The organism is Corynebacterium sp. AOP40-9SA-29, assembly GCF_052377405.1.
GTDB lineage: Bacteria > Actinomycetota > Actinomycetes > Mycobacteriales > Mycobacteriaceae > Corynebacterium.
Genome location: NZ_JBQSWR010000007.1, coordinates 1 through 57,671 on the forward strand (window position 1 = coordinate 1; position 57,671 = coordinate 57,671).

At 67.6% G+C, this 57,671-nt stretch carries 48 protein-coding genes (1 of these 48 running past the window's edge); 29 read left to right on the forward strand and 19 right to left on the reverse strand.

Annotated features, from left to right (window positions below; all coding sequences use genetic code 11):
* The first annotated feature begins 309 nt into the window (after positions 1-309).
* A complete protein-coding gene (locus ACT3SZ_RS12410; protein ID WP_444619050.1) occupies positions 310-732 on the forward strand; it encodes a DUF1801 domain-containing protein in 423 nt (140 codons plus the stop codon).
* Positions 733-833: 101 nt separating this feature from the next.
* Positions 834-1,691: a MarR family winged helix-turn-helix transcriptional regulator gene (locus ACT3SZ_RS12415; RefSeq protein ID WP_444619051.1), complete on the forward strand. Its 858-nt coding sequence runs from the start codon at positions 834-836 to the stop codon at positions 1,689-1,691.
* A 225-nt stretch (positions 1,692-1,916) separates the two neighbouring features.
* Here the strand turns inward: ACT3SZ_RS12415 and ACT3SZ_RS12420 are convergent, their stop codons facing one another.
* The 3 genes from ACT3SZ_RS12420 to metE form a co-directional block, all read right to left on the reverse strand.
* Complete coding sequence (locus tag ACT3SZ_RS12420; protein WP_444619052.1) at positions 1,917-2,651, reverse strand: SPFH domain-containing protein; 735 nt, start codon at positions 2,649-2,651, stop codon at positions 1,917-1,919.
* A 419-nt stretch (positions 2,652-3,070) separates the two neighbouring features.
* The gene (locus ACT3SZ_RS12425) at positions 3,071-3,604 is read right to left on the reverse strand and encodes an RDD family protein (RefSeq protein ID WP_444619054.1); all 534 of its coding nucleotides are present in this window, start codon (positions 3,602-3,604) and stop codon (positions 3,071-3,073) included.
* Positions 3,605-3,745: 141 nt separating this feature from the next.
* Positions 3,746-6,097: a 5-methyltetrahydropteroyltriglutamate--homocysteine S-methyltransferase gene (gene metE, locus ACT3SZ_RS12430; RefSeq protein ID WP_444619056.1), complete on the reverse strand. Its 2,352-nt coding sequence runs from the start codon at positions 6,095-6,097 to the stop codon at positions 3,746-3,748.
* A 519-nt stretch (positions 6,098-6,616) separates the two neighbouring features.
* On the opposite strand from metE, the gene ACT3SZ_RS12435 reads away from it, so the two are divergent.
* The 8 genes from ACT3SZ_RS12435 to ACT3SZ_RS12470 all read left to right on the forward strand — a co-directional run bounded on the left by ACT3SZ_RS12435 (position 6,617) and on the right by ACT3SZ_RS12470 (position 13,623).
* Positions 6,617-7,036, forward strand: coding sequence for a hypothetical protein (locus ACT3SZ_RS12435; protein ID WP_444619057.1), 420 nt, complete (start codon positions 6,617-6,619; stop codon positions 7,034-7,036).
* 79 nt (positions 7,037-7,115) lie between these two features.
* Entirely contained in the window at positions 7,116-8,879 is a 1,764-nt protein-coding gene (locus ACT3SZ_RS12440; RefSeq protein ID WP_444619059.1) for an NAD(P)H-hydrate epimerase, read from the forward strand.
* A gap of 193 nt (positions 8,880-9,072) precedes the next feature.
* Complete coding sequence (locus tag ACT3SZ_RS12445; protein WP_444619061.1) at positions 9,073-9,858, forward strand: ECF transporter S component; 786 nt, start codon at positions 9,073-9,075, stop codon at positions 9,856-9,858.
* Positions 9,855-10,559: an energy-coupling factor transporter transmembrane component T family protein gene (locus ACT3SZ_RS12450; protein WP_444619062.1), complete on the forward strand. Its 705-nt coding sequence runs from the start codon at positions 9,855-9,857 to the stop codon at positions 10,557-10,559. The genes ACT3SZ_RS12445 and ACT3SZ_RS12450 overlap by 4 nt, the downstream gene beginning before the upstream one ends.
* Positions 10,560-10,710: 151 nt before the next feature.
* On the forward strand, positions 10,711-11,316 hold the full coding sequence (locus tag ACT3SZ_RS12455) for a GNAT family N-acetyltransferase (protein ID WP_444619064.1): 606 nt from the start codon (positions 10,711-10,713) through the stop codon (positions 11,314-11,316).
* 75 nt (positions 11,317-11,391) lie between these two features.
* Complete coding sequence (locus ACT3SZ_RS12460; RefSeq protein ID WP_444619066.1) at positions 11,392-12,273, forward strand: aldo/keto reductase; 882 nt, start codon at positions 11,392-11,394, stop codon at positions 12,271-12,273.
* 15 nt (positions 12,274-12,288) lie between these two features.
* Entirely contained in the window at positions 12,289-13,170 is an 882-nt protein-coding gene (locus ACT3SZ_RS12465) for an FAD:protein FMN transferase (RefSeq protein WP_444619068.1), read from the forward strand.
* 24 nt (positions 13,171-13,194) lie between these two features.
* Positions 13,195-13,623 carry a hypothetical protein gene (locus tag ACT3SZ_RS12470; RefSeq protein WP_444619069.1) on the forward strand — a complete coding sequence of 143 codons (429 nt, stop codon included), beginning with the start codon at positions 13,195-13,197 and terminating at the stop codon, positions 13,621-13,623.
* Positions 13,624-13,639: 16 nt separating this feature from the next.
* Here the strand turns inward: ACT3SZ_RS12470 and ACT3SZ_RS12475 are convergent, their stop codons facing one another.
* From ACT3SZ_RS12475 to ACT3SZ_RS12490, 4 genes are all read right to left on the reverse strand, one after another.
* Positions 13,640-14,371: an SDR family oxidoreductase gene (locus tag ACT3SZ_RS12475; RefSeq protein ID WP_444619071.1), complete on the reverse strand. Its 732-nt coding sequence runs from the start codon at positions 14,369-14,371 to the stop codon at positions 13,640-13,642.
* 120 nt (positions 14,372-14,491) lie between these two features.
* Entirely contained in the window at positions 14,492-15,316 is an 825-nt protein-coding gene (locus tag ACT3SZ_RS12480; RefSeq protein WP_444619072.1) for an HAD family hydrolase, read from the reverse strand.
* A gap of 25 nt (positions 15,317-15,341) precedes the next feature.
* Positions 15,342-17,702: a YhgE/Pip family protein gene (locus tag ACT3SZ_RS12485; RefSeq protein ID WP_444619074.1), complete on the reverse strand. Its 2,361-nt coding sequence runs from the start codon at positions 17,700-17,702 to the stop codon at positions 15,342-15,344.
* Positions 17,699-20,269 (reverse strand): YhgE/Pip family protein, encoded by a 2,571-nt coding sequence (locus ACT3SZ_RS12490; protein WP_444619076.1) that lies wholly within the window; start codon positions 20,267-20,269, stop codon positions 17,699-17,701. Before ACT3SZ_RS12490 ends, ACT3SZ_RS12485 begins: the two co-directional genes overlap by 4 nt.
* Before the next feature lie 118 nt (positions 20,270-20,387).
* On the opposite strand from ACT3SZ_RS12490, the gene ACT3SZ_RS12495 reads away from it, so the two are divergent.
* From ACT3SZ_RS12495 to purT, 4 genes are all read left to right on the forward strand, one after another.
* Entirely contained in the window at positions 20,388-21,524 is a 1,137-nt protein-coding gene (locus ACT3SZ_RS12495; protein ID WP_444619078.1) for an ATP-binding cassette domain-containing protein, read from the forward strand.
* A gap of 103 nt (positions 21,525-21,627) precedes the next feature.
* Positions 21,628-22,440, forward strand: coding sequence for a MerR family transcriptional regulator (locus ACT3SZ_RS12500; RefSeq protein WP_444619080.1), 813 nt, complete (start codon positions 21,628-21,630; stop codon positions 22,438-22,440).
* Between the two features lie 74 nt (positions 22,441-22,514).
* On the forward strand, positions 22,515-23,471 hold the full coding sequence (locus ACT3SZ_RS12505) for a TauD/TfdA dioxygenase family protein (protein ID WP_444619082.1): 957 nt from the start codon (positions 22,515-22,517) through the stop codon (positions 23,469-23,471).
* Between the two features lie 78 nt (positions 23,472-23,549).
* Positions 23,550-24,824: a formate-dependent phosphoribosylglycinamide formyltransferase gene (purT, locus tag ACT3SZ_RS12510; RefSeq protein WP_444619084.1), complete on the forward strand. Its 1,275-nt coding sequence runs from the start codon at positions 23,550-23,552 to the stop codon at positions 24,822-24,824.
* A 5-nt stretch (positions 24,825-24,829) separates the two neighbouring features.
* On the opposite strand, the gene ACT3SZ_RS12515 is transcribed toward purT, so the two are convergent.
* The 4 genes from ACT3SZ_RS12515 to ACT3SZ_RS12530 form a co-directional block, all read right to left on the reverse strand.
* Entirely contained in the window at positions 24,830-25,654 is an 825-nt protein-coding gene (locus ACT3SZ_RS12515) for a hypothetical protein (protein ID WP_444619086.1), read from the reverse strand.
* Positions 25,655-25,718: 64 nt separating this feature from the next.
* Complete coding sequence (gene trhO / locus ACT3SZ_RS12520; RefSeq protein ID WP_444619088.1) at positions 25,719-26,642, reverse strand: oxygen-dependent tRNA uridine(34) hydroxylase TrhO; 924 nt, start codon at positions 26,640-26,642, stop codon at positions 25,719-25,721.
* Positions 26,643-26,681: 39 nt separating this feature from the next.
* Positions 26,682-27,251, reverse strand: a complete 570-nt coding sequence (locus tag ACT3SZ_RS12525) for a GNAT family N-acetyltransferase (protein ID WP_444619090.1) — start codon at positions 27,249-27,251, stop codon at positions 26,682-26,684.
* A 327-nt stretch (positions 27,252-27,578) separates the two neighbouring features.
* A complete protein-coding gene (locus tag ACT3SZ_RS12530; protein ID WP_444619092.1) occupies positions 27,579-29,009 on the reverse strand; it encodes an FAD-dependent oxidoreductase in 1,431 nt (476 codons plus the stop codon).
* A 441-nt stretch (positions 29,010-29,450) separates the two neighbouring features.
* On the opposite strand from ACT3SZ_RS12530, the gene ACT3SZ_RS12535 reads away from it, so the two are divergent.
* The 12 genes from ACT3SZ_RS12535 to ACT3SZ_RS12590 all read left to right on the forward strand — a co-directional run bounded on the left by ACT3SZ_RS12535 (position 29,451) and on the right by ACT3SZ_RS12590 (position 44,961).
* Positions 29,451-32,309: a nitrite/sulfite reductase gene (locus ACT3SZ_RS12535; RefSeq protein ID WP_444619094.1), complete on the forward strand. Its 2,859-nt coding sequence runs from the start codon at positions 29,451-29,453 to the stop codon at positions 32,307-32,309.
* Positions 32,310-32,347: 38 nt separating this feature from the next.
* Entirely contained in the window at positions 32,348-32,542 is a 195-nt protein-coding gene (locus ACT3SZ_RS12540) for a hypothetical protein (RefSeq protein ID WP_444619096.1), read from the forward strand.
* Between the two features lie 77 nt (positions 32,543-32,619).
* The gene (locus tag ACT3SZ_RS12545; RefSeq protein ID WP_444619098.1) at positions 32,620-34,239 is read left to right on the forward strand and encodes an ABC transporter transmembrane domain-containing protein; all 1,620 of its coding nucleotides are present in this window, start codon (positions 32,620-32,622) and stop codon (positions 34,237-34,239) included.
* Entirely contained in the window at positions 34,236-36,068 is a 1,833-nt protein-coding gene (locus ACT3SZ_RS12550) for an ABC transporter ATP-binding protein (RefSeq protein WP_444619100.1), read from the forward strand. Before ACT3SZ_RS12545 ends, ACT3SZ_RS12550 begins: the two co-directional genes overlap by 4 nt.
* 10 nt (positions 36,069-36,078) lie before the next feature.
* On the forward strand, positions 36,079-36,888 hold the full coding sequence (locus tag ACT3SZ_RS12555) for a hypothetical protein (RefSeq protein ID WP_444619102.1): 810 nt from the start codon (positions 36,079-36,081) through the stop codon (positions 36,886-36,888).
* Positions 36,889-37,273: 385 nt separating this feature from the next.
* Positions 37,274-38,110, forward strand: a complete 837-nt coding sequence (locus ACT3SZ_RS12560) for a phosphoadenylyl-sulfate reductase (protein ID WP_444619104.1) — start codon at positions 37,274-37,276, stop codon at positions 38,108-38,110.
* Positions 38,092-39,024 carry a sulfate adenylyltransferase subunit CysD gene (gene cysD, locus ACT3SZ_RS12565; RefSeq protein WP_444619106.1) on the forward strand — a complete coding sequence of 311 codons (933 nt, stop codon included), beginning with the start codon at positions 38,092-38,094 and terminating at the stop codon, positions 39,022-39,024. Before ACT3SZ_RS12560 ends, cysD begins: the two co-directional genes overlap by 19 nt.
* The gene (locus ACT3SZ_RS12570) at positions 39,024-40,379 is read left to right on the forward strand and encodes a sulfate adenylyltransferase subunit 1 (protein ID WP_444619107.1); all 1,356 of its coding nucleotides are present in this window, start codon (positions 39,024-39,026) and stop codon (positions 40,377-40,379) included. Before cysD ends, ACT3SZ_RS12570 begins: the two co-directional genes overlap by 1 nt.
* 2 nt (positions 40,380-40,381) lie before the next feature.
* Entirely contained in the window at positions 40,382-41,128 is a 747-nt protein-coding gene (locus ACT3SZ_RS12575; protein ID WP_444619109.1) for a sirohydrochlorin chelatase, read from the forward strand.
* The gene (locus ACT3SZ_RS12580; RefSeq protein WP_444619111.1) at positions 41,125-42,102 is read left to right on the forward strand and encodes a sulfite exporter TauE/SafE family protein; all 978 of its coding nucleotides are present in this window, start codon (positions 41,125-41,127) and stop codon (positions 42,100-42,102) included. Before ACT3SZ_RS12575 ends, ACT3SZ_RS12580 begins: the two co-directional genes overlap by 4 nt.
* Before the next feature lie 209 nt (positions 42,103-42,311).
* Positions 42,312-43,727, forward strand: coding sequence for a phosphate acetyltransferase (gene pta, locus ACT3SZ_RS12585; RefSeq protein WP_444619113.1), 1,416 nt, complete (start codon positions 42,312-42,314; stop codon positions 43,725-43,727).
* A 16-nt stretch (positions 43,728-43,743) separates the two neighbouring features.
* Positions 43,744-44,961 (forward strand): acetate kinase, encoded by a 1,218-nt coding sequence (locus tag ACT3SZ_RS12590; RefSeq protein WP_444619115.1) that lies wholly within the window; start codon positions 43,744-43,746, stop codon positions 44,959-44,961.
* A 10-nt stretch (positions 44,962-44,971) separates the two neighbouring features.
* Here the strand turns inward: ACT3SZ_RS12590 and ACT3SZ_RS12595 are convergent, their stop codons facing one another.
* Genes ACT3SZ_RS12595 through ACT3SZ_RS12605 form a run of 3 tightly spaced genes read right to left on the reverse strand, consistent with a single transcriptional unit; the run spans position 44,972 to position 50,084 of the window.
* On the reverse strand, positions 44,972-47,470 hold the full coding sequence (locus ACT3SZ_RS12595; protein ID WP_444619117.1) for a tetratricopeptide repeat protein: 2,499 nt from the start codon (positions 47,468-47,470) through the stop codon (positions 44,972-44,974).
* Positions 47,467-48,642 carry a glutamate ABC transporter substrate-binding protein gene (locus ACT3SZ_RS12600; protein ID WP_444619119.1) on the reverse strand — a complete coding sequence of 392 codons (1,176 nt, stop codon included), beginning with the start codon at positions 48,640-48,642 and terminating at the stop codon, positions 47,467-47,469. Before ACT3SZ_RS12600 ends, ACT3SZ_RS12595 begins: the two co-directional genes overlap by 4 nt.
* The gene (locus ACT3SZ_RS12605; protein WP_444619121.1) at positions 48,639-50,084 is read right to left on the reverse strand and encodes a hypothetical protein; all 1,446 of its coding nucleotides are present in this window, start codon (positions 50,082-50,084) and stop codon (positions 48,639-48,641) included. Before ACT3SZ_RS12605 ends, ACT3SZ_RS12600 begins: the two co-directional genes overlap by 4 nt.
* 74 nt (positions 50,085-50,158) lie before the next feature.
* Between ACT3SZ_RS12605 and ACT3SZ_RS12610 the strand changes: the two genes are divergently transcribed.
* The 3 genes from ACT3SZ_RS12610 to ACT3SZ_RS12620 are packed head-to-tail and all read left to right on the forward strand — an operon-like array spanning position 50,159 to position 53,200.
* The gene (locus tag ACT3SZ_RS12610) at positions 50,159-51,154 is read left to right on the forward strand and encodes an ABC transporter ATP-binding protein (protein WP_444619123.1); all 996 of its coding nucleotides are present in this window, start codon (positions 50,159-50,161) and stop codon (positions 51,152-51,154) included.
* On the forward strand, positions 51,154-51,966 hold the full coding sequence (locus ACT3SZ_RS12615) for an ABC transporter permease (protein ID WP_444619124.1): 813 nt from the start codon (positions 51,154-51,156) through the stop codon (positions 51,964-51,966). The genes ACT3SZ_RS12610 and ACT3SZ_RS12615 overlap by 1 nt, the downstream gene beginning before the upstream one ends.
* Positions 51,959-53,200: a multidrug effflux MFS transporter gene (locus ACT3SZ_RS12620; RefSeq protein ID WP_444619356.1), complete on the forward strand. Its 1,242-nt coding sequence runs from the start codon at positions 51,959-51,961 to the stop codon at positions 53,198-53,200. The genes ACT3SZ_RS12615 and ACT3SZ_RS12620 overlap by 8 nt, the downstream gene beginning before the upstream one ends.
* A 16-nt stretch (positions 53,201-53,216) precedes the next feature.
* Here the strand turns inward: ACT3SZ_RS12620 and ACT3SZ_RS12625 are convergent, their stop codons facing one another.
* The 5 genes from ACT3SZ_RS12625 to ACT3SZ_RS12645 all read right to left on the reverse strand — a co-directional run.
* On the reverse strand, positions 53,217-53,567 hold the full coding sequence (locus ACT3SZ_RS12625) for a hypothetical protein (protein WP_444619126.1): 351 nt from the start codon (positions 53,565-53,567) through the stop codon (positions 53,217-53,219).
* A 497-nt stretch (positions 53,568-54,064) separates the two neighbouring features.
* Entirely contained in the window at positions 54,065-54,658 is a 594-nt protein-coding gene (locus ACT3SZ_RS12630) for a MarR family winged helix-turn-helix transcriptional regulator (RefSeq protein WP_444619128.1), read from the reverse strand.
* 129 nt (positions 54,659-54,787) lie between these two features.
* Entirely contained in the window at positions 54,788-56,368 is a 1,581-nt protein-coding gene (gene cls, locus ACT3SZ_RS12635) for a cardiolipin synthase (protein ID WP_444619358.1), read from the reverse strand.
* An 8-nt stretch (positions 56,369-56,376) separates the two neighbouring features.
* On the reverse strand, positions 56,377-57,156 hold the full coding sequence (locus ACT3SZ_RS12640; protein WP_444619130.1) for an exodeoxyribonuclease III: 780 nt from the start codon (positions 57,154-57,156) through the stop codon (positions 56,377-56,379).
* 52 nt (positions 57,157-57,208) lie between these two features.
* On the reverse strand, positions 57,209-57,671 hold the final stretch of the coding sequence (locus tag ACT3SZ_RS12645) for an N-acetylglutamate synthase, CG3035 family (RefSeq protein ID WP_444619132.1). It continues 686 nt past the right edge of the window; 463 of the gene's 1,149 nt are visible here — the last part of the coding sequence; the start codon falls outside the window, past its right edge; it ends in the stop codon at positions 57,209-57,211.

The following is a 57,671-nucleotide window of genomic DNA, read 5'->3' on the forward strand; positions in this document are numbered from 1 at the left end:
TTTGGTGCTCGACAGCCTCCGGAGGGTCCAAGCTCTGGGGGCTGTTTTTATGATCAGAGCGGCACCCGCCGGCGAGGTGGGGGTCTCCCTGACACCCACCACCCTACACGGGCCTGCGCTGGATCACACCCGGTCAAGGCTCTTCTGCCGTGGCTTTCGGCTCACCCTCGGAGAGGGAAAGCGCATGTTCGATGATCGTGGGACACGCGCCAGGTTCGAGCTCGGGCACAGTGTCGTGGCACCCAATGGAGTCGGCATTCTCACATACACCCGTCACACTCCTGTCTGAGGCCCAGTAGAACTAGGGACATGGCAGAGAAAAGTACTCCGGCGATGTCGCCGTCCGAGACCCCGTACGTCGACGTCCTCGACCGTGTAGGCGGTCCTCGCCGTGCTGAGGCAGACGAGCTGGTGGCGATGATGCGGGACATTACTGGTGAGAAGCCGGTGGTCTGGGCTGGGCGCATCATCGGTTTCGGACACCGGCACTACCGCTACGCGTCCGGCCACGAGGGGGATATGCCGGTAGCTGCGTTCGCTACCGGTGCGCGCCAGCACACCATCTACCTCGACGGTGGATTCGAGGAACGGTACCCGGAACTCATGCGCGACCTTGGGCCGTACCGCGCCGGAACGGCCTGCCTGTACATCACCCGTCTGGCGAACGTCGACAGGGATGTGTTGTACGCGCTGGTCAGCGCGGCGTCCGGGGAGGGAGCGGGACTGAACTAGGGGAGATGTGAAGGTACCGCTTGACATTGTCAGGTACCTGCGTAGTATCTACTTCAGCAGGTACCTGAACAACAGGTACCGCATCAACTCAAGGAGTGGACATGGAAGACATGACCGAGAACAACCAGAACACCGAGAACACCGAGAACGCAGCGAACACTGCAGTGTCCCCGGATCTCGCCGAGCGCCTCACTCACCTCGCCATGATGTTGCGACGTATGGACATGATGGGTCGCGGGGGTCGAGCATTCGGCGGCATGCGCGCCGGTCAGGGCAGGGTGCTGCGCATCCTGACCCTGCGTAGCCCGATGCCGCAGCGCGAACTGGCCTACATGCTGGGTGTGCGTCCCCAGTCGCTGAGCGAGCTGCTCGGCAAGCTCGAGTCCGCCGGGCTCGTGGAACGCAAGCGCGATGAGACCGATCGTCGCACCTTCAACGTCGAGATCACCGAGGAGGGCAGGACTGCGGAGTCGGGCTTCCAGGAGATGGAGGATCCCTTCGACGTGCTGTCCGAGGATGAGCGCGACCAGTTCGGCGACCTGCTGGATCGGGTGTCGGACGCCGTGCGTGCGAAGTTCCCCGACGATTTCCGGGGCGACTTCCGCGGCGAAGGTGGCGGCGACGGTCGGGGCCGTGGTTTCGGCGGTCCGCACCCCTTCGGCGGCGAGCCCGGATTCGGTGGCCACGGTGGTCGTGGCGGACACGGTGGACGGGGCCGGCGCGGTGGTCGCGGCGGTCGCGGTGGCCAGCGTCCTGACGAGGACCGTGCCGAGTGGTGCGACCGTGAGGCCGGCGACATCCCGGCTGGCGCTGAGGGCTTCGAGGAGCACGGGATGGACCCGCGCGCTGAGATGGGCCGGATGGCGATGATGCGCATGGGCATGACGGGCCGTGACTTCGGCCAGGGCTTCGGCCGTGGCTTCGGACGTGGTTTCGGACGCGGCGCTCGGTTCGCCTAGTCAAGCACTGCGCGATAGCAACCCCGGAGGTCGGTCACACCGACCTCCGGGGTTGCTGTCGCTAGGGGGGAGTCCGGCCGAGATTGGGCGATGTCATCTGTGTCATGCCCCAGGTCGGAAAAACGACCGTTCCTCGACCTGGGGCATGACACAGATGACATGGCGGCCTGAGCGACACCGACCTCCGGGGTTTTCTTGCTGCCCGGGACTTGGGGCCTGTGGGACCTACGCCTGGTCGGGGCGGACCTCAATCGTCGAGCCCGGCGGCAGGGCCTCGAGCATGCGGATCCTCGCCAGGACGGGGTTCTGCTCCAGCACCTTCGCGCTGGCCAGACGGGCGCGGGTGGTCTTGACCTCGTTACGGGCGCGCTCCAGGTCGTTCTCGGCGAGGACCTTGGACACCACTGCGTCCTGCAGCGCCGAGGAGTACTCGGCGGGCAGGCTGACGTCCTTGAGCAGGACGGAGTCGACGGCCACGCCGACGGACGCGGCGGTATTGCCGAGGGCGTCCTGCACGGGCGACAGGTCGATGCGCGAGCCGGCGAAGTCCTCCAGCGGCATGGTGGCGACGAGTTCACGCAGCGCAATCTGGGCGGCGAGGTAGATCTCCTCGTCGGGGCCCTGCGCGGCGGAGACATAGGTGACCGGGTCCACGGTGTGCACCGACATCGCCAGGGTGAGGGTCACCGGCAGGGCGTCGGACGTGGGGACGGTCTGCGGGTGCACGGTGATCAGCCGGCGACGGCGGTCGACCTGGCGGAAACGGTCGCCGGGACGCGCGACGGCCCGGGCGTCCAACCGCTCGATGCGTCCTTCCCGTTGCCGTAGGACGGCATGGCCCGGCAGGGCGACGGGCGAGCGCAGCGTGCACGACTGCCACCTCGAGGTGTTGGAGAGGGGCATGTAGAAGGACGCGTCGGACCCGACGGACGCGTACCGGCGGGAGCGGAGGAAGCTCATGTGATCACCGTGGTTGTTGAGGGAAGTTGGAGGGGTTGCCGCCGGGCGGGGCCGACGGGGGCGGGGCACCGGGGCGTCCCCCACACCCAGGAGATAGCAGGGTGCGGGATCGGGCCGGGCCGCAGGCTCCTGCCGAACATGGTCCGCGCGACGGCAACCCATTCAAGGAGTGTGGGGACTCGAACCCCTGCCTGGTCAGGCGTTACCGTAGCGGTCCGCACCAGTTCAATCGGGAACGCCCCGGAAGTCCGGAAGCGCCCAGCAACCACGGTGCGGTGCTGCAGCCAGCCTAGCGCGGACGGTTGGCGTGTGCAGGGGAATGGCACCGGATGAACGCATCAGACCCCCGGCATATTGTTGGTTCCCGAGGTGAGAACCAACAATATGCCGGGGGTCTGGACACCGGGGATCCCGGGGTACTACGAGGTGCGGATCACGCTGAGGTCACCGAACTTGTCGAACCAGGAGCGCTTCTCCGGGTCGTTGGAGATCTTGACGCCGATGAAGATCGCGAGGCCGAGGTAGACGAAGAACCCGACGAAGGGAATGATCTGCGCGGCATACCAGGAGTTACGCTTCAGGGAGGAGACGGCGTCCGGGTTGGAGCCGTCGGCGGTGACGACCTTCATGCCCAGCAGACGCTTGCCCGGGGTGGCACCCCACGCGACCTCACTGCCGACACGGGCGATGAACCAGACGATCAAGGAGATCAGACTCGATACGAACATCGGGCCAGGATCGAGTGAGGCCGTTTCGATGCCGGCCAGCGAGGTGATCGCGGTCGCGATGATGCCGATGATGATCATGTCGATCAGCGTCGCACCCAGCCGGCGACCGGCGCCGGGGCGCGGGTTCGGCACGAGGTGGTTGGCGTCCTGCCCGTAGGGGTTGTTGTTGTAGGCGCCGTAGGACGGAACACCGTCGTAGGGGTTGGGGTTCGGGTTGTTCGTCATGGGACTCTCGTGTCCTTTACTTGTCGTGAGGGAGGTTAGGGGGGCCTACAGCATAAGGCAGAAACCCCAGGGGATGGGAAGCCCAACCCTGGGGTTACTGCGTGGCAGCGCTTCAATAGTGCGCCGGTGATGCGGTGATGCTTAGGCGTTGACGCTGGCGCGAGCCTTCTCGGCGGCGGCGACGAGCACCTTGATCGAGGCGGTGGTCTCGTCCCAGCCGCGGGTCTTCAGACCGCAGTCGGGATTGACCCACAGCTGGCGGGCCGGGACGGCCTCCAGTGCCTCGGCCAGCAGCGTGTCGACCTCGCCCTGGTCGGGGACGCGCGGGGAGTGGATGTCCCACACACCCGGGCCCACGCCCAGCTCGAAGCCGGAGTCGCGCAGGGCGTGCAGCACGCGCATGCCGTTACGCGAGGCCTCGATGGAGGTCACGTCGGCGTCCAGGTCGCCCACGGTGCCGATGAGCTCGTTGAACTCGGAGTAGCACATGTGGGTGTGGATCTGGGTGGCATCCTCCGCACCGGCGGTGGACAGGCGGAAGGAACCCACGGCCCAGGCCAGGTAGGCGGGCTGCTGGGAAGCGCGCAGCGGCAGCAGCTCGCGGATGGCGGGCTCATCGACCTGAATGATCTTCGCGCCGGCGTCGGCGAGGTCGGAGATCTCGTCGCGCAGGGCCAGGGCGACCTGGTCGGCGGTGGCACCGAGCGGCTGGTCATCGCGGACGAAGGACCAGGCGAGCATGGTGACCGGGCCGGTGAGCATGCCCTTGACCGGCTTGTCGGTGAAGGACTGTGCGACCTTGAACCACTCGACGGTCATGGTCTCCGGGCGGGTCACGTCGCCGAAGAGGATCGGCGGGCGCACGCAACGCGAACCGTAGGACTGGACCCACGCCAGATCGGTGGAGTGGTAGCCCTCGAGCTGCTCGGAGAAGTACTGGACCATGTCGTTGCGCTCGGGCTCGCCGTGGACGAGCACGTCGAGGCCGAGGGCCTCCTGGCGGTCGACGACGTCCTTGATCTCGTTGACCATGGCCTCGTGGTACTGCTCGGGCGTGAAGTCACCCTTGCGCAGCTTGGCGCGGGCCTGGCGGATCTCGGTGGTCTGCGGGAAGGAGCCGATGGTGGTCGTCGGCAGCGGCGGCAGGCCGAGCTCCTTGTCCTGCACCTCGCGGCGCTGGTCGAAGGGGTTGCGGCTGCGGTCGGCGTCGGTGACGGCGTCGGTGCGGGTACGCAGCGCGCTGTTGCGGGTGCGCTCGGAGGCACGGCGGGACGCCACGGCCTTCTCCGCCTCGGCGACGGCGGCCTTGTCGTCCTCGGTCTCGGTGCCGTTGAGCAGGCGGGACAGGACGGCGACCTCGGCGACCTTCTCGGCGCCGAAGGCGAGCCAGCTGCGCAGCTCGGAGTCGTCGTCGAGGCTGGTCTCCTGGGCGAGGGAGTAGGGGACGTGCAGCAGCGAGGAGCTGGTGGACACGCCGACCGGGCCGCGTGCGGCGAGGGCCTTGAGGGTGTCCAGGGCGCGGGCCAGGTCGGTGCGCCAGATGTTGCGTCCGTCGACGACGCCGGCGAGGATCTCCTCGTCGCCGGTCCAGGACGGCAGCAGGTCGGCGTCGGCGACGTTGGTGTCGTCGGCCTGACGCTCGTCGGTGCGTCCGGTCACGAGGTCGACGCCGAAGGCGGCGATGCCGATGCCGGAGAGGGTCTTGACGGCGAGGTCGCCGTCACCGAAGTAGGTCTGGACCAGCAGGTTGGTCTCTCCGGCGGCGGCCACGAGCTTCTCGTAGCCGGCGCGGGTGCGGGCCAGGAGGTCGGCCTTGCGGGCGTCGTCCTTGTCCACGTCGGTGACCAGGTAGGGCTCGTCGAACTGGACCCAGGCGGCACCGCGGTCTGCCAGGCGCGGCAGCAGGCGGGCGTAGGCCTCGAAGATCTCCTCGAGGTGGGCCAGGGCGTCCGAACCGTCGGTGGTGCGGGCCAGTGCCAGGTAGGTCAGCGGGCCGATGATGACCGGACGCGCGACGGTGCCGCGGGTGACCTGGTCGCCGAGGTCGGCGAGCAGGGCAGCGTCGTCAAGACGGAACTCGGTGTCGGCGGCGAGCTCGGGGACGATGTAGTGGTAGTTGGTGTCGAACCACTTGGTCATCGCGCTGGCGGGCAGGCCGGCGGTGCCGCGGGCGGCGGTGAAGAGCCGGTCGATGTAGGCGGGGAGTCCGTCGTTGCCGTGGTCGTCGATGTCGGCGACGCGGGTCGGCAGGGCGCCGAGGAGGGCGGAGGTGTCCAGCATCGAGTCGTAGAAGCTACGGCCGATGGTGGGCACGGAGTCGAGGCCGGCCTGGGTGAGGTTGTCGGCCTGCTGGTTGACCAGCTGGGTGGCGACGGTGGCCAGGTTGCGTCCGGTGGACGCGTCCTTCCAGTAGGTCTCGAGGGCCTTCTTCAGCTCGCGCTTCGGGCCGATGCGCGGAACCCCGGCGACGGTGGCGTTGATCTGTGCGGTCACAAATGATCCTTCACATGTGGATGTACGGTTCTCGCCGTCGACCGGTGAGTCACATGTGGGGCCCTAGAAGAGTTCTAGCCGCGCCTCGGGGTAGGCCCCGGGAACGCGCGGACACGGTATTCTCGTCAGAGACGCTGTGAGCGTTGTACAGCGCTGAGAACGCTGATGACGACCGTGAACGGCAGACCACATGCTGCGGTTCATCACCGCAGGTTCCACCTCGTCCGGGGCTCCAGGAGGGGAACTCGACTCTCGTCGACTGCTTCGCGACCTAGGTAACCAGTAGACCGCTTAGTCTGTCAAGTCCATCACGTTATTTCGCTCATGTCGCCTGCCGCACCGTCTGTTCAGGTCTCTCCGCAGACTCCTCGCCGCAGCGCAGGTTAGGTACCCGCGGTGCGCTGTCTGGCTGCAGGAGTGGACCGTGGCCGAGCGGTTGTGTTGCCAGCAAAAGTAGGTAGTGTGGCTCACAAGGAACTGCAGTGAGTGTAGCGAACCGCAATCCCTACGGAGTGAAAAATGTCCCGCCTCAAAGGCCTGTCAGTGTTGCTGCTTCCTGCATTGCTGCTCGGATGTTCCGTGGAGAATCGGGACGACCAGGAGGGCGGGTCGAGCTCCGTAACGGACGCGGGTGACGACGAACCGCGTGATGACATGACCGACGAGCGCATCGTCCAGTGGGAGTCCGTCGAGGAGGTAGCAGCGACGAGTCTCCGGGTGCATTTCACGGCGGGGACCACCAGTTGTTACGGGACGCGTGCGGCCGTGCAGGAGGACTCCGATGAGATCCTCGTCGCGACGATCACGGGCACTATTCCCGAGGCGCCTTCAGCGTGTACGGACGTGGGACGGGCCGCCTCGCTGTTGGTTGAGTTGGAGGACGAGGTGGGTGACCGCGAGATCGGGCACCTCGAGGATGAGAGCATCCTGCGTAGATGATCCGTCCGCGATACAGCGCACGTCACGTAGTGTCGGTGTGATGTGGAGGGTCTACACAGGAGAGCAGTACCGCGCGGCCTTGGCTGACTGGGACCGGGATGAAGCCGATCCCGAGAGTCGTCGCTCCGATCGTTATCGGCAGGCCTGCTACAACGACGAGGCTGTGGCCGTCGCGGACTGCGTGGAAGCAAAGATGCCGGGTGAGCGGAGGCCGCTTCCGGTCCTGGTACTCGCGGGGGCCGGCGGAAATGGACGGGCAGGACTTCGGGCCGGTATCGAGCTACTGAAGCGTGGATACCGCGTGGAGGTTCAACTTGTACCGGCACCTCAGGAGCGGGACCGGTACGACGGATATCCCGACTACTGCGATGATCCTCAAGGGCTATGGCATAAGGACGCGCCGCCAGCGTCCCACGCCGTGCTGAAGGATTTCCTGGCTCTCGACGGCAAGCACACAACGCGCCGGGGTAGTGATGACGTCTGGACGCCCTGTATCGCTATTGACGCGATCTGTGGTCGAGGATTCGACGGCAGGCTCCGAGGACCTGCGACCTTGTGGGCGGGAATACTCTGGAAGGCGTCGGACGTCGTCGCCGTCGATTGTCCGACCGGGATGAATCCGGACACCGGCCGGACGATGGACCTCACGGATGCGTCGCCAGCGCTGGGCGGCTTCACCGCATCGGTGACCGTTGTCGCCGGTGGACTACGCCCCGTCCATCTGCTGCGGGAAGACTGTGGTCGTCTGGTCGTCGTGAAGACCGGGGTCGAGAGGTTCCTGGGCCGGATCGAGTACGAGGACAACACGAACCGCGACTATCAAGATTTCTTCGACGAGTACGGTTATGTCCCGGTTCGGGGTCGACGGGCCCTCCTTGCTCAGGACCCCTGGCCTGATGACACTGTCCCGGTGTTCACCGCGTACTCGGAAGGGGCGGAAGGGGCATTGCTCAATTCGTACGAAGGAATTGTTCAATTCCTCGGCTCCCTGGTCGGTGATGACGGTGACAGTCAGCTTTCTGTGGTTGCCAGTGCGTACCCCTCGGATACACCGGTGATGCCGACGATCGGGATCGCCGGAGTCCCGGATTGCCAACCCGGCACTCCGACACTGGTTGCCGCAGGGGCGGCGGCGAGCACGGCCTGCCGTATCGTCGCTGATCCAGCGGCTGCCGGACGCATTGAACAGATGCTGCCGGCGGTCGAGGTGGCGTTTCAAGAAGGGGATACTCACGGTGAGGAGATCCCGTGGGTGCTGTGCTCCGGGGATGTGGACGACAGGATCCTCGACGCCCGGATGATCGTTGCTACGCGCACCGCGGTCCTGGACTGGATTCACTCGGGGCAGCGGCCTCCCAAAGAGGCGAAGGTCAGAGGGGCGAGGCAGGTAGTGCTGGTTATTGACCGGCCGACCGCGGAAGCGGCGTTGAGTGCATGGGGTGGCTCGTCAGGCGAGCAGAGTGAGGAGCTGGACCCGGTGGCGCTGGCTGAAGAGCTCGCCTCGTGCACGAGGACCTCGGTGCTTCTGGTCGGCCCGACCAGTGTCTATGTCCGGAAGCTCGACACCTGGATCGTGCGCTCGGGAACCATGCTCACCGTGCAAGGAGCGGAGGAGTTGGTGGCCGGTTCTTTCGCTGCAGGGATGAGGATGCCGGACAACAGGGTCAATGCCTTCATTCCTCTGGTGCTCCGTGCGCGGGCCTTGATGGCCATGTCCAGGGCGGAGCCGGCGGTGGCCTGCACAGCGGGAAGCCTCTCCGAGAGGATCCCCGGCGTCCTGCGGAGTCTACGAGCCGAGGCCCGTATGCACGAGAGCTGGGCTGTGCGGCGTTGGGGGAATTGACCAGCGCTCGTAGGAGCAACCCGCACCCCGTCTTGCTCCGGCCACCGCGACTAGGCAAGTTGGGACGAGCTACAGACCGGCTGCGGGCTACCGACCAGCAGCCAGCCACAGGCCGTCCTCCGAGGTGACATAGGGGAGCGGCCACGGTGCCGCATCCCCGCGCGCCGTCCCGTCCCACCCAGGAGCCTCCCCCGTGCGTCCTCTGTCACGCCCTTTACGCATCACCTTGATCTCGGTCGCCGTCGTCATCTACGCGGTGACCTGGCTCTACCTGGTGCTCAACCAGCCGGAGGACTCCGACTTCTCCTCCATGGCGGACTCCGCCTCCACCACGATCGCCCTCGTCGGCTTCCTGGTGCCCACCATCATCGCCCTGGTCGTGGTGATTCCCACGCTGCCGGTGCGCACGTTGGCGTTGATGCCGGTGGCGCTGGTGCTCAACATCGTTGTCGGGCAGGTCGTGGGCACGATGGGCCTGCCGATCCCGCTGTACCTCGACTCCTTCGGCACCGTGCTGGTCGGTGTGCTGGCGGGCCCGGCGGCGGGTCTGGCGACCGGCGGGCTCTCGGCGTTGGTGTGGGGCACGTTCAACCCCACGATCGTCCCCTTCGCCGCCGGCTACGCTCTGATGGGCCTCGCTGCCGGTCTGGTCAGGAGGCTGTTCCGGTCCTCGTGGTGGAAGGTCGCGGTCGCGGGTCTGGTGCTCGGTTTCCTGTCGGCGCTGGTGTCCGCGCCGGTGGCGTCGTTCATCTTCGGCGGCACGGCGGGCACGGGCACGGGCCTGTTGGTGAGTTTCTACCAGTCTCTCGGGGCGTCGCAGACCACGGCGGTGTTCCTGCAGTCGTGGACCTCGGACCCGCTGGACAAGGTGATCGTCTTCCTTGTGGTGTGGGTGGTGGTGCGGTCGTTGCCGGAGCGCTCGCTCAGGACATTCGACCCAGACGCCGCCGAGGCGCGAAAGGCCCCTGCGACGGCATGAGTCCGGTCAGTCCGCTTACCCCGCTGACGGCGGCGGTGTGCTCGATCATCACGGTGATGGTGGTGCACGATCCGTGGGTTTCCGCCGGGTTCCTGCTGCTCGCGGTGGTTCTTACATGCGCGGGAGGACGCCGCCAGCGCCGTGCGCTGGTCGCCGGCCTGGTGCTGTCGGCACCGGCGTTCTTGTCGTACGCCCTGATCTACGTGCCTTTCGGGGACGTGGAGGTCGCCCGGTTCCTGGTCCCGGTCACGTCGGACGGTGCGTGGATCGCCTGGGACCTGGGTCTGCGCTTCGCGGCGATGACGTGTGCGGGGTTGGTGCTCGGCAGTTTCGTGGACGCCGACGCCCTGATGCGGCGACTCCAGCTCAGCGTGCCGGCACCGCTGGTCTACATGGTGGGCACAGTGGTGCGGCTTCTGCCGATGGCGCAGCAACGGTGGAGGACGATCCGGCAGGTCCAGGCGTCCCGCGGGGTGGACGTGGACACGTGGCGTTCCCGGGGAGCGACGGTCCTGCCGCTGGTGGTGGGGCTGATCGACGACGCGTCCCAGCGCGCGCGTCCCCTGCAGCGAACAGGGATCGGCGAGCCGGGCCCGCGCACGCTGCTCATGCCGGTCGCGGACTCCACGGTGCAGCAGGCGTGCCGGTGGTTGATGGTCGCCACCGCGGTGGTCGTGATCGTCGGCGGGGTTTTCCTCTAGCTTCGCGACCACCGCGACCACGACGCCCAGGTGCACGAAAGTGCTAACCTCGAGCCATTGCCACCTGTTACGACAGGATCGGAAGAAGACCTCGGGACCCCAGCCGGACGACTGGACCCGAGGTCTTCGCTTGTCACGATAAGGTACCTGTATGAGTTGTATTCAGCCTGTTGAGCTCTCAGGCCGTCGCGTCCGGTTGGAGCCCTTGAGTCTCGACCATGAGGACGGCCTTTGTGACGCAGTGAAGGACGGTGAACTGTGGAATCTCTGGTACACGAGCGTTCCGTCTCCTGATGAGATGCGTGCGGAGATCACTAGACGATTGGAGGCGCAGGACCGTGGCACCATGATCGCGTACACCATCCGGGACCTCAGTGATGCGCGGATCATCGGCATGACGACCTTCATGAACATCGATGCGACGGTACCGCGGGTGGAGATCGGGTCAACATGGAGCGCGGCCAGCTCCCAGGGGACAGGGATCAACGCCGAGTCCAAGCTCCTCATGCTTACACAGGCTTTCGAGCAGTGGGGATGCTCGGCCGTGGAGTTTCGTACGTCCTGGCACAATCATCGGTCCCGGGCCGCAATCGAAAAACTCGGCGCGAAGCTCGACGGAGTGCTCCGGCAACACACTCGGACTCTGGACGGGTCGCTGCGGGACACCTGCGTCTATTCAGTCATTGCGACAGAGTGGCCCCAGGTCCGCAGCTCGTTGCGCTACCGACTCGGACTACCGGTAGTTGGCCTCAGGTAGCCGGTGACCGCCGCGCCGAGGGGTGTTCTGACAGTCACTGCCTAACGCCCCCGACCCGCGCTACCGTCGGTAACCATGACCACTAACGTAACTTTGAACAACGGCGTTGAGATGCCCGCACTGGGCTTCGGCGTTTTCCAGACCCCGCCGGAGACCACGGCAGATTCCGTGGCCGAGGCGCTGCGCGTCGGCTACCGTCTGATCGACACCGCAGCGGCCTACTCCAACGAACGCGAGGTGGGGGAGGGGATTCGCCGCTCGGGCGTGGACCGCTCCGACATCTTCGTCGAGACGAAGCTGTGGATCAGCGACTACGGCTACGACGAGGCTCTCCACGCCTTCGACAAGAGCGCCGGCAAGCTCGGCGTCGAGACCATCGACCTCCTCCTGCTGCACCAGGCCATGCCCACCGAGTTCGACAAGACCGTCGCAGCGTACAAGGCGCTCGAGACCCTCCTGGCGGACGGGAAGGTGCGCGCCATCGGCGTCAGCAACTTCATGCCCGAGGTCCTGCGCGACCTCATCGAGCAGACGGACGTGGTCCCGGCAGTTAACCAGGTCGAGGTGCACCCGTACTTCACCCAGCAGGACGTCCAGGCCGCCGACAAGGAGCACGGGATCTTGACCCAGGCGTGGTCGCCGATGGGTGGCATCACCAGCTACCGCGGCGATTCGGACCGCTCGACCTTCAACGATCCGGTCCTCGGCGAGATCGGCGACAAGTACGGCAAGACCCCGGCGCAGGTCATGCTGCGCTGGCACCTCCAGGAGGGGCGCTCGGCGATCCCGAAGTCCGTCAACCCGGAGCGCATCGCCGCCAACTTCGACGTCTTCGACTTCGAGCTGACCGACGCCGACCTCGCCAAGGTCAACAGCCTCGACACCGGGGTCCGCGGCGGACCCGACCCCGAGTCCATCACCACGGAGGCGTTCGGGCGCGACATCCCCGAAGCCTGACCGCAGGACGTAGCCATGGGACGCACGGTGTTCGCCTTCGACGCGATCGGCACCGGCTGGCGCGTCACCACCGACGAACCGCTGACCGGCGCGCTGCGCCGGGACGTCCTGTCCTTGTGTGAGGACGTCGACAGGGTGTGGTCGCGGTTCCGCGCCGACTCCCTCGTCGCCGAGATCGCGCGTGCGGACGCTGGGGGATCGTTCCGCATTCCCGCGCGTGACGTGGTTCTGCTGGACCTCTACGACCGTCTCTTCCACGCCACCGGTGGGGCGGTTGATCCGCTGGTCGGCCGTGATCTGGAGTTGCTCGGCTACGACGCCGGCTACTCCCTGATCCCTGACCGGGACGGCCTCGCCTCACGCACACTGGACAACTGGTCGCGTGACGTCCGTCGGACGGGGGACGGAAACACGCTGGTCACCGAGCGGCCGCTGGTGATCGACGTGGGGGCCGCCGGAAAAGGGCACCTGGTCGACCTGGTCGCCGAGCTGTTGCGGCATGCCGGTGTGGAGAACGCCCTCGTCGACGGGGGCGCAGACGTGCGACACGTCGGACCGGAGCCGGTCGTCGCAGGTCTGGAACATCCCACGCGCCCAGGGCGCGTGATCGGCACCGTCGCGCTGCAGGACGCGGCGCTCTGCGCCTCGGCGGTAAACCGTCGTACCTGGGGCGAGGGCCTGCACCACATCCTCGACGGACGCACCGGGACACCGGTGACCGACGTCGTCGGGACGTGGGTCGTCGCCGCCGACGCCGCCACGGCGGACGGGCTCGCCACCGCACTGTTCCTCGCCGATCCCGGGCAGGTGGGCGCGTTCGACGCCGCCTGGGTACGCATGCTCGCCGACGGCCGCGTCCAGTGGTCGGACAACTTCACCGGCGAGCTCTTCATCTAGAACCCACCTAAGGAGACCCTCCCCATGAAGTCCCATATTCTGACCCGCGCGGCCTTCGGTGCCGCAGCCTCGGTGTCCCTTGCCACGGTATTGGCTGGATGCAGCGGAGGCGGCGAGCCGAGTCCAACAACAACCGCCGCACCCACCAGCACCGGCGGCTACACCGACGGGACGTACACGGCCCGCGGCGTCTACGGCGGGGCGCCGTCCCACATGGACTTCACGGTCACCATCGAGGACGACCTCATCACGGACGTCGAATCGGAACTCATGGAGGACAACAACGACACCTCCCGCGGCTACCAGGAGCGTTTCGCCGCCGCGCTGCCGGACGAGGTGGTCGGTGAGAGCATCGACGACGTCGAGGTCGGGTTCCTCGCCGGCTCGAGCAGCTGTGGCGACGGCTTCAATGATGCCGTCGAGCAGATCCGCGAGGAAGCCCGCGACGCCTGACCGCCTGAACCCCGTGCTACCCGGCCTGCGTGGAGGGCCGCACCAGGATCTCGTTGATGGCGAGGTGGCGCGGGCGGGTCAGCGCGAAGGCGATGATGTCGGCGATCTCCTCGGGCTTGACCGTCGCGGCGTCGTAACCCTCCTGGACGGCGGCACGGGTGGCGTCGTGGGTGATGTGGGTGGGCAGTTCGGTGTCCACGACCCCGGGCTCAATGACCAGGACGCGCACGTCCGGCAGCAGCTCCTGGCGAAGAGACTCCGACCAGCCATTGATTCCCCACTTGGTGGCAGCGTAGACGCCGTTGGTGGGGCGCGCGGTGCGTCCGGCGACGGAGGAAATGTTCACCAGGTCGCCGCCACCGGCGGTGAGTTGGTCGAGGAAGACCTCCGTGGCGGTGATCGCGCCGAGTAGGTTCGCCTCGACCATGGCGCGGTAGTCGTCGTGGCGCTCGGCGGAGAATGGCCCGAGCAGCATGGTCCCGGCGTTGTTGACCAGGACGTCGGCACCGCCGAGTTCATCCTGCACCCGCTGCGCAGCTGCGAGGAGCTGCTCGTGGGAGGTGACGTCGGCCTGGATCGCGATGGACCCGTTGTCCAGTTCGGCGGCCAGCGCCTCGATCCGGTCGAGACGCCGGGCCAGCAGGGCCACGCGGTAGCCGGTCGCCGCGAGCGCCCGGGCGGTCGCCGCCCCGATGCCGGAGGACGCTCCGGTGACGACGGCGACGAGGTCTGAAGGAGTATTCGACATGGGGACGATCCGTTCTTGAGGGGAAGGAGCAAGTATGCCCTGTTCAGGGACGCCTCAAGTCAAGCATCGTCGATCATGCCGCGGAAGTGACTGCTGTTCGGTGTACTGCCAGACCATCCCTCACCGCGGCGTGGGATCGTCCTCGGCGAGCAACCGGTGCAGCGTCCCCGCCACCGAGTCGATGACCTCATCGGTGGCGTTCTTCACCTCGTCGGGTGACCAGGGCAGACTGTAGGAGTGGTCGGCACCGGCGTGCATCGGCAGGTCGTTGAAGGAGTCGCCGAAGGTGTGGACCTCCAGCTCCTCGCGCGCCACGCCCAGGTGGCCGGTCAGCCAGTCCAGCCCGGCCTGCTTGGTGGTTCCGGCGGGGATCACGTCGATGAAGTTCTGGTTCACCACGCAGTCGGCACCCACAGCGCCGCTAGCGCCCCCGCTGCCCACAGCCTCCCGGATCCGTGCGACCAGCTCCAGCTTCAGTTCCTCGTTGCCCGGCACGCGGACGGGCACGCCGATGAACTCGTGGTCGTCGATCTCGTCGAAGCCCATCTCCCGGAAGTCGCGCAGGATCGTGGTGCCCGGATCGTCGGGGATGGTGGTGCTGAAGCGCACGTCACGGCCGTGCAGCATGGTGCCGTAGACGGCGATACCCTCCACGCCGGCGAGCATCTCCACCAGCGGTCGGACGCTTTCGGACGGAAGCGGCGTGTGGTGCAGCACGTCCCACCCCGGGCCGGTGACGACGGAGCCGGTGAACAGCACCGCGTAGTCGAAGGCGATGTCCACGTCCTGCAGGGCGTAGCGGGCGGCGGACAGGGACTTGCCGGTGGCGGCGACGGCGAGGTGCCCGGCGTCCTGCCACGCGCGGATCGCGCGGCAGGTGTCGGGGTGCACCCCGTCGTCGAAGAGGATGGTCCCGTCGAAGTCGAAGGCCGCGAGTTTCTTCACACGGCCTACTCTCTCACGAACTCTCTCACGACATGATCTTCGTCGACTCGATGGCCTCGGTGGTCTTGCGGTTGTAGCCGTCGAGCAGGCGGCGCAGCACCAGGCCGAGGATCAGGGCGGGGACCGCGAACAGCAGCAGCAGTCCGAGTTCGATCCACAGGTCGCCGCGGTACATCCCGGCGATGGCGGCGCGCATGGCGTCGATCGCGTGGGTGGCGGGCAGCCACGGGCTGATGTTCTGGAACCACTGGGGCAGCAGCGGCAGCGGGTACGCGCCGCCGGCACCGGACACCTGGAAGACCAGCAGCAGCACGGCGATCGCCTTGCCCGCACTGCCGAACGACAGCACCAGCGTGTACACGACCAGCATGAACACCAGCGAAGTGACCCAGCCGCAGACCATCAGCAGGAACGGGTGCGCGGCGTCGATCTCCACGAAGAAGATCAGGCTGAGCACCGCCAGGGTGCTCTGCGCCAGGCCGATCAGCGCGAAGATGCCGAAGCGTCCGAAGTACTGCTGCGCCCGCGTGTACTCCGGCTCGGCGTCGGACGCACTGGCCGCGTCGGACGGCTCGGCCGCCGCGACGTCCTGCGTCGTAGCGTCCTCCCCGTCAGCCGCAGTGGCGGCGGCAGCGCCGTCACCGCCGTCACTGCCGTCACCGCCGTCGCCCCCATCACCACCGTCGCCGGACGCGGCGCCCGCAGCGTCCTTCCCGGCGGTTTTCTTTTCCGGCAGGCCGGTGCGCACCAGCACGGCGGTGATGGTCGCGCCGATCCACAGCGCCAGGGCGGTGTAGAGCGGCGCCATGCCCACGCCGAAGCTGGCGACGGGGAACACCGGGTCGCGTTCCACCTCCACCGGGGCGGCGAGCTGCGAGGCCAGCGCCTCCGGGTCCGAGCCCACGACCTCGGCGAGGCGGGAGAAGTCGCCGGTGTCGCCGGCGGTCGCCAGGGCCTCCTGCAGCTCGGAGAAACGGTCGGCATGCTCGTCGAGGCGGTCGGCCATCGTGGCAGTGGCGTCGCGCGTGCGCGACAGGGCCTCGCCCACGGAACCGGGGGAGTCCGAGATCGTGCCGCGGATGTCGCCCAGGTCCTCGCGGACGCTGGCGATGTTATTGCCCAGCGAGTCGAGGGTGTCGCCCAGCGAATCGAGCTGCGGCTTGAGGTCCTCGCGGTAGGACGTCACGGCGTCGGTCACGGCGGCGCGCGCCCGGGAAATCGCGTCGCGGCTTTCCTGCCGGGAGGACTCCGAGGAACTGGTGCCGGCCTCGATGTCCTCGGCGGTCTGCGCGAGGTTGTCGTGCAGGTCGGTGCTGCGGTCGATGGCGGCATCGATGCGGGAGAGCACGCGCTCGTAGCCGGGCTCGGCCACGTCCGGCAGCACGCCGGACACATTGGCATCCAGGGTGTCGCGCAGCGACTGGAAGAAGTCGACCTGCTCCTGCACGCGCTGCGCCATGGTGCGGAAGGTGGACGCGGTGCTGGTGCTGGTGGCGTCGGCGCTGTCGAAGAGCTCGTCGAGACGCTCACCAACGGCGGCGTAGCTCTGGCCCGTGGCGTCCAGCGCGGTTTCGAGCGAGTCCGTGGCACCGCGCAGGGTGGAGTCCAGGTCGCTGGCGGCGCCGGCACCGTCGCCGGCCTGGCTGGAGGGGTCGTCGAACTGCCCGCCGGCGGCCTCCACGATATTGCCCGCGCCCTCCACCAGGGGGATGGAGGTGTCCAGCAGGCCGGTGAGCGAGCGCACGGTCTGCGCGCCGGAGTGCAGGCGGGTGCTCACGTTCTCCACACGCGACTCCACGCGTTGGATCGCCGCCTGGGTGTCGTCCTGCTCCAGGTAGTCGTCCAGGGAGGACACCAGGCCCAGGCCCACGCTGCTGATCGTGCGGGTGAAGGTCTCGTTGATCTGCGAGATCATGCCCTCGGCACCCTGGGAGGTGATCACCGTGGACAGCGCGTTCTTCTTCTCGTTGGTGTACAGGTCCAGCGTGGAAGGCTCGGAACCTTCCACGTAGAAGGTCAGCATGTCGGTGCTGAACGTGGGCGGCAGCACGATGGCGGCGTAGTAGTCGCCGGCCTTGGTGCCTTCGATGGCCTCGTCCTCGGCGGTGATGACCCAGTCGATCTGGTCGTTACGGCTGAGCTGCGAGAGCACCTGGTCGCCCAGGTTGATCTTCAGGGAGGCAAGGTCGCTCTCGTGGCCCTCGTCGGTGCTGGCCACGGCGATTTTGAGTTGGTCGGTGTTGCCGAAGGGGTTCCAGCTGGCCAGCACGTTGAACGTGGAGAACAGCAGCGGGATCAGGATCAGACCCACAACCACCACGGAGGACATCACATTGTTGCGCAGCCCGCGCAGGTCGCTGCGCAGGATCTTCATGGCGTTGCTCATGCGTTGTCACCGTCCAGGGAGTAGGTCTTGTGCCGTTCGGCCTGGGCGGCGGCGGCTTCCCGCAGCTCCTCTTCGGAGAGGTCGGTGAGTTCCTGGACGTGGGCGAAGCTCTGCTTCACGTATTCCAGCGCGGCGATCACGCCGACGATGAGCAGGCCCCACAGGCACGCCAGGCCGAAGATCACCGCCTTCTCCCCGGAGTACACCCGGGACAGGACGCACAGGGCGATCACGCCGACCACGCCGGCGATCACGGCGGCGCGCAGCAGGGTGGTGTAGTTGTCGCGCACCGCCTTCCACCGGTGGTCGATCTCGTCGCGGAAGGCGTCGCGGTCGCGCATGGCGTGGATGACGTCGGTCAGGCGGTAGCTGCTGCCCACGATCTCGACCTGGTCGTTGACGATCAGGCCGGACGCGGCGTGCTGCCGGTTGACCATGCGTTTCACATTCGACAGGCCGCGGCGTCCCAGGGTGCCGGCCACGAAGGCGAGCACCGCCATCAGCGCCAGCGCACCCATCGCCTTCCAGTAGTGGTCCTGGTAGAAGCCGCCGATGGTCTCACGCAGTACGTCGATGCCGTAGGTCAACGGCAGGATCGGGTGCAGTGCCTGGAAGAAGTCGGGGGTCATCTCGATCGGGTACATGCCCGAGGCTCCCGGTATCTGGAGGAACGCCAGGACCACGGCGATCACCCGCCCGATGTGCCCGAGAGCGGACACCAGCCCGTAGATGATGCTGAGGTAGCACAGTCCGACGAGCACGCAGGTGCCCACGAAGATCACGGGGTTCACGGTCTGCACACCGATGATCAGGTTGCCGACGGAGACCACCACGCCCTGGCACGCGGCCAGCACGGCGAGCAGCAGCAGACGCCCGCGGTAGGCCTGGGCCACGGTGAGTTTCTTCAGCCCGGCGGTGTCGACCTCCGTGCGGAAGATCATCATCAGCATGAAGGCGCCGATCCACAGCGACAGGTTGGTGAACAGGGCGGCCATGCCGGAGCCGTAGCTGCCGACCGGGTACACCGCGTGGCTCTCCACCTCGGCGGGGCTGGCCATGAATTCGGAGATACCCACCGAGTCCAGCCCGGCGACGGTGCCGAGCACCCCGGAGCCGGACGCGGCGTTCAACGCCAGGACGTCCGCCCGCGCCGTGCCCAGGCCGTCCTCGATGCCGGAGAGGTCGTCGCGGAAGTTGCCCAGGACGTCCTGCGTGGTGCCGATCTGCCCGTCGACGCCGTCGAGCAGGTTGATCGACTCACCGATCAGCGTGCGCTGGGAACTCAGTGCGGAGGAGAACGCACCGGCGGTGGAGTTGACCTGGTTGATGGCCGAATTCAGCGCCGGCATGGAGTCGCCGACGGCGCTGCGCAGGCCCTCGGCGGTCTGCCGGGTGTCGCTGGTGGCGTCCGCCAGGGCGTCCGCCGCGGCGTTGACGGAGGAGAGGGTGTCAGACGCATTGTCCTGCAGGCCCGTCAGGTCGTCGATGATCGCCTGGTTGGAGGCATTGCGCTCGCGCAGTTCGTCGAGGGTGTCGCTGAGCGGACCGGCGACGCCGGGCGTGACCGCGGCACTGTCGACCAGGCTCTGCAATTGGTCGATGGCCCTATCGGCCTGCCGGACGATGCCGGACGCCTCGCGCGTGGCCGTGCCGATGCCGGCACCGGCGCGCTCCAGCTCGCCGGTGACCGAGGCGATCGCGGAGTTCGCCGAGGACGTACCGTCCGCCAGGGCGGTGGAACTGTCGAGGAAGGCCGAGGTCGCGGCGTCGGAGAAGTCCGACACCTGCGTCTGGACCTCGCTCATGATCGTCTGCACCTGCCCGAGCGCGGTGGTGGCGTCGCCCAGCGTCGCGTCGACGGAACGCAGTGCGTCCTGCGTCGCAGAGATCGTGGGGCGGGCGTCCTCCAGGCGCTCGCTGATGCGCGTCACCTCGTCCTGCGCGGACGCCATGGTCTCGGCCGTCTCGTCGAAGGCGTTGGCGGTGCGGGTGCCCGCGTCGGTCAGCTGGTCGCCGAGGTCGCCGCCGGCCTCGCGCAGCTCCGTGGTCACGGCCTCGGCGACGGTCTCCTTGAACACCGAGTTGATCGTGGTGTCCAGGGTCGTCGCGCCCTGGTCGGTGATCTTCGGGGAGATCGCGCTCTTCTTCTCGTTGACCTGGTACTTCAGCGTGGGTTGGGAGTAGGTTCCCTGGAACATGCTGAGGATGTCGGAGGAGAAGGTCGACGGCACGGTGATGCTGGCGGACACATCACCCCGACGCACCGCCTCGGCGGCCTCGTCCTCGTCCATGAACTGCCAGCCCAACTGGTCGTTCTCGCTGATCTGGTCGACGAGCTGTCCGCCGACGTCGATCGGCCCGGTGATGTCCGAGGTTCCCCCCTCGTCCTCATTCACCACCGCGACATTGATGTTCTCGGTGTTGCCGTACGGGTCCCAGAACGCCGCGACGTTCACCCACGAATACAGCGCAGGGGTGATCAGCACGCCGATCACGATCACCCAGACCTTGGGGGTGCGCAGGATCCGTCCGACGTCCCGCGTGAAGATATTCCAACTTGCAGCCACCCGGTGACCGTAGCACTTAGGCCCCCTACATGAGGTAGGTGTGCAATTATCCGTAGTGAACTTCTTCTGGAGCTTCTCGGGCGCAAGTCTTCAACCCTCCCGCTGGTACGGTCACCTCATGATCGACCGTTTCATCTGGGACTCCTCCGGGGCAGGGTTGTCCGAACACGCGTGGGCCGCCGCGGAGGAATCCGGGGCGGCCTGGGTCGGCAACGACGCCGCCGCCCACGTCTCGTTGCTGCGCGCCACCGTCCGCGAGGAACTGGCTTTCGGCATGGAGCAGCAGGGTATCGCACCGGAGATCATGGCCGCCCGGATTGATACGGCGATGGACACCTGGGGGCTGCGCGCCCTCGCCGACCGGGAACCTTCCCGGCTGTCCACCGGCCAGACGCGCCGGGTCGCCATCGCCGCGGCCCTGCTGCGCGACCCCGGCTCCCTCGTGCTGGACTGCCCGACCGACGGGTTGGACGCCGCGGCCGTCGAGACCTTGCGGCGTACCCTCGCCGGTTTCGACGGCGATGTCACCGTCTACGACCGGGTGCGCACCGTGCTCGCTGACGACGCACGCCACGAGATGCGGTTGGACGCCACGCCCGCCGCCGCTCCCGATCCCGTGCCGGACGCTGCGCCCGCAGCGTCCTCCCGCGGGACGGTGCTGACGGCGCGCGACCTGACGGTCACGCGCGGCTCCTTCACCCTGGGGCCCGTCAGCCTCACCGTGCAGGGTGGGCAGGTCACTCACCTTGCCGGTCCGAACGGGTCAGGCAAGACCACCCTGATGCTCGCCGTCCTCGGCCTGCTTCCGTACGACGGCACGCTCGACGTCCCCACGCCCGGCTGGGCGCCGACGCACATGGACTCGGCGTTCTCGAAGCGCACCGTCCTCAAGGAGCTTGCGGTGGGGACGGATGCCGCGCACGCCGAGGCGGCGCTGCGGTGGGTGGGGCTGGAGCGCTGGCGCGACGTCCACCCGTTGGACGTCCCGAGCTCGCCGCGCAGGATGCTCGCCGTTGCCGCGGCGTTGGTGCGGGGTCCGGGCCTGCTGATCCTCGACGAGCCGACCGTGGGGTTGGACGCGGCGGGTTATGCGTGGCTGGTCAGGGTGATGCGCGGATATGCGGCCGGGGAGTACCACGCGGAGTTGGCCGCTCGTGGGCTCGCGCCGCAGGAGGCGCTTGCGCCGGCGGTGCTGTGGTCCTGCCACAATGCCGCCTTCGCCGACGCTGTCAGCGACCGCTCCCACGTCCTGTAACTATCCGGGCCGATTTGGCATGTGGCGTTGTAGGGCATCGACAGAATCGGCCCGGAAAGTTGCGCTTGACCCTCACGCAGCGTCAGGGGCGAGGATCCTAGGTATGGAACACAACGAACAGAACACAGAACTCACAGAACTCACCGTCAGCCAGGCCGCCGACTTCCTCGGCGTCACGGTGCGCACCCTGCACCACTGGGACGCGAAGGGACTGCTCGTCCCGCAGGTCCGCACCTGGTCGGACTACCGCATCTACACCGACGACGACCTCGTCCGCGGCCAGCGCATCCTCGTCTACCGCGAGTCCGGCGTCCCGCTGGGCGAGATCGCGGAGATGTTGGACGGTGCCGACGAGCGCACACACCTGCTGCGCCAGCGCGAGATGCTGCGCGACCGCCGTGAGGGGGTCGAGCGAATGCTCGCCGCGGTGGAGGACCTGCTCGCCGAGACGGAGTCAGGCGTGTACACCGGCCCGGTCCCCGCTGAGCGGGTGCGCGAGATCCTCGGCAACGGTTGGGACCCCGACTACCAGCGCGAGGCCGAGGAGCGCTGGGGTGACACCGAGGAATGGCGTCGCTCGCAGCAGGTCATGGAGAAGATGGGGGAGGACGACTGGACGGCGATCCGCGCCGAGGGCGACGACTTCGCCCGGGCGCTCGCCGAGGCACACGGTCGCGACGTCGCGCCGGGCTCGGAGGAAGGCAATGCCCTGGCGGAGCGTCAGCGTCGCTCGATCTCGCAGTGGTACGACTGCCCGCACGACCGGCAGGTGATCCTGTCGGCGATGTACGTCGGCGACGACCGGTTCCGCACGAACTGGACGGTGGACGGCGTGGACCACACCGACTACCTGGTGGAGCTGATCAAGGCGAACGCTGCAGACCAGGGAGTGGACCTGGACAATCCCCACTGGTGAGCCGCAAGGCGCAGTAAGATTCACACCGACTGGAACCGGTGCACGGTCCCGGTGGGCTGTGCCAGGCTGACCCCATGACCAAGAAACAGACAGATCAGTCTATCGAACTCACCCGCCTGTCCCACAGCGTCGGCGCCAAGGTCGAGGGTCTGCGTCTCGACGGCGACCTCGACGCAGACACCGCCGGGTGGCTGCGCTCCCAGCTCGCCGTCCACAAGGTCCTCATCATCCGGGGCCAGCACCACCTCACCGACGACTCCCAGTACGCCTTCGCCCGGCTGCTGGGCACGCCCACCCTGGCGCACCCTACCGTGGCCTCCCACGGTCAGGACCGTCTCATCCTGGAGGGGGCGGCGAACGCTTGGCACACGGACGTGTCCTTCGTCGACCGGGTGCCGAAGATCTCCGTCCTGCGTGCCGTGGAACTGCCCGGTTACGGCGGGGCCACGGAGTGGGCGAATACGGTCGCCGCCTATGAGCGGCTGCCGGAGCCGCTGCGCGAACTCGCGGACCGACTGTGGGCGGTGCACACCAATGACTACGACTACGCCTCCGCGCGGGAGCAGGCGCAGAACAAGGACTCCACCGACTCCAGCGGCTTCTCCTATGCGGAGTTCACCCGGGTGCGTTTCGAGACCGAGCACCCGGTCGTCCACGTCCACCCCGCGACGGGGGAGCGCTCGCTGCTGCTCGGACAGTTCGTCTCGCACCTGGCCGGCCTGCGTGATGACGAGTCCCGTGACCTCGTCCGGCTGCTCCAGGCCCGCATACTGTCGCCGGACAACACGCTGCGCTGGCATTGGGAGGAGGGCGACGTGGCGATCTGGGACAATCTGGCCACCCAGCACTACGGGGTCGCGGACTTCGGCGACCAGGCGCGGAAGAACCATCGCGTCACCCTCGCCGGGCCCGTGCCGGTGAGTATCACCGGCGAGCATTCGCGCGTGATCACCGGGGACGCCTCGGCGTACTCGGTCATCGACGAGGAGGACCGCCTGCCTGGTTATCCGGGAAACCTGGCGGTGGCGTGACGGAACAGTGACTGAACAGTGACTGCACCCTGACGAGACTGCGGGTTTCCCGCGACCCGGCTGGTAGCGTCTTGTCCCATGTACACGCCTGACGTCATCGGTACACCTCTCGCGCCCAACGCCACGCGGGTCCTGCTGCTGGGATCCGGGGAGCTCGGAAAGGAGGTGACGATCGCCCTGCAGCGCTACGGGGTCGAGGTCCACGCCGCCGACCGCTACGCCGGGGCGCCGGCGCACCACGTCGCCGACGCGCACCACACCATCGACATGGCGGACGCCGCCGCCGTGCGCGGTCTCGTCGAGAAGGTGCGTCCGCACTTCGTCGTCCCCGAGATCGAGGCGCTGGCGACCGACGCACTGCAGGACGTGGAGGACGAGGGCCTGGCGACGGTCATCCCCACCGCCCGGGCGACGCGTCTGACGATGAACCGCGAGGGCATCCGTACCCTCGCCGACCGTGACCTCGGCCTGCCGAATTCCCGCCACGTCTTCGCCTCGACCTACGAGGAGTTCGCAGAGGGGGTGGAGCGTATCGGCATGCCGTGCGTGGTCAAGCCGGTGATGAGTTCCTCGGGCAAGGGGCAGTCCTACGTGCGCTCGGAGGACGACGTCCGTACGTCGTGGGAGTACGCGATGAGCGGGGCGCGCGTGTCGTCGGGCCGGGTGATCATCGAGCAGTTCGTGCCCTTCGATTACGAGATCACGCTGCTCACGGTGCGTTCGGTGGATCCGGACTCCGGGGAGGACGCCACCTGGTTCTGCGAGCCGATCGGGCACCGCCAGGACCGGGGCGACTATGTGGAGTCCTGGCAGCCGGCGCAGATGACGACGGCGGCGCTGGAGTCCGCGCGATCGGTCGCCGCTCGCATCACCGGCGCGCTGGGGGGACGCGGCGTATTCGGCGTGGAACTCTTCGTCAAGGGCGACGACGTCTACTTCTCCGAGGTCAGCCCCCGCCCGCACGACACCGGCATGGTGACCATGGGTTCGCAGCGCTTCAGCGAGTTCGACCTGCACGCCCGCGCGATCCTGGGCCTGCCGATCGACACCACGCTGATCTCCCCGGGCGCCTCCGCGGTGATCTACGGCGGCGTGGAGGGTGGCGCGCCGGACGCCGCCCCGACCTACACCGGGTTGAAGGACGCTTTGAGCGTCCCGGAGACCGAGGTCCGCATCTTCGGCAAGCCGGTCAGCCATGAACGACGCCGCATGGGCGTGGCCTTCTCCACCGCCGAGACGGTGGACGCCGCCCGCGAGCGCGCCACGCAGGCCGCGTCCGCCGTCACCGTCGGTCTTGAGCCTGTTGAGGTTGCCGCGCCTGAGGTTGTCACCGACGGTTGGGGACGCGCGTAGCGTCACTAATCGTTGTCGTAGAGGACCTCGGCCTCGACCTGCACGAGCCACCCGGCCACGGGCTGCTCGGCCACACCGACGGTGACCACCGTCGGCTTCGTCGGGTTCGTCTCTCCTGAGTAGGGCGGCTCGTCATCATCGTCGCCGGTGGTGTCGGTCGGCTCGGCGCCAGGGGAGGACGGTGCCGAGGAGGTCGCGGACTCCGACGGGGAGGACGGTTCGGACGTCGCCGAGCTCGACGAGGGGCTGGTCTCCGCGGTCAGCGTGACCGCCGAGGTACCGGTCAGTAGCGAGTCGCCGGTCAGCGGGTCGAGGTTGGCGAAGAACTTGCGGTAGGCGCGTTCCCACCCCGCGAAATCGGCCTCCGCTTCGGCGTTGTCGCCGTCAGCGTCCTCACCCTCTGCACCGTCCTCGGGTGTGAGGTAGACCCGCAACGAGGCGACTTCGGAGATCCGGCGTCCCTCCTGCTCCACCATGTCGGCGATCTTCTGCAGGACCTGCAGCGACTGCGCTTCAGTGACGCTCATGCGGGCGGGGAGCTCGCCGTCCTCCAGCAGGTCGGAGTCGACGAAGGACATCGCCGAGCCGTCCTCCGCGTCGGCGTTGAGCACGTCCGGCCCGGTGCCGGAGGTGCGCCACAGTTGAGCGCTACCGGGCGCGGACAGCGCCTGCGCGCGGTCGGCGCTGCCGTCGTCCTGCGTGGTGGTGAACACGGTCTCGAAGGAGCAGGCGGAGAGGCCGAACAGCAGGACGGTGCTGGTCGCCAGCGTTGCGACGGTGCGTACTGTGCCTACGGTGCGTGCTGCGGCGACTCTACGGTTGCGGATCATGGGGTGGGCTCCTGCTTGAAGGTCGCGAGGGTACGTCAACTGTCTTTAAGGGTAGCGGGCCGCGTCAGGACGCAGCGGTGTGGCAGGTGTCCGCGCCGCAGTGCGCCGTCGCCGGCGCTGCCGCGCAGGCGTCGCACAGCAGCACCATCTCCCGGCAGTCGCCGTTGACGCAGTTGTGGAAGGTGTTGGTCGCAGCGCCGCAGTGAACGCAGGCACCGAGGGACACGGAGTCCTCGCTGAACTCCATGTGCATGCGCTTGTCGAAGACGTAGAGGGAGCCCTCCCACAATCCGGCGTCGCCGAACTGTTCGCCGTAGCGGACGATGCCGCCGTCGATCTGGTAGACATCGGTGAACCCGCGCTTGCGCATCAGGGAACTGAGCACCTCGCAGCGGATGCCGCCGGTGCAGTAGGTGACCACGGGACGGTCCTTGAGGTCGTCGTACTTGCCCGACTCGATCTCGCGGAGGAAGTCGTGGGTGGTGTCGACGTCGGGGACGACCGCACCCTTGAACCGTCCGATCTGGGCTTCCATGGCATTGCGTCCGTCAAAGAAGACGACCTCGTCGCCGGCGGCGCGTTTCTGCTCGACGAGGTCGTTGACCTCGGTGGGGGAGAGGTGGGTGCCGCCGCCGACCACGCCGTGCTCGTCGACCCGCAGCTCCTCGGCGGCGCCGAAGCTGACGATCTCCTCGCGCACCTTCACCGACAGTTTCGGGAAGTCCTCGGCGGAGCCGGGGGACCACTTGAACTCCATGTCGTGGAAGCCGGGGTATTCGCGGGTGCGCCGGATATAAAGCTTCACGCTGGTGAGGGAGCCGCCGACGGTGCCGTTAATGCCGTGGCGGCTGATGATGATCCGGCCGCGCAACCCCAGTGACTCGCAGAGTGTGCGTTGCCACAGCATCACCGCCGTCGGATCCGCGACGGGGGTGAAGCGGTAGAAGAGGAGGATGCGCGTCTCGGAGTTGGTGCCTTTGGTTCCCACGCTGGTGATTCTATCGCCGGTGGGGCTGGCCCGATGCACCTAGTCGAGCGTGAGGTGCATCTCCTGGTGCTCGATGCCCTCAGCCATGAAGGGCTCGTCGGTGGCCTCGAAGCCATAGGACTTGTAGAAGGACATCAGGTAGGTCTGTGCCTCGATCTTCACCACGGTCTTCTGGACGTTGGGGTCGATGGCGGCGGCGCGGCCGCGGATGACCTCGAGGGCGTCGTCAACGAGCTGGGAGGCGATGCCGAAACCGCGGAAGTCGGGGTGCACGCACAGGCGGCCGATGTGCTGCTCCTCGGGCGGACCGAAGACGCGCAGCGTGCCGACGAGGCGCAGCGGCGAGCCCGGGTCGGGCACGCCCCAGGGGAACTCGGGGCCGGAGCCGGGGTGCACGTAAGCCAGGAGCTGGTGGGTGCCCGGGTCGATGTCGGTGTCGTCGATCTCGGGGAAGCTGGAGCGCTGCTCGTTGACGAAGACGTCCACTCGCAGCTTGTACAGGGCGTGGACCTGCTGGGGCTGCATGTTCAGGACCTGTTTGCCCGTGATGTGGATGTCGGGAGCCTCGGTGGCTGGGTTCTTGCCGGCAGTGTTCGTGGTGTCGCTCATGTCGTTAAGGATAACGGTATGAACGTCGTGAATCACCAAAAGACAGAAGAAAAGCCGAGTTTTTCTTCCGCGCGCGAAAAAACGCCCGTACCAGGGGGTTTGCGGTGCCTTTGGGGCCCGGAATTGTGCTGGACATTATAATTTTTCACGGTGAATAACGACATGATTTGCCTGTATCGACCACTCCGGAAAACCCCGCTACTGGGGCTCGCGGAGACGACACAGGGGCCAGGATCGAGCGTGGGAGCGCTGAACCATTGGGTTCAACGCTCCCACGCTCGATCTTGGCCCCTCGGACCCCGCTAGGGACCCGCTACAGGCGCGCTACTACGCCTTCACGCGTGCCTCACCGGAGGAGTAGTGGACCATCTCCTCGTGGGAGCGGACCTTCTTGCGCTCGCGGCCCTCGGCCTCGCCCAGGGCGCGCTCGTGGGCGTCGAGGTTGTACCAGCCCTCCCAGGTCGTGTAGTCGACCTCGCGGGAGTGCAGCAGCTCGATAACGTCGTCCTCGCCCGGGGCGGCGGGGCCGAAGCCGATGCCGGCGTCGAAGTCGGCGAGGAGGTTGGCGACGGCCTCGTTGGCGTCGCCCTTGGTGTTGCCGATCAGACCGACCGGGCCACGGCGGATCCAGCCGGTGGCGTACACGCCGGGCAGGGTCTCGCGCAGCTCGGCCTCCGGGTCGGCGGAGCCGGGGACGCCGGCGATGCCGTCGGCGGTGGGGCCTTCGGTCAGGACGCGTCCGCCCACGTTGGGTAGGACGTTCTCCTTGCCGTCCCACGGCAGGTCCTTCTGCTCATCGGACTTGTAGCCGACGGCGCGGTAGACCTGGCCCACGTTCCACTCGGTCAGCTCGCCGGTGGTGCGCACTCCGCCGGTGCCATCGAGTTCGGTGCGCTCGGTGACCAGGGCGGTCACCTGCCCGTTGTCGTCGGTCTTGACCTCGACAGGGGACTCGAAGAAGTGCAGGTAGAGCTTGTGCGGCGCGCCCTTGGGCTCGGCGACGGCGTAGTTCTCCAGGATGGTGCACACCTGGTCGGTGATCTTGGAGTTGTGGCGGGCGTTCTCGGAACCCTCGTCGTAGTCGATGTCCTCGGGGTTGACGACGACCTCGATGGTGTCGGAGTGGTTGAGCTCCTTGAGCTCCAGCGGGGTGAACTTCGCCTGGGCGGGGCCACGGCGGCCGAAGACGTGCACGTCCTTGGCCTTGTTGTTCTTCAGGGACGCGTAGACGTTGTCCGGGATCTCGGTGACGAGCAGTTCGTCGCCGGTCTTGGCCAGCACACGGGCGATGTCGAGGCCCACGTTGCCGACGCCGATGACGGCGATGGACTCGGAATCGACGTTCCAGGAGTCCTCGAAGTGCGGGTTGGCGTCGTAGAAGCCCACGAACTTGCCGGCACCGTGGGTGTGCTCGCCGCCGGGGATGTTCAGGTCCCGGTCGTCGGTGGCGCCGGTGGCGTAGATGACGGCGTCGTAGTGCTTCTTCAGGTCCTCGAGGGTGATGTCCTCACCGACGTTGACGTTGCCGAGCAACCGGATCTGGGGCTTGTCCATGACCTTGTGCAGGGCCTTAATGATGCCCTTGATGCGCGGGTGGTCGGGGGCCACCCCGTAGCGGATGAGACCGAAGGGGGCGGCCATCTTCTCGTAGAGGTCGATGGAGACGTCCTTGCCGGACTTCATCAGTGCGTCGGAGGCGTAGATGCCGGCCGGGCCGGATCCGATGACGGCGACGCGCAGGGGGCGGTTGTCAGACATGAATACGTAGGTCCAATCCGTGGTTGGCGGGTTCGTGCGGCAGCCCGGGGTGGATCGATCGGGGGCGATCTTCCGCCGGACAGGGGTGTGGTCTTGTAGTTGTACGTTAGTCCGCCCTGGCCCGAACGGAAAGTGTCGACAATGTGTGAACGCTGTCGGGCACGGCGCAGGTGAGGAGGGTCACGTACAGGTGTGACCTGGTGTCAGGCAGAGACTATAGACCACTTGGTCTGTCGTGAGCAAGAGCGGATTACGAAAGCCCACGTCACGCCGGGTAAGCATCTCCTACGTTGTATCCGCGGACAGACCGGTCTAGTCTGGGGCGACACCTTTGGGGCAGACCAAGCGGTCTGCAATGCCGGTGTCCTGACCGGCTCCAGCGCCCTCGGTCCATGACACGACGGCCGGAACGAGACCAGGAAGATCAGGAGAAGTGATCGTATGACGACGGCGACCGAAGAGAAGCCTGACACCGTTGCCAGCATCGGCGGCGACCCCGTGGCGGAGGCCGAGGGGCGCGTCGCCGAGACGGCCGCGGCCACGGAGGCCGCGGAGGCCGCCGCCGAGACGGATCCGAACGACAAGCAGCTCGCCGCCGCCGCGCGTCGTGCCCGGGCCGCGCAGAAGAAGGCCGCCCGCGGGCTGAAGAAGGCGAAGGAGGCTGCCGAGAACGCCGCCGAGGACGCTGAGGAGGAATCCCAGGACACGCAGGACGCTCCGGCCGCCGCGTCCGACGGCGCACAGCCCGCGCAGGACACACAGGACGCTCCGACCGCCCCGACCGCCGCAACCGCGCCGGCCGGTGCCGGCCTGGCGCTGGGCGAGACGTTGTCGCTGGTGCAGTCGGGTGCTTCGGTGCTGTCCGTCGCCGCGCTCGCCGCCGAGCGTGCGGCCGCGGAAAACCCGCAGGACGCCCAGCTCGCCGAGGCCGCCCGCGCCATCCGCCTGGCCGAGCAGCAGGCCGCGCTGGCGCTGCAGGCCACCGGCTCCGCCGCTGGCGTCGAGACCGCGTCAAGCGCGCAGGACGCCACGGCGTCTGAGTCGTCCGAGCCGTCCGCAGCGTCCGAACCTATCCCGGAACCGGCAGCCGTCATCGAGGCCCGTGAGGCTCTCGAACGTGCCGAGGCCGAGCAGGCCGAGTTCGCCGCGACGACGAAGTCCGCCGAGGCCGCCACCGAGGCGGATCCCGACAACCAGGAGGCATTCTCCGCCGCGCGCAAGGCACGCTGGAATGAGTTGAAGGCCGGCAAGGCCGTGCAGAAGGCCGCGAAGGCGCTGGATGCCGCGCTGGAACAGGCCGCTACCGAGGCGGCCGCAGCGTCCGACGCCGCAGCGTCCGACGCCGCAGCGTCCGAACCCGCCCCGGAACCGGCGGCCGTCGTGGAGGCCCGCGAGGCCCTGCAGCGTGCGGAGGCCGAGCAGGCCGAACTCGCCGCGACGACGAAGTCCGCGGAGGCCGCCACCGAGGCGGACCCCGACAATCAGGAGGCGTTCTCGGCGGCGCGCAAGGCGCGCTGGAACGAGCTGAAGGCCGGCAAGGCCGTGCAGAAGGCCGCGAAGGCGCTGGACGCAGCGCTGGAGCAGGCAGCAGCAGAGGCAGCAGCCGCCGCAGCGTCCGAACCGGTGGAGCTCACCGAGGAGCAGAAGGCCGATCGTGCAGCGCCGAAGCCGCAGGGCCAGTGGCTCATCGACGGCAAGAAGCCGCTGAACAACGACGAGCGCATCAAGCAGGACGACGCCGGCCTCGCCGTCGCCGACCGCGTGCGCGATATCTACGCCAAGCAGGGTTTCGACTCCATCCCCGCCGAGGACCTCGCCCCGCGCTTCAAGTGGATCGGCATGTACACACAGCGTCGTCAGGACATGGACGGTGAGCAGACCGGTGTGCTGTCCAACGCCGAACTGCAGGACCGCTACTTCATGATGCGTATCCGGCTGGACGGCGGCATGATGAGCTCCGAGCAGATGCGCGTCATCGGCGGCATCTCCACCGACTTCGCCCGCGGCACCGCCGACTTCACCGACCGGCAGAACATCCAGCTGCACTGGATCCGTATCGAGGACGTCCCGGAGATCTGGGACCGTCTGGCCGCGGTGAACCTGGACACCTTCTTCGGCTGCGGCGACGTGCCGCGCGTGATCCTGGGCTCCCCGGTCGCCGGCATCGCCAAGGACGAGATCATCGACGCCTCCCCAGCGATCCGGGAGATCAAGGACAACTGGCTCACCCGCGACGAGTTCGCCAACCTGCCGCGCAAGTTCAAGTCCGGTATCTCCGGCTCGGTGCGTCAGGACATCACCCACGAGATCCAGGACATCTCCTTCATCGGCTCCGAGCACCCGGAGAAGGGCCCCGGTTTCGACGTGTGGGTCGGCGGCGGGCTGTCCACCAACCCGATGCTCGCCCAGCGTCTCGGCGCGTGGGTGTCCATCGACGAGGTGCCCGAGGTGTGGTGCGGGGTGGTGCGGATCTTCCGCGACTACGGCTACCGCAAGCTGCGTAACCGTGCCCGGTTGAAGTTCCTCGTCGCCGACTGGGGCATCGAGAAGTTCCGCCGCATCCTGGAGGACGACTACCTGGGGCACAAGCTCACCGACGGCCCGGAGCCGGAGGTCTTCCCCGGCTACCGCGACCACGTCGGCGTGCACGAGCAGCGCGACGGACGGTTCTACGTGGGCGTCAAGCCCACCGTGGGCCACACCGAGGGCGACCAGCTGCAGCGTCTGGCGGACCTGGCGGAGGCCCACGGGGTCACCGACACCCGCACCACCCCGGACAAGGAGCTCATCTTCCTCAACGTCGAACGCGACAAGGTCGATGCCCTGGTCGATGCCCTCGAGGTCGAGGGTATGTCCGCCCGCCCGTCGTCCTTCCGTCGCGACATCATCTCCTGCACCGGCCTGGAGTTCTGCAAGCTCGCCCTGGTGACCACCAAGCAGCGCGCGATCACCCTGGCCGATCAGCTGGAGGAGCGTCTGGGTGACCTGGACGTGCCGCTGAAGATCAGTCTCAACGGCTGCCCGAACTCCTGCGCCCGCACGCAGGTCGCCGACATCGGCCTGAAGGGGCAGATCGTCACCGACAATGAGGGCAATCGGGTGGAGGGCTTCCAGGTCCACCTGGGCGGCGCGATCGGCCTGCACCCGGACTTCGGCAAGAAGCTGCGCGGCCACAAGGTCACCTCCGCCGAACTGGACGACTACGTGGTGCGCGTCGTGGAGCACTACAAGGAGCAGCGCACCGACGGTGAGCAGTTCCGCGACTGGGTACTGCGCGCCGACGAAGCCGTGCTGCAGTAAGCGGCAGCAGGCGACAGCACGCAGCAGTAGGAGTACACATGGACGACACGAACTCCCGGATCCCCGGGAAGAGCGCACACCCCAACCCGAGGAGGGCGACGGTCATGAACTGCCCGTACTGCACGTCGGAGAACCTCTTCCCCGACTCCGAGACCGACAACGCCTGGCAGTGCCGCGACTGCTGCCGGGTGTTCTCCGTGAAGTTGCACGGACACATCGAGCGCGGTGTGTGAGTACGCGCCCGGGCGCGACGCCTGGGGTATAACTCCGCGTAAAGGGCACCCTTGCCGGTGCTGTAGGCTCAACCCCCATGGCGGGAAATGCGACGAGGGAACACACCGGTGACGACACGATAAGATCCGGGATCCTTCGTAGCTTCCCCTCGAAACTGCCCGACCCCACGGACCGTCGCTGGTTGCTGAAGCTCGCCTTCGCCCAGCGGCCCGTCCAGCTTGTGGCGTCCTTCGGCATGCTCGCCGGGTTCATCTGCACCGCCACGACCTCCATCGTGGTCGGACGCGCCATCGACGACGCGGTCGCCACCAGCCGGTGGAACCGCCTGGTGCTGTGGGTCGCGTTGCTCATGGTGCTGTTCGCGGTGAACGCCGTGGCGGTGTGGTTCGCCCGCCGCTACATGGAGATCACCCTGCAGCAGCTCAGCCACGACCTGCGCACCACGGTCACCGACCGCATCCAGGATCCGCGCGGCATCCAGGGCCGGGAGCGTACCGCCGGTGGCCTGCTGTCGATCGCGTCGACGGACTCGAACAAGGCCGCCGAGATCGTGGTGATGACGGTCTTCCCGATCGCCGAGCTCGGCTCGATCCTCTATGTCGCGGTCGTTGTCCTGTCGATCCACTGGCAACTGGGCCTGGCCGTTCTGGTCGGTGCGCCGCTGGTCGTGGCGTTGTCGGTGCGTGCGGCTCGTCCATTGCGCAGCCGTGCGGCGGACCGTCAGCAGGCGTTGGCGCAGGCCGCCGCCGCGGCCACCGATGCGGTCCAGGGCCTGCGCATCGTCAAGGGTCTGGGCGTGGTCGCCACGATGCGTCGCCGCTACCACGGCTACTCGTCCACCGCGTTGAACGCCACGGTGCGCGCGAACGCGGCGGAGGCGCGCCTGACAATGGTCACCGAGTCCGTCGGCGCGGTGTACGTCGTCGCCATCGGTGTCACCGCCGGCTGGATCGCCCTGCACGACGGACTCAGCGTGGGCCAGTTGATCACCGTCGTCGGCCTGTCGCAGTACGTGGTCATGCCGATGACGATGCTGGGCCGCAACTTCGCCACCAGAGTGGCGATCTCGGCGGCGTCGGGACGCCGCGTGCGTGAGGTGCTCAACGCGCCGTTCGCCACGCCGGACGAGGCGTCGGACGCCACGACCGCGGCAGTGCTCGCGGCCGTGCCGTCCGGCGTCACCGTCGTGCGCGGTGCCGCCGAGGCGGCACCGGGGATGATCGCCGCACTCGAGCAGCTGCCGCGCCAGCGGGTCGTCGTCGCCCCGCACGGGGCGGACCTCTTCGACGGGTCGGTGCGCGACAACGTCCACCCGGACCCGCAGGTCGCCGCACACGCCCTGGAGGTTGCCGACTGTTCCGACATCCCCGGCGGCCCCGACCGGTCGGTGGGGGAGGGCGGCCGACGGCTGTCCGGCGGGCAGCGCCAACGTGTCGCCCTGGCCCGCGCGATCGCCGCGGACCCTGAACTGCTGGTGTTGTCGGATCCGACTACTGCGGTGGACTCGGTGACCGAGCAGCATATTGCCGAACGTGTCGGACGGCTCTACGGCGGTGGGAAACACCGGGTGCTTGTCGTCAGCGACGCCCCGGCGTGGCACGTCGCCGCGGACCGCGAGTGGGGACCGGCAGAGATCGCTGAGGTCGCTGGCCTCGCAGAAGTAGCAGAAGCAGCAGATGCGGAGGTGTCGCGATGAGGGCAGCGTCCTTGGCCCCGGTGAACACCGGTGGAGACGACGGCGAGCCGGTGCGCACCTTCCCGCTGGCCACGTGGGCGCAGGCGCGCCGCGAGGTTGCCGCGCAGGCGCGCACGGTGCCGCACGCGCGCAGACAGGCGTTGTTCGCCTTCGTGCTGCTGGCGATCGGTTCGACCTGCACGGTCACCATCCCGCGGCTGCTCGGACGCATCGTCGACATTGTCTCTACGGCAACCTCCGATGTGAGCGCGGCCGAGGGCGATCTGTGGCGCACCGCCGCGGTGATGGTCGCCGTGGCCATCGGCGCCGGCGTGTTCAACGGGTCCGGCTACTTCATCCTCGCCCGCCTGTCTGAGCGGCTGATCGCCAACCTGCGCGAGCAGATGGTTGGCACGGCCCTGGGCCTGCCGATGCATGAGGTGGAGGACGCCGGCACCGGCGACGTGGTGAGCCGCTCGACGGATGATGTGGCCCAGGTGTCCGCGGCGATCATGGAGGCCTTGCCGATCCTGTCGGGCGCGGTGTTCGTCATCGGCGCCACGGCGATCAGCCTGCTGACCGTGGACTGGCGTTTCCTGCTGATCATCCTGGTGGTGTCCCCGGTGTACTGGTTCGCCGCGCGGTCCTACCTGCGCCGGGCTCCGGCGCTGTACGCCGCGGAGCGAGCGTCGATGGGGCTGCGCGCCCGCCGCGTCCTGGAGGCCATCCACGGCCGGGCCACGGTGCGCGCCTTCCGGATGGAGGAGGAGATGCACGACCGCATCGCCGACTCCTCACGCCAGGTGATGAACAACGCGGTCAGCGCCAACCGGGTGATGGTCTCGCTGATGAACAAGATGCTCATCGCCGAACTGGTCATGCTCGCCACTGCGATCGTGCTTGGTTTCGTGCTGGTCGACCATAGTGTGCTGGGCGTGGGTGCGGTGACTGCGGCGACGCTGATGCTGATCCGCGTGCGTGGCCCGCTGCAGCAGATCATGCGGGTGCTGGACGTGGCGCAGTCCGGCTACGCCTCCCTGGCGCGCATCGTGGGCGTGACGGTGGACCCGCCGCGTCCGGTGCCGGACTCCGGGGCGCCCGCGCCGCGCGGCGAGGTGCGCCTGAGCGGTGTGGACTTCCGCTACGGGACGGATTCCTGGGCGGTGGAGGACGTGAACTTCACCATCGAACCCGGGCGCACGGTCGCCCTGGTCGGTGCCTCGGGAGCGGGCAAGACGACGGTCGCCACGTTGCTGGCGGGGCTGCGCGAGCCCAGCGCCGGTGCGGTCACGGTGGACGGTGTGGCGGTCACGGCCCTGTCCGATGATGAGCGTGCCGACCGGTTGGCGTTGGTATCGCAGGAGGTGCACACCTTCTCCGGGACGCTGCGCGATGACCTGGGGCTGGCGGTGGATGGCGAGTCTGGCAGCGCCGACGACGCCACTCTTATCGACGCCCTGGAACAGGTCGGGGCCGGGGATTGGTTCCGCCGGTTGGCCGACGGCCTGGACACCGTGGTCGGTGCCCGTGGCCTGGTGCCGGACCCGGTGGTCGCCCAGCAGATCGCCCTGGCCCGGGTGCTGCTACGCGATCCGCGGGTGGTGGTGCTCGACGAGGCCACCGCCGAGGCCGGTTCGGCCGGCGCGCAGGCCCTGGAAGCCGCGGCCCGGCGACTCACCGAAGGACGCACCGCGTTGACGGTCGCCCACCGCCTGGACCAGGCGCGTCTGGCGGACGAGGTGCTGGTGATGGAGGACGGCCGCATCGTGGAGCAGGGCCCCCACGATGACCTCGTGGCCGCCGGCGGACGCTACGCCCAACTGTGGGAGGTCTGGTCGCGCGGTCGGTAGGGTCGTGAAGATGGGCGATGAGAGAAATCCGTACTTTAGGTGGCCGATCGATGCGATCGCCCCATATTCGTACGAGATGCTGTTCGTCCGGGCTCCACTTGATGCCGTTGTCGAGACGTTAAGCCAGGAAAGTGTGGGCCGGCATGAAGGTGTGGTGACCAGTAACTACTGGAGTCTGCACCAGGATGACATGGTCGCCCCGCTGAGTGACTGGCCTGCACTGTTGGCTCTTGGCGTGCGTGATGACCGCGAACGCCGGCGAGTCGTAGTCGCTGAAACGAAGAACGACGAGTGGGTCGCTGTTCTCGTCACCCCAACCGAGGTCCACAACGGCTTGTTGTGGCGTGTACGCAGGGGCGTACACGCTCCTGCCGTGCCGGATGCGATCGCGGTCGAGGTGGTCCGGGATCCGGATACCCGCACACTGTCGGAGCATGCGCAGGCTCTGTATCCCGGCGGAATGTCGATCGGCCTGTACGGGAAAACAAACCCGGACAGGCCTCCGGAGGCGATCGAATACGGTGCGGGGATTGTCTGGGGTGAGCGCGGCCTGAGGTCCGCGATTCGCTGGCCAGATGACCCGGACTATCGATTTGCCGCCATTGACCGGCTGGCGAAGAAGAAGGTCCGGGTGCGCAACCGTTTCACCCACCAGGATCTGGCTGAAGCATGTGGCCTCTTTGGATTGCATCTCGCCGACGAGGACTTTTTCACCGGCCGGGTCGTGAATATCTACCGGGGGTACCCGCTGCCGAGCGTCGAGGGCACTCAGGTGTTTGACGAGTATCGCGATGACAAGATGCCCGGATGGCGTGAGTGATTCTGACCTCGGTTCCCCCATGGCCGTGCCGGTGACCGGCGGTGGGGGATTGCCTGGGAGGTTCTTGGGGGATTTCAGGGCGAATGAAAACCGTCGGATGGTCCGCGTTGAGCGTCCTGACGGCCCCGTTGCAGACCTCTCGGTCTAGGGGATATATGCCTGGTGACCTGGATCAACAAATGATCTTTGGGTCCATACACGAAAAACCGGTTGCTCCGCTGGTCGCTCTGCTCTAGTGTTGTGCCCTATGGCGCAGACCGACCGGTCTGTTGGGTGCCGGTCGTAACGCGATCCACACGTGACGACGACAGCCCAACACAGCAACACAGCAGTACAGCAGCAATCCCAGAGACCAACCGGCGAACGGCAGGGAAGAAGAGCAGGAATGACGAACACAGGACCAGAGGGCGGCTTCGCGACTCTCACCGGCCTGGTCGGCGTGATCGGCAGCCGGGCAGAGCAGGAGGCTCAGGAGCTCACCGACCCGGAGGTCAGCCCGGAGGGCGCGCCGACGACCACCACCCACCTCACCGACGAGCAGACCGCCGCCCACCAGGCACTCGTCGACGAGTGGAACGACAAGCTCGACGGCGCCACCGCCGAGCAGATCCTCGACTGGGTCAATGAGCACGTCACCGGCACGGTGGCGGTCACCATGTCCATGCAGGACACCGTCCTGGCCGAACTCGCCGAGGGCCGTGTCCACGACGCGGAGATGGTCTTCCTCGACACCGGCTACCACTTCGACGAGACCATCGACGTGGCCAACGACGTGGACGAGCGCTACACGCTGCCGCTGCGCACCGTGGAGCCGGTCTACTCCGTGAAGAAGCAGGACGAGGTCTACGGCCGCGACCTGTACAAGCGCAGCCCCACGGCCTGCTGCCGGATGCGCAAGGTCGAGCCGCTGGCCCGGATGCTCAACCCCTACGAGGCGTGGATCTCCGGGGTGAAGCGGGTCGACAGCGAACTGCGTAAGGACACCCCGATCCTGGACGTGGACCGCACCGGCCGGCTGAAGATCAACCCGATCGCCGCGTGGAGCGACCAGGACGTCGAGGACTACATCGAGTCCCACGACCTGATCATCCACCCGCTGACCCGCCAGGGCTACCCCTCCATCGGGTGCGCGACCTGCACCATGCCGGTCGCCCCCGGCGACGACCCCCGTTCCGGCCGTTGGGCCAACTCAACCAAGACAGAATGCGGACTCCACCTGTGACTACTGCGACAGAACACTCCACCCTGACCCCCCACCTGGCCAGCATCGAGGCCGAGGCCATCGAGATCCTGCGCGAGGTCGCCGGCCAGTTCGAGCGTCCGGCGCTGCTGTTCTCCGGCGGCAAGGACTCCGTCGTCGTCCTGGAGCTGGCCAAGCGTGCCTTCGCCCCGGCGGCAGTGCCCTTCGAGCTGGTGCACGTCGACACCGGGCACAACTTCCCGGAGGTCATCGAGTTCCGCGACCGCGTCGCCGAGGACCCGCGCATCACCCTGCACGTCGCGCACGTGCAGGACTGGATCGACTCTGGTGCGATCCAGGAGCGTCCGGACGGTACCCGCAACCCGCTGCAGACCGTCCCGCTCGTCGAGACGATCCAGAACCGCGGCTACGACGCCGTGCTCGGCGGCGCCCGTCGCGACGAGGAGAAGGCCCGCGCCAAGGAGCGGGTCTTCTCCGTGCGCGACTCCTTCGGCGGCTGGAACCCGCGCCGGCAGCGACCCGAGCTGTGGGGCCTGTACAACGGCCGCCACCAGGCGGGCGAGAATATCCGCGTCTTCCCGATCTCGAACTGGACGGAAGCCGACATCTGGGACTACCTGCGTGCCCGCGACGTCGAGATCCCCGACATCTACTACTCCCACGACCGTGAGGTCTTCGCCCGCGGCGGCATGTGGCTGACCGCCGGCGAGTGGGGCGGCCCCGCCGAAGGCGAGACCGTGGAGACCCGCACCGTGCGCTACCGCACCGTCGGCGACATGTCCTGCACCGGCGCTGTCCTGTCGGACGCGGCGACGATTGACGAGGTCATCGACGAGATCCGCCTGTCCACCACCACCGAACGTGGCGCCACCCGTGCCGACGACAAGCTCTCCGAGTCCTCCATGGAGGACCGCAAGAAGGAAGGTTACTTCTGATGACCGCCGCTACCGCCACCCCCGTGAGCGCCGACCGCGCCGCCGAGACCGCCGGCGCCGACGATAACTTCGACGCCACCACCGTCCCGACGCTACGCCTGTGCACCGCCGGCTCCGTCGACGACGGCAAGTCCACCTTCGTCGGACGCCTGCTGCACGACACCAAGTCCATCCTCGCCGACCAGTACGAGGCGGTGCAGCGCGTCTCCGCCGCCAAAGGCCTGGAGAACCCGGACCTGTCCCTGCTGGTCGACGGCCTGCGCGCCGAGCGTGAGCAGGGCATCACCATCGACGTGGCCTACCGCTACTTCGCCACCGACAAGCGCTCCTTCATCCTGGCCGACTGCCCCGGCCACGTGCAGTACACGCGCAACACCGTGACCGGACTGTCCACGTCCGACCTGGTCATCGTGCTGATCGACGCGCGCAACGGCGTGATCGAGCAGACCCGCCGCCACCTCACCGTGGCCGCGATGATGAAGACCTCCCAGGTGGTCGTCGCCGTGAACAAGATCGACGCCGTCGACTTCGACGAGGGCATCTTCCGCTCCATCACCTCCGAGGTCCGCGACCTCGCCGGGGAGCTGGGCCTGCCGAAGATCGACGTGGTCCCGACCTCCGCCCTGCTCGGCGACAACGTGGTCTCCCCGTCGGAGAACACCCCCTGGTACGGCGGCCCGACCGTGCTCGACATCCTGGAGAAGGCCCGCCCGGCCCGCGTCAACGCCGGCAAGATCCGCGGTCTGCGCTTCCCGGTGCAGGTCGTCATCCGCGACCACGCCACCGATTACCGCGGCTACGCAGGACGCCTCACGTCCGGTTCCATCGCCGTCGGCGATACCGTCTCCGTCGGCGGCCATGACGGCCGCACCACCACCGTGGCCGGCATCGACGGTCCGGCCGGGGAGCAGGACCGCGCCGAGCGTGGCGAGTCCGTGACCCTGCGCCTGACCGACGACATCGACATCTCCCGCGGTGACCTCATCGCCTCCGATGTCGAGGGCGACGCCGTGCCCACCCCGTCGAACTCCGTCAACGCACTGGTCTTCCAGCTCGCAGAGACGCCGGTGAAGGTCCGCGGCAACGTCCTGCTGCGCTACGGTTCGGCCACCGTGCGTGCCCGCGTCGACGAGATCGTCAGCCGCGTGCACATCCTCGACGAGAACGAGGAGGACGGCGACCTCGGCACCGAGCTCGCGCTCAACGACATCGCCGAGGTGCGCGTCACCGTCGCCGAGCCGCTGCCCTTCGAGGCCTACCGCCGCGGCGGCCGCGTTGGCTCCTTCCTGCTGATCAACCCGTCGACCGGTGACACGCTCACCGCCGGCCTGGTCACCGAGGGAAACCAGGTCTGACCATGATGGGGGAGGCGGGAGTGCGTGCCCCGGTGATCTGCCTGGCGCACGGCTCCCGGAACCCCGCGTCGGACGCTTCGGTCGTCGACATCGCCGCCGCCGTCGCCGACCTCACCGGCGGCATCGTGCGCGCCGCCTACCTCGACTTCTCGCCGTCGACGCTGACCACCGTCACCCGGTTGCTGGCAGCTGAGGGCCACCGCGAGGCGATCGTCGTCCCGCTGCTGTTCACCACCGCTTTCCACATGACCACCGACGTGCCCGAGGCGATCGCCGAGGCCACGGCGGAATCCGGCGTGGAGTTGCACCTGGCCGGCGGTGTCGGCACCGGCGAGGACGTCGCCGAACTGCTCGCCGGGCGTATTGCCGCCCGTCATACGGCAGCTTCCCTCGTCCTCTACTCCGTGGGCTCCAGTGTGGCCGGGGCGAACGACACCGTCGCCGCCCTGGCGCAGGACGTTGGACGCCGCCTCGGCGTCCCCGCGCACGCGCGCGTCGCCACCGGCGGGCCGTCCACCGGGCCGGACGCCCTGGCGTCCTGCGTGGAAGAGGCCGGTGCCGGCGGCACCGTGGCGGTCGAACCGCTGTTCATCTCCCCGGGCCGTCTCTGGGACCTTGCCGTCGACCGTCTCCGTGAGATCGACGTGCCGGTCTCCCTCGGTGAACCCCTGGGTACCGCCGTGGCACCCCTGATCGTGTCCCGGATAAACGCCGTCATCGCCACACAAGGAGAGGAGGGACCCCGGTGAAACTGCTGCTGTTCGCCGTCGCCGGCCTGATGGCCCAGCTCGTGGACGGGGCGCTGGGCATGGCCTTCGGCGTCACCGCCACCACGATGCTCATCCTGTCCGGCACCGCGCCGGCACAGGCCAGCGCCGCCGTGCACTTCGCCGAGGTCGGCACGACCCTCTTCTCCGGGGTGGCGCACTGGCGGCTGAACAATGTGCACTGGCCCACCGTCGTCTTCCTCGGCATCCCCGGTGCCGTCGGCGCCTTTGCCGGGGCGACGGTGCTGTCCGGGTTGTCCACCGAGTCGGCCGAACCGGTGGTCTCCACACTGCTCCTGCTGCTCGGCGCCTATGTGCTGATCCGCAGTGTGCTGGTGCCGTGGAAGAGGTCGGACGCCGGGGCAGGAGATGCAGCGCCGGTGTCCTCCGGGTCGCGACGCTCCCGCCTGGGCCTGGTCACCCTGGGTCTCGGCGGCGGCTTCCTCGACGCCTCCGGGGGCGGCGGCTGGGGGCCGGTCACCACGTCGTCGCTGATGAGCGTGGGACGCAGTGAACCGCGCAAGATCATCGGCACGGTGAACACCGCCGAGTTCCTCGTGGCGGTGTCCGCCTCCCTCGGGTTCATCATCGGCCTGGAGCAGGTGCACGACTCCTGGCAGCCGGTGCTCGGCCTGCTGATCGGCGGTCTGATCGGTGCACCCATCGCCGCGTGGATCGTGACGATCATCAAACCGGACGTGCTCGGCGGCATCGTCGGTGCCGTACTGGTGGCGCTCAACGGTGCTCGGGTGAGCGCCTCGCTGGGATGGGCCGGTGGCCTGCTCACCGCCGTGACAGTCACGTTGTGCCTGGTCGTGATCGGCCGCGCCCTGCTCGCCCGCCGACGCAGGACGGCGGCAGCGGCTGCCGTGGCCGCAACGGGCGATGCGTCCGGCGCGTCCGGCGCGCCCGAGACGTCCGACGCGGTAGTTATCGCCGCAGACGCACAAAGGTGACACCCCCGGGCCGGGTGCACCGCCGCTTTCACCCCCGGCTTGGGTGGGTTAAAGCACAGTAATGGGGGTATTGAGAGAAATCGGGCACCTTTGCGTTGGTCGGTGTGAGTGATTCACGGCACAATGGGGGAGGAACATCCCCCACATCCTTGGGTGCGACACCACACACCGGATGTGCCGGGGACCGTCGACCATGTGAAGGAGACCCCGTGACCGTTCGAGCCGTGCTCAGCCCGATCGCTACCGCCGCAGGACGCCGAGACGAACTGATCACCAGCCTCCAGGGCCCGGTGACGGACATCTTCGAGACGCTCCGTCCTGCCGCGCCAGACTTCAGCTCGGCCCTCGAGACCGCCCTGACCAGCAGCGAGGACGTCCTCGTCGCCACCGGTGAGCCCATGTTCGACTCGCGGCTGGCCGCCGCGGCCGGCGTGGCCCACTTCCTCATCGCCGCCGGGGAACAGGACCACCTCCAGCTCCAGCAGGTCTCCGGGCAGCTCGTGCGCTCCGGTCGCATCCCGCGCGGAATCTCCCTGCTCGACCGCCCGCAGGCGTCGTCCTCCGCCCTGGAGTCCGAGGGCACCGCGGTGCCCTTCGTCGCCCTGGACACCGTCGGCCAGGCAGAGCCGGGCACCCCGGTCATCGGCCCCGAGGTCTTCGAACGCAATCTGATCGCTCAGGCCCGCGAGGCCAAGGCGCACATCGTGCTGCCCGAGGGCGACGACGACCGCATCCTGGAGGCCGCCCACCAGCTGCTGGCCCGCCGGGTGTGCGACCTGACGATCCTCGGCGACCCGGCGGCCATGGCCGCACGTGCCCACGAGCTCGGATTCGACCTGAGCTCCGCCACCCTCACCGACCCCACCACCGGCGACGACCTCGAGCACTTCGCCGAGGAATTCGCCGAACTGCGCAAGGCCAAGGGCGTGACCATCGACGAGGCGCGGGAGACGATGAAGGACATCTCCTACTACGCCACCATGATGATCCACCTCGGCAAGGCCGACGGCATGGTCTCCGGGGCGGCGCACACCACCGCCCACACCATCAAGCCCAGCTTCCAGATCATCAAGACCGCGCCGGACGCGTCCATCGTCTCCTCGATCTTCCTCATGGTCATGGACGGGGTCCTGTGGGCCTTCGGTGACTGCGCGGTGAACCCTGACCCCACCCCCGAGCAGCTCGCCGAGATCGCTGTGGTCTCCGCGAGAACCGCCAGCCAGTTCGGCATCGACGCCAAGGTCGCCATGCTGTCCTACTCCACCGGAAGCTCCGGCGCGGGTGAGGGCGTGGAGGCCGTGGCCGAGGCCGTGCAGATCGCCCGCGAGCAGGATCCCGACCTCGAAGTCGACGGGCCGCTGCAGTTCGACGCCGCGGTCGTGGAGTCCGTCGGCCAGAAGAAGATGCCCGGCTCCGACGTGGCGGGCAAGGCCACCGTATTCGTCTTCCCGGATCTCAACGCCGGCAATATCACCTACAAGGCCGTGCAGCGCACCGCCGACGCCCTCGCCGTCGGCCCGATCCTGCAGGGACTGAACAAGCCGGTCAACGACCTCTCGCGCGGAGCGACCGTCCCCGACATCGTGAACACCGTGGCCATCACCGCGATCCAGGCTGGAAACTAACCGAAAGGACCTTCCTATGACCTCGAGCAAAACGTACGTCCTCGTTCTCAACTCCGGTTCCTCGTCGATCAAGTTCCAGGTCATCGACCTGAACGCCGACTCGAAGAGCGGCCCGTTCCTGTCCGGGCTGGTCGAGCAGATCGGGGAGAGCCGCGGCCACATCAAGCTCATCACCGAAGACCAGACCATCGAGGACCGTCGCCCGATCCTGAGCCACTCCGTGGGCCTGGAGCGTGCCTTCGGCATGATGTCCCTGCTCGGCGTGGGACCCCAGGACCTCGACATCTCCGCGGTCGGTCACCGTGTGGTCCACGGCGGCAGCAAGTTCTCCGAACCTGTCGTGATCAACGACGAGATCGTCGAGGACATGCGCTCGCTCATCCCGCTGGCGCCGCTGCACAACCCGGCCAACATCGACGGCATCGAGAACGCCCGCACCCTGCTGCCGGACGTCGAGCACGTTGCCGTCTTCGACACCGCCTTCTTCCACACGCTGCCGGAGGCCGCCTCGCGCTACGGCCTGAACCGTGAGGTCGCCGACCAGTACCACATCCGGCGCTACGGCTTCCACGGCACGAGCCACGAGTATGTCTCCGGTCTTGTCCCAGGTGTCCTGGGCAAGGATGCCGCGGACATCAACCAGATCACCCTGCACCTGGGCAACGGTGCGTCCATGGCCGCGATCCGCGGCGGCGTCCCACAGGACACCACCATGGGCCTGACCCCGCTGGAGGGCCTGGTCATGGGCACGCGTACCGGTGACATCGACGCCGGCATCATCTTCCACCTCTACCGTGAGGGCAAGATGACCATCGACGAGATCGACACCCTGTTCAATAAGCGCTCCGGGCTGAAGGGACTGGCCGGTGCCAACGACTTCCGCCTGATCCAGGAGCTCATCAACGAGGGCGACGAGAACGCGAAGGAAGCCTACGACATCTACGTCCACCGCGTGCGACGTTACGTGGGTGCCTTCATGCTGCAGCTCGGCCGCCTCGACGCGGTGGTGTTCACCGCCGGTGTCGGTGAGAACCACGTCGGCATCCGCCGCGACACCATGGCCGACCTGGAGAACTTCGGCATCGAGATCGACGAGGCCCGCAACCGCAACGAGGAAGGTGTGGAGGGCCCGCGGGTGATCTCCACCGAGGGCTCCGCGGTCAAGGTGCTGGTCGTGCCCACCAACGAGGAGCTGGCGATCGCCCGGGCCGCGCTGAAGCTCTCCCAGGCCTAGGTACCAGCGTTTAGAACCAGGTCCGCGGCCGGATCCGGTTGGCCATATCGACCAACCGGAAGCGGTGCCTGGCGAAGGGGGACTGGCGCGCGATCTCGCGCAACCCCTGCTCGATTCCGGCACGAAGGCCCCGCTCAGTGAACTCCACGTCGAACAGCGGGGCCTTCGCCACGTGCACCGGAGCCTCCGACTTCTCCTGCTGGGCCCGCAGCCAATCCAGCGCCGAAGCCATCACCGCCAGGCGGACCTGGGGGATGCGTGGCTCGTTGGTGGGCAGGATCTCCAGGCGCCGGGCCGCGCGGCGCAGACGCGCCTCGTTGAGCGTGGACTGCTCGGTGATGAGCATCAGCACCGTGGTCAGGCGCGCCATGCGGTGGTGCCGCGAGGACTGCGGGACGCGGTCCAGCGCGGCGACCGCAGCGTCCACAAGCCCTTCGGCGTGCAGCTGGCGGGCGAGGCCGAATGCGGCGGACACCGTCGAGGCGTTCGTCGCCCACACCAGCCCGTAGAGCCGGATGGTGTGGAAGCGCAGCGCCACCGGATCCTGCGAGAGGTGCGTCCAGCCCGGGACCTCGCTGTAGTCGGGGGACTGCTGCGCACCCTGCGTATAGGTCAACGCCAGGGCTGCCTTCTGCACCGTGGAGTCCAGCAGGCGGGTGGTGTTCATCCCCTGGTGCTGCAGCATCAGCTCGTCGGTGGCGGCCAAGGCCAGCTTCGGGGCGGGCTCACCGGGCAGGGTGTTGAGCACCTCATTGAAACACGCCTGCGCCGTGACGTAGTCACTGGTCAGCAGGTTGGAGACTCCGGAGAGCCACTGGTGGCGCCAGTCGCGGTGGAAACGGTCGTCCATACCCCGCAAGGTCAGCACCGCCTCGGTGGTCATACCCAGGTCGAGCTGGGCGCGCACGATGGTCAGCGGGATCTCCGTCGACGACGACAGGTCCGGCTGCTTCTGCGCGGCCTTCAGCGTGTCCAGCACCTCGCTGGGTTCGGTGAGACTCGCCGCGGACAGTAGCGACGCACCAGGGTCGTTCGGGTCGGTCAGCGGGGTCGGCAGCGCGGCGATGACCTCAGGCGCGGTGGCCTCCACGGAACGTTCGATGCCGTCGATGAGCTGGTCGGTGCGAAAGAGCAGGTGCTTCGTGCCGAAGGTGGAACGTTGTGCGGTGAAGCGGGTGTCCAGGTGCGGGTACTGGCGTCCGTCGCGGATAGCGAGCACCTCGCGCAGCACGCCGATGATCTGGTTGGCCATCGCGCCGGCGGAGGTGAAGCGGCGCTCGGGGTTCTCGTCCGTGGCCCGCAGCAGCAGCCGGTACAGCGACAGGTACTTTCGGAACAGCGGCTCGTCGGTCGGCGAGGGCAGACCACGGTCGTACACCCCGTCGGTGACGGGCAGTTTCACGATGAGGCTGGCCAGCGTGCGTCCCACAGTGTAGATGTCGCTGGCGATGGTCGGCCCGGTGCGCGAGATCTCCGGGGCCTGGAAACCGCGGGTGCCGAAGATGTGGCCGAAGGCGCCGATACCGGACACCGCGCCCAGGTCGATGAGTTTGACCTGGTCTTCGGTGATGATGATGTTGTCCGGCTTGAGGTCGTTGTAGACCACCCCGCGCGAGTGCAGGTAGTCCAGGGCAGGAAGGACCTCGAGGATGTAGCCGATGGCGATGTCGATGGGCAGCGTATTACCCGGCTGACGACGGCGACGGTGGCGTAGCGACGGACCGCCGACGTACTCCATGATGATGAACCCGCCGGGACTGCGGGGGTCGTCGATGAAGTTGAAGATCTTCACGATCCCGGGATGGGTGATGTCGGCGAGGAAGGCGCGCTCGGACTCCGCCACGGCACGCTCGTGTGCGGTGGTGGTGGCCATCATGCCCTTGAGCACGACCCAGCGGTCGGACACGTTGTGGTCGACGGCGAGGTAGATCCAGCCCAGCCCACCATGGGCAATCGGCCCGAGGACCTCGTACTGGGCGGCGACCATGTCGCCGGGCTTCAGGACCGGGGAGTCCGTCCCGTCCTCGACGGCCTTGGCGATGGCGTCGTCGCTGATGACGGCGTCCTGCGGGTTCGTCGGCGGGATGAAGGGGAGACGGACCATGCCGCCGGCGACCTCCGCGCCGGCGCGGGACGTGCCGCGGCGGCGGCGGAACGTCGACAAAGCCTCACGGCGGCTGCGTTCGCCGGAGTCAATGGTGGGCTGGCGGTCGGTGGCATTGGTGTTGTCCCCGGCTGCGTTGGCTGTGCTGGCTGTGCCTGCTGTGCCGTCTGGGACGGGGGTGGGTTCGCTGTCATCGGCGAAGGGGTCGAAAGGCGTCGCCTGCGTCGACTCGCCGCCGGTGGGCTCGCTGTCACCGTCGCTGTGGCTGTCATTGTGGCTGTCGTTGTATTCGGTGCCGTCGGTGGACTCATCATCGTCGTCGGCGAAGGGGTCGAAGAAGGTCGCCTCGGTGGCGGGCCCCTCCGAGGGACGGTCGTCCGGGCCTTGTTCGTCGGAGTTCGTCACTGGTCGTCCTCGCTTCCGGATCCGTTCGAGTCGCTCGAGTCGCTCGAGTCGCTCGAGTCGCTCGAGTCGCTCGAGTCAGCCGAGTCGCTCGAGTCGGTTGAACTGGCGCGCTCGCGTATCGCGTTGAGCTCCGCGTTCTCCGCCGCGGAACGGTACTCCGCGGGCGGCGGGTCGGCCTCGCCCAGGTAGCCGGCGAGCCACCTGTCGTAGATCCTGTTCCAGGTGCCGTCGTCGCGGATGCGCTCCATGGTGGAGTTCACCTGCCGGATCAGCCCGGTGGTATTGCGCTGCTGCGGCAGGGCGGCGGCCATGCCGTAGTCGGTGCCGTTGGAGTCGTCACCGACGATCTCGGTGTACGGGTCCTGGGCCTGCAGCCCGGAGAGGATCGCGGAGTCGGAGTAGATGGCGTCGACCTGTTGGCGTTGCATCGCCATCAGGCAGTCCGACCAGGTCTGGGTGGCGAGGATGTCGCGGTGCGGCACCTCGTCGCGCAGCGCCTGCAGGTTGGTGGAGTCGCGCGTCACGCAGACCGTCTTGCCGGCCAGGTCGTCCTCGTCCTCGATGCCGGAATCGCGCATCGCCAGGATGCGCGGGTAGGTGGTGAGGTACGGCACGGAGAACTCCACCTGCTCCTGGCGTGCCGGGGTGATCGTGAACGTGCGCGCCACCAGGTCCACCGCGCCGGCGGCCAGGACGTCCTCCAGGTCGTTGCCCTCCACGTAGCGGTACTCGATCTTGGTCGGGTCGCCGAAGATGTCGCGGGCGACCTCGCGGGCCAGATCGATCTCGAAACCGGCGAGTTCGCCGGTCACCGGGTCGCGGAAACCGACCTGGTTCAGCGACTGGGCGACGCCCACCACCAGGCGGCCGCGCTCGATGATCTCGGGCACGCGCCGGGCGGGGGAGACGTCCTCCCCGGTCTCCGCGTTCACGTCCGGACGCAGCGAGCCGTAGGTGCCGCGCGTGGAGTCGATGCCCTCCTCGCTGGTGTGCGTGGAGAGGTCGTCGACGTTGTCGGATAGCGACGACCCATTAGGTAGGGCGAGCGTGGGGCTCGGCTCGTCGGGCCATTGCTGCAGTTCCTGGTCATTCGTCGCACAGGACGCCAGCACCAGGGAACCGGCCGCCACGACGCAGGTGAGGACGGTACGGAGGCGAGGGTGCGTATTCACAGGTACTCCTGGAGGCGGGGCCGGGTTCCGTAGATAATGCACAGCGCGGAGAGGACGCCCAGCAGGATCACCAGTGCAGAGACTTGCTGGGCAGAGACCCGGGAGTCGGCGAGGTAGGTGCGCAACTGGTCGCGGGTGTCGTCGATCAACGAGCGGAGGTTCTCGTCCAGCTGCTGATAGGGGTGGGTGTCCGAGTCCCCGATGGTGGCGTTGATCGCGGCGGCGTAGTCACCCTGCTGGACGTGGGCCAGCATCTGCGCGTGGGCGTTGTCCCAGGCGCGCAGGTTCTCCCGTGCCTCGTCGAGCACCTCCCGGTCACCGACGGAGTTGCGCAGCGCCTCCAACCCACTGTCCAGGCGGGTGACCTGGTCGGAGAAGTTGGTCTGGGTGTCGTCGGTGTACTCGCGCTGCACCAGGCCCAGGGCCTCGGTGGTGCGCGTCTGCTGCACGGTGATGCGCAGCGAGGTCAGCGACTCCAACGGCTGGGCGGTGCCGTCCAACCCGCGGGTGCCGTCGGTCCAGGTGGTCAGCGCCGCGCCGCCGGCCCACAGCAGCGACAGGGTCATCAGCACCGTCGCCGCAGCGTAGCCGCCGTTGATCCGTCGATTGGTCTGCGCGGCCAGCCAGAACTGGGCCACGAGCAGCAGCAGTACCGCAGCGACCAGGCCGGACATGGCGAACCAGCCGGGTTTGGTCAGGGCGAGCTGCTGCTCGGCGACCTCGGAGCTGGTGTTGGAGTACAACTCGCCGGCGGCCGGGAGGATCTCCTCCTGCATCATCGTGCTCGCCTGGGTCACGTAGGCCGCGCCGACGGGGTTGGCCAGCCGGTTGTTCACCCCGGACTCGGTGATCAGGCTGGTGTAGATCGGCAACTTCTCCTGAATCTCCAGGATCAGCGCCATCTCGCGGGTCGAGGGATCGTCGATACCGTTCGCCGCGCGGATGATCGCCCGCGAGGCGATGTCGACGGCCTCGCGGTAGGACGCATCGGTGTCGGTGCCGCCCGCGGCGTCCTCCACGAAGCCGGTGGTCGCCACCGAGTCCGCCACGGACAGGGAGTTGTACAGTTCCTGGGCGGCGAAGGAGACCGGCTCGGTTCGGTTGACCAGGGTGTTCAGGTCGCCTTGCTGCTGGGACGACTGGGCGGCCATCGCCCCGCCGGCGGCGAGGATCGCTAGCACCAGGACGACCGACACCACGGTGAGCAGTCCCGGGGTTGCCGAGACGAAGCGGCGGAAACGCCGGGGGATCTCCAACGCCGGAGTGAACACACTCAAGCGGCGCGACCCGTGGCCGTCGGTGGTGGTGTCGTCCATCCACCGGTCGGTGTCCTGACGGCGGCCACCGGGGCCGATCGCGGGGCCTTCGTTCAGGGTCGTGAACGTGCCGGTCGGGGCCGGATTGGTGGCCCCGTCGCTCGGATCTCCTGTCGGCACGGGCATGTAGGACATCCTACATTCGAGGGGCGAAGAAGTGTCAGTGCCCGGGGCTTGGCGGGTATGGCACGATAGGGGACATGATTGACGTCGAATCCTTGACCAAGCGGTACGGTTCCGCGACCGTCGTGGACGACCTGAACTTTTCGGTGCAGCCGGGGATCGTCACCGGATTCCTGGGGCCGAATGGTGCAGGCAAGTCCACCACCATGCGTATGATCGTCGGCCTTGACCGCGCCTCTGCCGGCACTGCCACGATCGACGGAATGCGTTACGACCAGTACTCCAAGCCGCTGCACAAGGTCGGCACGCTGCTGGACGCCAAGTGGGTGCACCCCAACCGCACCGCCGCGAACCACCTGCGGTGGCTGGCGGCGGCGAATGGATTCTCGCGCAAGCGCGTGGACGAGGTCCTCGACCTCGTCGGGTTGAGCGACGTTGCCGGCAAGAAGGCCGGGAACTTCTCCCTGGGTATGGGCCAGCGCCTCGGCCTCGCCGTCGCCCTGCTGGGTGACCCGGAGGTTCTGATCCTGGACGAGCCGGTCAACGGCCTGGACCCGGAGGGCATCCGGTGGGTCCGTGACTTCGTGCGCCACCTGGCGTCCGAGGGGCGCACGGTGATGATCAGTTCGCACCTGCTCAGCGAAATGGCGCTGACTGCCGACCACCTGGTGGTCATCGGTCGTGGCCGGCTGGTGGCGGACACCTCCACCCACGACTTCATCAAGAACGCCTCCACGGCGACCACGGTGGTGCGCACCGATCACCTCCCGGAGATGAAGAATGCGCTCACGGAGGAGTCCGTGGCCTTCGAGCAGAGCACCGACGACGACGGCCGCGACATCCTCATCCTGAAGGACACCGAACCCGACGAGGTCGGTGCCATCGCCTACACCTACGGTTTGCTGCTGCGCGAGCTCAGCGAGCGTCGCGCCTCCCTGGAGGACGCATTCATGCGGATGACCGGGCACGCGGTGGACTACCACGCGAATCTGGGCGCCGGGCCCGACGGCATCGGGGACGTCCCCGACCTCAGCGCCCTGCCGACCACCCCGACCTCCGAGGGGGAGAAGTAATGCTCGCACACACGATCAACGCCGAGTGGATCAAGATTCGCACCACCAAGGCGGTCTACTGGACCTCCGCGCTCATCGTCGTCTTCTCCGTGGCCTTCGGCGGGTTCATGGGGTGGGCGAATGCGATGAACTACAACATGGCCGTCGACGACGGCAACGCGGATCTCGCCGCCCTCAGCGTGGACGGGCTGACCTTCTCCAGCGCGCTGTTGGGCCTGCAGCTCTTCGGGGTGATGATCATCCTGATCCAGGGTGCGCTGCTGGTCACCGGCGAATACGGCAACAACACCGCCAAGTCGAATGTGCTGGCGGTGCCGAAGCGCTGGCAGATCCCGGTGGCCAAGTTCTTCGTCTACGGCGTGATCGCCGCGGTGGTCACACTCGTGTCCGCCGTGATCAGCGTGCTCGTGACCCGGTGGGCGGCCGGCACCCAGATCGACGACGACGCGATCCTGTCCAATATCTCGCTGTCTGCCGACGACGCCTGGACGGTCATCTTGCGTATGGTGATCTACTCGCTCGGCGCGGTTGCCCTGGCGATCGGCGTGGCGTACCTGGTGCGCCGCACCGCCGGTGCCATGGCCGTCCTGCTGCTGTGGGTCCTCGTCCTCGAGGACATTGTCTCGATGGTGCCGAAGGTGCAGGACTGGGTTCCCCAGTACCTCCCGTTCAACAACATCGGTTCGGCGGTGAACCTCAACGACCTCGCGGACGCGCCGTGGGGTCAGAACGGTTCGGTGCTCTACTTCGTGGTGGTCTGCCTCGTCGTCTTCGTCATCGGTGCGGTCACGCTGCGTCGACGTGATGCGTGACGACTCCTCCCGGGCAGAGTCCCGGGTTGCAGGTGGATCCGTTGCGACGATCTCCCTGGCGATGCTCGCCGGCATCGCGCTGCTGTCCACCGGCGGTCCCTTCGGCACGGACATGTATCTGCCGTCGCTGCCCGAGATCACCGACGACCTCGGGACTACGGCGTCCCTCACCCAGCTGACGATCACCGCCTTCATGGTCGGGATGGCCGTCGGCCAACTCGTGGTGGGGCCGCTTTCCGACCGCGCAGGACGCCACCGCCTGCTGGTCACGGCCACCGTGGTGGGCCTGGCGGCATCTATCGTGTGTGCGCTGGCTCCGTCCATCTGGCTGTTCATCGTGGTGCGCTTCTTCCAGGGTGCCGCCGGTGGCGCGGCGGTGACGCTGGGACGCTCGATGATCGCCGACCGGTTGTCCGGCGCTTCCGCGGCGGCGGCCCTGTCGACGATGATGATCTTCACCTCCGTCGCGCCGATCATTGCCCCTGTGGTGGGTGGCGCAGTCGCCGGCCTGGCCGGGTGGCGGGCGGTGTTCTGGACGCTGGCGGGCATCGCCGTAGCCCAGGTGCTGGTGGCTTTCCTCCTTCCGGAGACCCATCCGGCGGAGAAACGCACCGAGGGCGCCATGCTCGTGGTGTACCGGCGCATGGCCGGACTCTTCCGTGTGGGGCCGTATGTGGGGCACCTCGTGGCCTTCGCCATCGGCTTCGGTGGGTTCTTCGCCTTCGTGTCCGGTTCATCCTTCGTGATGCAGGAACAGTTCGGCCTTAGCGCGTCCCAGTTCAGCCTGGTCTTTGCCGGAAATGCGGTAGCACTGGTGCTGGCGAATATGGTCAACGCCCGGGTCGTGGCCCTGGCCGGTCCCGCCCGAATGCAGGCGATCGGGCAAATTCTGCTGATTACCGGTGGCCTCGGGCTGCTCGTCATCGCCCTGACAGTGCACTCGCTGGTGCCGGTGATCATCTTCACCTTCGTGGCGACGATCGGTACGGGCCTGAACCTGGGCAATACGACTGCCCTGGCGATGGATCTGGCACCGGGGCGTGCGGGGGCAGGTTCGGCGCTGCTGGGTGCAGGGCAGTTCCTCGCCGCCGGCATCGTTGCGCCGCTGGTGGGACTGGGGGAGGACGGTCTGCTGACCATGGCCACGGTCATGGTGGTGTGCGCCTGCGTCGCCGCAGTCGGCGGTCTCTACGGTCGGCGTGGGGCGCAGCAACAGACGGGGAACTGCAGCTAGCCTTCAAGGTCAGAACTCACTGCGTGTGCTGTCCCCGCAGCTCGGGGAACCTGTCTTCCCAGACTTGGCGAAGCGCCAGCGACCAGAACAGATCTGGCCAGTCGTTGATCAGGTGGTCGCGGTTGACGATCCGGCAGATGTCAGCGACCGTGCCTTCCTCCATAGCAGCCCCGTAGGCTTTACGCCGCCCCGCCAGTGTTCCGAGGTCTACAGTCACACCACCCGGCCTGGCCCAGTACAGGTCTATCGGCAGATGGATGAGCCCCTCAGACGGCCCAGCCAGGTCGGAAAGGGAGTCCGGGAGGCAGTAGGGCTTGAACTGACGTACGCGAGGCCGGTCAGATCGAACTGTGGATGGTGTCTCCATTGTCCCATCCTCCCAGGTGATGGACTGCGTTGGTCAGCCCGATCATACTCTGACCGGATTCACATACGTCACCGGCGACTCGCTGAAGTCCGTCGCCGCCGAACTCGGCATCAACCGCAATACCCTCAAAACTTGGGTAGTCCGGTTCTCCTCCAACCCGCGGGCCGCCAACTCGAACGCGACAACGCTCGACTGGGCGCGGTACACGACATCCTGCGGCGGGCCGCGAAGAATCTCACGGAAGAGGCGAACTGATGAGTCGCTTGACGGTTCGTTGACGACACCCGTACCGACCCGAACTGTGACGGGGCCCCGCACCCGAGCAATGGACAGAAACTGTGCCGCCCACACCACCGGCCCGTTGGCCCAGGCTTATGACCCGGACGACACCGAGGACCCTCCCGGCTAGCCCCCACCCCCTACCTACACGTCAGCCCCCGCACCGTCCCAGGTGCAGGGGCCAGACGTGCGGGCCAAAAGTACGGGCCGGGCCAGCGTCAGTTCCGGCTGCGCTGGATGTCCTCGATGAGGCTCTCCGCGGCAATCGACAGGTTACGCAGCGCGGGTACGCCGCGGCGCAGCTTCGCCAGGTCTCGTCCATCCATGCGCCGGGCCGCGCGGGCGATGAGCATCGCCCATTCGTCGGTGATCGAGTTCAGCATCTCGATGCCCTCGTCGGACAGGTACAGGTCCTGGGCCCGACGGTCCTGGTCGTTGGCCTGGCGCAGCACCAGGCCGGAGTTAATCAGCCTCCGCACCGTGGCCGAGACGTTCGACGCTCGCAGGAAGCGCAGCCGGGCAATGTCTGAGACTCCGCAGCCTGGGTGCTGGGCGATGAAGTGCAGGACCTCGATCTCGGACTGCGAGATCGCAAGCTTGTGGTTCGGTCGGTCCATCAGGCGACGCAGCGCCGAGAGGAAGTCGTAGACCGCCGTGGCGATCTCGGCGACGTCTATCTCCGGCAGGATCTCCGGGGCACGGTGACCACGGATCTGGTCCTGGACCGGGTCCGAGCCAAGGTCGTTGACGAAGTCGGCGAAGTCATCGGCGGTCTCGGTGGAGTCCGCGGTGTCCCGGATGTCTTTGGCCATGATGGGCTCCTTGTCCGCTACGGGCTAGCTTCTGTCGTGAATCTCGATCCTGTCCGCTACTACGCTATCGGACCCCGTCCGACGCCGTGGTAGTTTCCAAGACCTATTGTTTATGACATTGTAAGCCATTTACTGCAGAGCGGACGTAAGGCGGGCGACATTCTCCACGTAGCGCCTCATCAGCGGCCGGTTTCCCCACTCCTCGCCGGTGAGCTCCGTGCAGTCTGAGCGGTAGTCCGCGGTCACGTCCATCATCGCGGCGAGCAGGTCACCGTGCCCGGCGAGCATCGTCACTTCGTAGTTCAGCCCGAAGGAACGCATGTCCATGTTCGATGAACCGATGATCGCCAGCTCCTCGTCGGCGATGACGTACTTCGAGTGCAGCACCGCGGGGTAGGGGTAGCGGTAGATCCTGACCCCTGCCTGGAGCATCTCCGCGTAGTAGGACGACTGTGCGTAGTCGACCATGGGTTGGTCTGCCTTCTCAGAGACGAAGAGTTCGACCTCCACGCCGCGGTAGGCGGCGGTCGTCACTGCGTCCAGCAGCGACTCGTCCGGCACGAAGTAAGGGCTGACCAGGACCAGGTGTTCCTTGGCGTGGTGCGCCACGGAGGTGAACAGCCGCAGGTTCGGTTCGGTGGTGAACCCGGGGCCGGACGGGATGACCTGCAGGATCTCGTCGCCGGAATCCGGGACCTCGGGGGCGTTGTTGGCGTTGAGCCAGCGGGTTGCCTGCGAGGGGGAGAGCAGGTCGAGCTCCTCCTTGGACTCGGTGAACCAGTCGACGGCGAAGACAGTGTCCAGGCTCATCACGATCGGGCCGGTGACCTCAGTCATCACGTCGATCCAGTGGCGGCCCTGCTTCTGGTTCTTCGACATCATGTAGCTGGAGTCGATCATGTTCTGGCTGCCCATGAAGGCGGTGTGCCCGTCGACGACCACGATCTTTCGGTGGTTACGCAGGTCGGGGCGGCGGAAGCGCCACTTCAGGGGTTTCAGCGGCAGCATCAGCATCCACTCGACCCCGATGTCGCTCAAGCGCTTGCCGAGCTTGCGGTAGCCCGGGTACTTCCAGCTGCCCACGTGGTCGAACATGAGACGCACCTTCACGCCGCGTTGCACGGCGCGCTCGAGCGCGTCGAAGAATACGCCGGTGGTGTCGTCCCAGCAGGTGATGTAGATCTGGACGTGCACGTAGTTCTTGGCATTGTCGACCGCGTCGGCCATGGCCTGGATCGACTTCTCGTAGTCGGAGTGCAGCGCCACCATCCGGCCGGTCGCCGCGGGCATGGATGTCAGGTGACGGTTGAGATGCATCATGCTGCGGATCTCGTCGGTGACCTGGAAGCCGGTGGGCACGTCCGGCTCGTCGTTGCTCACGGTGCGGATCAGCTCATTGGCCTGGTTCTGGATCTTGTGGCGCCGCCGGTTGATGTACGGGGAGCCGATGAACAGGAACAGGATGATGCCGGCGAAGGGGATCAGGAAGATCGCCAGCAGCCAGGCCATCGCACTGGTGGGTTTGCGCTGCGAGGGAACGTAGCCCAGGGCGATGAACTTCAGGGTGTAGTCCAGCAGCACCAGCGCCCATTGCCACCACTCCAGCCCGCCGCCGACGACGTTGCCGAACAGGGGGAAGCCGATGTTGTCGGGGGTGAAGAAATCCCAGAACTCGTTGGCGTTGACGGCGGCGTCGGCGGCGTCGGCCATCACGGTAATCACAGCGCGTACTCCACGATCACGGGCGCGTGGTCGGACGCGCCCTTGCCGCTGCGTTCGTTCCGGTCCACCGAGGGGGAGGACGGTTCCACGCCACGGCTGTACTGCAGGTCGATGCGGATGCCCTGGTTCTTCTGGAAGCGCATCGCCTGGTAGTCCCAGTAGGAGTAGGTGCCCTTGAGGGGTGCGGTGGCCTCGGTCATGCCGCCGCGCTCCCGGATCGCCTCGAGCGCGGCGCGCTCACGCGGGGTCACGTGCGTCTTGCCCTCGAACCAGGAGCGGTCCCACAGGTCCTCGTCGGTGGGGATGATATTGAAGTCGCCGACCACGACCACCGGCACAGCAGGTGAACCGTCCTTCCCCGTCTCCAGGTAGGACGCCAGGGCGTCGAGGAAGTCCAGCTTGTAGGTGAAGTGGCGGTCGGAGATCTCCCGCCCGTTGGGGACGTAGAGGCTCCACACTTCCACGCCGCCGCATACCGCGCCGATGGCGCGTGGCTCGGTGACGGGCTCCTCGGCGGGATCCTTGCTGAAGCCGGGCTGTCCGAAGTCGGTGCGCACGTCCTGCAGACCGACCCGTGACAGGATCGCCACGCCGTTCCAGGCGTTCTCCCCGGCGTGGGCGTGTTCGTAGCCGAGGTCGGAGAAGTCGGGGAACTGCGCGTCGGTGCACTTGGTCTCCTGGAGGCACAGGACGTCCACGTCCGAGCGTTCCAGGAAGTCCCGGACGCGCTGTTCCCGGGTGCGCACGGAGTTGATGTTCCAGCTGGCGATCCTCATGCCCTACACCATATCTTTTCCGGTGCGGATCCGGCCCAGTGCGATGCTCTCCTTAGGTTCGGGCAGTGTCCCTTATGGCGGCCTGCGCGTGCGGGTCGTCCAGCGTGAGGCAGCGGTGCCGGTGGTGTTCGGCGAAGCCGAGGGAGCGGTAGAGCCCGAGCCCGGCATCGTTGGACGCGATGACCTGCAGGTAGCTGCGCGTGGCACCGTGCTCGCGTCCCCAGTGCAGCATGGCGGTGCCCATGAGGCGCCCCAGGCCGCGCCGGCGCCACCGCGGGTCGACCTCCACGGCGGAGTAGCCGAGGTGCTGTTCGCGTCCGCCGGCGGTGACGGTGCCGCGGGTGACGGCCACGAGTTGCCCGTCGACGGTGAGGCGGGCGAAGCCGAGTGTGCCGTCGATGCGCGAGGCCAGCAGCCGCAGCGCGTGCTCGGGCAGGGGTTCACCGCGGAAGTGGTAGAGGCTCAGCCATTCGTCGTCGGGCTCGTCGGCCACGGAGAACTCCACCTGCACACCG

Excerpts from the sequence above, each read along its gene's own strand:
- ACT3SZ_RS12560 (WP_444619104.1), top strand. The coding sequence starts at position 37,274 with ATGACGAACACAGGACCAGAGGGCGGCTTCGCGACTCTCACCGGCCTG.
- cls (WP_444619358.1), bottom strand. The coding sequence starts at position 56,368 with ATGGCCGACGCCGCCGACGCCGCCGTCAACGCCAACGAGTTCTGGGAT.
- ACT3SZ_RS12410 (WP_444619050.1), top strand. The coding sequence starts at position 310 with ATGGCAGAGAAAAGTACTCCGGCGATGTCGCCGTCCGAGACCCCGTAC.
- ACT3SZ_RS12515 (WP_444619086.1), bottom strand. The coding sequence starts at position 25,654 with ATGATCCGCAACCGTAGAGTCGCCGCAGCACGCACCGTAGGCACAGTA.
- ACT3SZ_RS12590 (WP_444619115.1), top strand. The coding sequence starts at position 43,744 with ATGACCTCGAGCAAAACGTACGTCCTCGTTCTCAACTCCGGTTCCTCG.
- ACT3SZ_RS12610 (WP_444619123.1), top strand. The coding sequence starts at position 50,159 with ATGATTGACGTCGAATCCTTGACCAAGCGGTACGGTTCCGCGACCGTC.
- ACT3SZ_RS12540 (WP_444619096.1), top strand. The coding sequence starts at position 32,348 with ATGGACGACACGAACTCCCGGATCCCCGGGAAGAGCGCACACCCCAAC.
- ACT3SZ_RS12415 (WP_444619051.1), top strand. The coding sequence starts at position 834 with ATGGAAGACATGACCGAGAACAACCAGAACACCGAGAACACCGAGAAC.
- ACT3SZ_RS12525 (WP_444619090.1), bottom strand. The coding sequence starts at position 27,251 with ATGAGCGACACCACGAACACTGCCGGCAAGAACCCAGCCACCGAGGCT.
- ACT3SZ_RS12450 (WP_444619062.1), top strand. The coding sequence starts at position 9,855 with ATGAGTCCGGTCAGTCCGCTTACCCCGCTGACGGCGGCGGTGTGCTCG.
- ACT3SZ_RS12505 (WP_444619082.1), top strand. The coding sequence starts at position 22,515 with ATGACCAAGAAACAGACAGATCAGTCTATCGAACTCACCCGCCTGTCC.
- cysD (WP_444619106.1), top strand. The coding sequence starts at position 38,092 with ATGCGGACTCCACCTGTGACTACTGCGACAGAACACTCCACCCTGACC.
- ACT3SZ_RS12640 (WP_444619130.1), bottom strand. The coding sequence starts at position 57,156 with ATGAGGATCGCCAGCTGGAACATCAACTCCGTGCGCACCCGGGAACAG.
- ACT3SZ_RS12465 (WP_444619068.1), top strand. The coding sequence starts at position 12,289 with ATGGGACGCACGGTGTTCGCCTTCGACGCGATCGGCACCGGCTGGCGC.
- ACT3SZ_RS12530 (WP_444619092.1), bottom strand. The coding sequence starts at position 29,009 with ATGTCTGACAACCGCCCCCTGCGCGTCGCCGTCATCGGATCCGGCCCG.
- ACT3SZ_RS12460 (WP_444619066.1), top strand. The coding sequence starts at position 11,392 with ATGACCACTAACGTAACTTTGAACAACGGCGTTGAGATGCCCGCACTG.
- ACT3SZ_RS12475 (WP_444619071.1), bottom strand. The coding sequence starts at position 14,371 with ATGTCGAATACTCCTTCAGACCTCGTCGCCGTCGTCACCGGAGCGTCC.
- ACT3SZ_RS12550 (WP_444619100.1), top strand. The coding sequence starts at position 34,236 with ATGAGGGCAGCGTCCTTGGCCCCGGTGAACACCGGTGGAGACGACGGC.
- ACT3SZ_RS12625 (WP_444619126.1), bottom strand. The coding sequence starts at position 53,567 with ATGGAGACACCATCCACAGTTCGATCTGACCGGCCTCGCGTACGTCAG.
- ACT3SZ_RS12420 (WP_444619052.1), bottom strand. The coding sequence starts at position 2,651 with ATGAGCTTCCTCCGCTCCCGCCGGTACGCGTCCGTCGGGTCCGACGCG.
- ACT3SZ_RS12545 (WP_444619098.1), top strand. The coding sequence starts at position 32,620 with ATGGCGGGAAATGCGACGAGGGAACACACCGGTGACGACACGATAAGA.
- ACT3SZ_RS12455 (WP_444619064.1), top strand. The coding sequence starts at position 10,711 with ATGAGTTGTATTCAGCCTGTTGAGCTCTCAGGCCGTCGCGTCCGGTTG.
- purT (WP_444619084.1), top strand. The coding sequence starts at position 23,550 with ATGTACACGCCTGACGTCATCGGTACACCTCTCGCGCCCAACGCCACG.
- ACT3SZ_RS12615 (WP_444619124.1), top strand. The coding sequence starts at position 51,154 with ATGCTCGCACACACGATCAACGCCGAGTGGATCAAGATTCGCACCACC.
- ACT3SZ_RS12435 (WP_444619057.1), top strand. The coding sequence starts at position 6,617 with ATGTCCCGCCTCAAAGGCCTGTCAGTGTTGCTGCTTCCTGCATTGCTG.
- ACT3SZ_RS12570 (WP_444619107.1), top strand. The coding sequence starts at position 39,024 with ATGACCGCCGCTACCGCCACCCCCGTGAGCGCCGACCGCGCCGCCGAG.
- ACT3SZ_RS12495 (WP_444619078.1), top strand. The coding sequence starts at position 20,388 with ATGATCGACCGTTTCATCTGGGACTCCTCCGGGGCAGGGTTGTCCGAA.
- ACT3SZ_RS12620 (WP_444619356.1), top strand. The coding sequence starts at position 51,959 with ATGCGTGACGACTCCTCCCGGGCAGAGTCCCGGGTTGCAGGTGGATCC.
- ACT3SZ_RS12555 (WP_444619102.1), top strand. The coding sequence starts at position 36,079 with ATGGGCGATGAGAGAAATCCGTACTTTAGGTGGCCGATCGATGCGATC.
- ACT3SZ_RS12485 (WP_444619074.1), bottom strand. The coding sequence starts at position 17,702 with ATGAGCAACGCCATGAAGATCCTGCGCAGCGACCTGCGCGGGCTGCGC.
- ACT3SZ_RS12425 (WP_444619054.1), bottom strand. The coding sequence starts at position 3,604 with ATGACGAACAACCCGAACCCCAACCCCTACGACGGTGTTCCGTCCTAC.
- ACT3SZ_RS12605 (WP_444619121.1), bottom strand. The coding sequence starts at position 50,084 with ATGCCCGTGCCGACAGGAGATCCGAGCGACGGGGCCACCAATCCGGCC.
- ACT3SZ_RS12630 (WP_444619128.1), bottom strand. The coding sequence starts at position 54,658 with ATGGCCAAAGACATCCGGGACACCGCGGACTCCACCGAGACCGCCGAT.
- ACT3SZ_RS12575 (WP_444619109.1), top strand. The coding sequence starts at position 40,382 with ATGATGGGGGAGGCGGGAGTGCGTGCCCCGGTGATCTGCCTGGCGCAC.
- ACT3SZ_RS12535 (WP_444619094.1), top strand. The coding sequence starts at position 29,451 with ATGACGACGGCGACCGAAGAGAAGCCTGACACCGTTGCCAGCATCGGC.
- ACT3SZ_RS12470 (WP_444619069.1), top strand. The coding sequence starts at position 13,195 with ATGAAGTCCCATATTCTGACCCGCGCGGCCTTCGGTGCCGCAGCCTCG.
- ACT3SZ_RS12500 (WP_444619080.1), top strand. The coding sequence starts at position 21,628 with ATGGAACACAACGAACAGAACACAGAACTCACAGAACTCACCGTCAGC.